General features: G+C 67.3%; 55 protein-coding genes and 2 pseudogenes (2 of these 57 cut by a window edge). 28 read left to right on the forward strand and 29 right to left on the reverse strand.

Annotated elements, in window-relative coordinates:
* A protein-coding gene (locus tag NS1_RS03690) for a VOC family protein (RefSeq protein WP_062981632.1) crosses the window boundary here: on the forward strand, positions 1-583 show its 3' portion. The gene continues 221 nt to the left of window position 1, outside the view; the window shows 583 of its 804 coding nt (coding positions 222-804); its start codon lies beyond the left edge, outside the window; its stop codon occupies positions 581-583.
* 5 nt (positions 584-588) lie between these two features.
* Here NS1_RS03690 and NS1_RS03695 read toward each other — a convergent pair whose 3' ends face one another.
* The gene (locus tag NS1_RS03695) at positions 589-2,583 is read right to left on the reverse strand and encodes an alkyl/aryl-sulfatase (protein ID WP_084503460.1); all 1,995 of its coding nucleotides are present in this window, start codon (positions 2,581-2,583) and stop codon (positions 589-591) included.
* A gap of 111 nt (positions 2,584-2,694) precedes the next feature.
* Complete coding sequence (locus NS1_RS03700) at positions 2,695-4,335, reverse strand: PucR family transcriptional regulator (protein WP_084503434.1); 1,641 nt, start codon at positions 4,333-4,335, stop codon at positions 2,695-2,697.
* A 130-nt stretch (positions 4,336-4,465) separates the two neighbouring features.
* Between NS1_RS03700 and pruA the strand changes: the two genes are divergently transcribed.
* The 4 genes from pruA (at position 4,466) to NS1_RS03720 (ending at position 9,286) form a co-directional block, all read left to right on the forward strand.
* Positions 4,466-6,112, forward strand: coding sequence for an L-glutamate gamma-semialdehyde dehydrogenase (gene pruA, locus NS1_RS03705; RefSeq protein ID WP_056817040.1), 1,647 nt, complete (start codon positions 4,466-4,468; stop codon positions 6,110-6,112).
* Positions 6,112-7,077 (forward strand): proline dehydrogenase family protein, encoded by a 966-nt coding sequence (locus NS1_RS03710; protein ID WP_062981633.1) that lies wholly within the window; start codon positions 6,112-6,114, stop codon positions 7,075-7,077. The genes pruA and NS1_RS03710 overlap by 1 nt, the downstream gene beginning before the upstream one ends.
* A gap of 127 nt (positions 7,078-7,204) precedes the next feature.
* The gene (locus NS1_RS03715) at positions 7,205-8,632 is read left to right on the forward strand and encodes an amino acid permease (RefSeq protein ID WP_062981634.1); all 1,428 of its coding nucleotides are present in this window, start codon (positions 7,205-7,207) and stop codon (positions 8,630-8,632) included.
* 30 nt (positions 8,633-8,662) lie between these two features.
* The gene (locus tag NS1_RS03720) at positions 8,663-9,286 is read left to right on the forward strand and encodes a TetR/AcrR family transcriptional regulator (protein WP_062981635.1); all 624 of its coding nucleotides are present in this window, start codon (positions 8,663-8,665) and stop codon (positions 9,284-9,286) included.
* On the opposite strand, the gene NS1_RS03725 is transcribed toward NS1_RS03720, so the two are convergent.
* A complete protein-coding gene (locus NS1_RS03725) occupies positions 9,269-11,332 on the reverse strand; it encodes an AMP-binding protein (RefSeq protein ID WP_062981637.1) in 2,064 nt (687 codons plus the stop codon). The genes NS1_RS03720 and NS1_RS03725 overlap by 18 nt on opposite strands.
* 317 nt (positions 11,333-11,649) lie before the next feature.
* Here NS1_RS03725 and NS1_RS03730 point away from each other — a divergent pair, with 317 nt between their 5' ends.
* Positions 11,650-14,247, forward strand: a complete 2,598-nt coding sequence (locus tag NS1_RS03730) for an ATP-dependent Clp protease ATP-binding subunit (protein ID WP_062981639.1) — start codon at positions 11,650-11,652, stop codon at positions 14,245-14,247.
* Between the two features lie 57 nt (positions 14,248-14,304).
* Here the strand turns inward: NS1_RS03730 and NS1_RS03735 are convergent, their stop codons facing one another.
* The 4 genes from NS1_RS03735 to NS1_RS03750 all read right to left on the reverse strand — a co-directional run bounded on the left by NS1_RS03735 (position 14,305) and on the right by NS1_RS03750 (position 17,990).
* Positions 14,305-14,697: a hypothetical protein gene (locus tag NS1_RS03735; protein WP_062981641.1), complete on the reverse strand. Its 393-nt coding sequence runs from the start codon at positions 14,695-14,697 to the stop codon at positions 14,305-14,307.
* A gap of 125 nt (positions 14,698-14,822) precedes the next feature.
* On the reverse strand, positions 14,823-15,665 hold the full coding sequence (locus NS1_RS03740) for a carbohydrate-binding protein (protein ID WP_169812738.1): 843 nt from the start codon (positions 15,663-15,665) through the stop codon (positions 14,823-14,825).
* Between the two features lie 341 nt (positions 15,666-16,006).
* Positions 16,007-16,804, reverse strand: coding sequence for an N-acetylmuramoyl-L-alanine amidase (locus NS1_RS03745; RefSeq protein WP_255284407.1), 798 nt, complete (start codon positions 16,802-16,804; stop codon positions 16,007-16,009).
* Between the two features lie 148 nt (positions 16,805-16,952).
* Positions 16,953-17,990, reverse strand: a complete 1,038-nt coding sequence (locus tag NS1_RS03750; RefSeq protein WP_062981645.1) for a cytochrome P450 — start codon at positions 17,988-17,990, stop codon at positions 16,953-16,955.
* A 216-nt stretch (positions 17,991-18,206) separates the two neighbouring features.
* Between NS1_RS03750 and NS1_RS03755 the strand changes: the two genes are divergently transcribed.
* Positions 18,207-18,761 carry a TetR/AcrR family transcriptional regulator gene (locus NS1_RS03755; protein WP_062981647.1) on the forward strand — a complete coding sequence of 185 codons (555 nt, stop codon included), beginning with the start codon at positions 18,207-18,209 and terminating at the stop codon, positions 18,759-18,761.
* A 19-nt stretch (positions 18,762-18,780) separates the two neighbouring features.
* On the opposite strand, the gene NS1_RS03760 is transcribed toward NS1_RS03755, so the two are convergent.
* The 8 genes from NS1_RS03760 to NS1_RS03795 all read right to left on the reverse strand — a co-directional run bounded on the left by NS1_RS03760 (position 18,781) and on the right by NS1_RS03795 (position 24,616).
* Positions 18,781-19,158 carry a DUF5313 family protein gene (locus tag NS1_RS03760; protein ID WP_062981649.1) on the reverse strand — a complete coding sequence of 126 codons (378 nt, stop codon included), beginning with the start codon at positions 19,156-19,158 and terminating at the stop codon, positions 18,781-18,783.
* On the reverse strand, positions 19,158-19,616 hold the full coding sequence (locus NS1_RS03765; RefSeq protein WP_062981651.1) for a MarR family winged helix-turn-helix transcriptional regulator: 459 nt from the start codon (positions 19,614-19,616) through the stop codon (positions 19,158-19,160). Before NS1_RS03765 ends, NS1_RS03760 begins: the two co-directional genes overlap by 1 nt.
* A 96-nt stretch (positions 19,617-19,712) precedes the next feature.
* The gene (locus NS1_RS03770; protein WP_084503438.1) at positions 19,713-20,591 is read right to left on the reverse strand and encodes a siderophore-interacting protein; all 879 of its coding nucleotides are present in this window, start codon (positions 20,589-20,591) and stop codon (positions 19,713-19,715) included.
* Positions 20,592-20,719: 128 nt separating this feature from the next.
* Positions 20,720-21,925, reverse strand: coding sequence for a cytochrome P450 family protein (locus NS1_RS03775; protein WP_062981655.1), 1,206 nt, complete (start codon positions 21,923-21,925; stop codon positions 20,720-20,722).
* Complete coding sequence (locus NS1_RS03780) at positions 21,922-22,524, reverse strand: GTP-binding protein (protein ID WP_056817091.1); 603 nt, start codon at positions 22,522-22,524, stop codon at positions 21,922-21,924. Before NS1_RS03780 ends, NS1_RS03775 begins: the two co-directional genes overlap by 4 nt.
* Positions 22,499-22,849 carry a DUF742 domain-containing protein gene (locus NS1_RS03785; protein WP_056817094.1) on the reverse strand — a complete coding sequence of 117 codons (351 nt, stop codon included), beginning with the start codon at positions 22,847-22,849 and terminating at the stop codon, positions 22,499-22,501. The genes NS1_RS03780 and NS1_RS03785 overlap by 26 nt, the downstream gene beginning before the upstream one ends.
* Positions 22,846-23,259, reverse strand: a complete 414-nt coding sequence (locus NS1_RS03790; RefSeq protein WP_056817097.1) for a roadblock/LC7 domain-containing protein — start codon at positions 23,257-23,259, stop codon at positions 22,846-22,848. The genes NS1_RS03785 and NS1_RS03790 overlap by 4 nt, the downstream gene beginning before the upstream one ends.
* Positions 23,237-24,616 (reverse strand): sensor histidine kinase, encoded by a 1,380-nt coding sequence (locus tag NS1_RS03795; protein ID WP_062981657.1) that lies wholly within the window; start codon positions 24,614-24,616, stop codon positions 23,237-23,239. The genes NS1_RS03790 and NS1_RS03795 overlap by 23 nt, the downstream gene beginning before the upstream one ends.
* Positions 24,617-24,910: 294 nt before the next feature.
* Between NS1_RS03795 and NS1_RS03800 the strand changes: the two genes are divergently transcribed.
* Positions 24,911-25,342: a type II toxin-antitoxin system Rv0910 family toxin gene (locus tag NS1_RS03800; RefSeq protein ID WP_062981659.1), complete on the forward strand. Its 432-nt coding sequence runs from the start codon at positions 24,911-24,913 to the stop codon at positions 25,340-25,342.
* A 61-nt stretch (positions 25,343-25,403) separates the two neighbouring features.
* Here NS1_RS03800 and NS1_RS03805 read toward each other — a convergent pair whose 3' ends face one another.
* Entirely contained in the window at positions 25,404-26,936 is a 1,533-nt protein-coding gene (locus tag NS1_RS03805) for a DHA2 family efflux MFS transporter permease subunit (protein WP_084503440.1), read from the reverse strand.
* Between the two features lie 64 nt (positions 26,937-27,000).
* Positions 27,001-27,891 carry a 4-hydroxy-tetrahydrodipicolinate synthase gene (gene dapA / locus NS1_RS03810; protein ID WP_062981661.1) on the reverse strand — a complete coding sequence of 297 codons (891 nt, stop codon included), beginning with the start codon at positions 27,889-27,891 and terminating at the stop codon, positions 27,001-27,003.
* 71 nt (positions 27,892-27,962) lie between these two features.
* Here dapA and NS1_RS03815 point away from each other — a divergent pair, with 71 nt between their 5' ends.
* Positions 27,963-28,835 carry a LysR family transcriptional regulator gene (locus NS1_RS03815; protein ID WP_062981663.1) on the forward strand — a complete coding sequence of 291 codons (873 nt, stop codon included), beginning with the start codon at positions 27,963-27,965 and terminating at the stop codon, positions 28,833-28,835.
* A gap of 57 nt (positions 28,836-28,892) precedes the next feature.
* Here the strand turns inward: NS1_RS03815 and NS1_RS03820 are convergent, their stop codons facing one another.
* Positions 28,893-30,137, reverse strand: coding sequence for an MFS transporter (locus tag NS1_RS03820; protein WP_062981665.1), 1,245 nt, complete (start codon positions 30,135-30,137; stop codon positions 28,893-28,895).
* Positions 30,138-30,211: 74 nt separating this feature from the next.
* Between NS1_RS03820 and NS1_RS03825 the strand changes: the two genes are divergently transcribed.
* A complete protein-coding gene (locus tag NS1_RS03825) occupies positions 30,212-31,048 on the forward strand; it encodes a TetR/AcrR family transcriptional regulator (RefSeq protein ID WP_255284408.1) in 837 nt (278 codons plus the stop codon).
* An 18-nt stretch (positions 31,049-31,066) separates the two neighbouring features.
* On the opposite strand, the gene NS1_RS03830 is transcribed toward NS1_RS03825, so the two are convergent.
* Positions 31,067-31,789 (reverse strand): GntR family transcriptional regulator, encoded by a 723-nt coding sequence (locus NS1_RS03830; protein ID WP_255284409.1) that lies wholly within the window; start codon positions 31,787-31,789, stop codon positions 31,067-31,069.
* A gap of 159 nt (positions 31,790-31,948) precedes the next feature.
* On the opposite strand from NS1_RS03830, the gene NS1_RS03835 reads away from it, so the two are divergent.
* From NS1_RS03835 to NS1_RS03860, 6 genes are all read left to right on the forward strand, one after another.
* Positions 31,949-32,941, forward strand: coding sequence for a BMP family protein (locus tag NS1_RS03835; protein ID WP_062981669.1), 993 nt, complete (start codon positions 31,949-31,951; stop codon positions 32,939-32,941).
* A gap of 5 nt (positions 32,942-32,946) precedes the next feature.
* Positions 32,947-34,530 carry an ABC transporter ATP-binding protein gene (locus NS1_RS03840; protein WP_062981671.1) on the forward strand — a complete coding sequence of 528 codons (1,584 nt, stop codon included), beginning with the start codon at positions 32,947-32,949 and terminating at the stop codon, positions 34,528-34,530.
* 107 nt (positions 34,531-34,637) lie between these two features.
* A complete protein-coding gene (locus NS1_RS03845) occupies positions 34,638-35,699 on the forward strand; it encodes an ABC transporter permease (protein WP_062981757.1) in 1,062 nt (353 codons plus the stop codon).
* Positions 35,696-36,622 carry an ABC transporter permease gene (locus NS1_RS03850; RefSeq protein ID WP_056817129.1) on the forward strand — a complete coding sequence of 309 codons (927 nt, stop codon included), beginning with the start codon at positions 35,696-35,698 and terminating at the stop codon, positions 36,620-36,622. The genes NS1_RS03845 and NS1_RS03850 overlap by 4 nt, the downstream gene beginning before the upstream one ends.
* A 28-nt stretch (positions 36,623-36,650) precedes the next feature.
* Entirely contained in the window at positions 36,651-37,631 is a 981-nt protein-coding gene (locus NS1_RS03855) for an ornithine cyclodeaminase family protein (RefSeq protein ID WP_062981672.1), read from the forward strand.
* Complete coding sequence (locus tag NS1_RS03860; RefSeq protein ID WP_062981673.1) at positions 37,628-38,104, forward strand: nucleoside deaminase; 477 nt, start codon at positions 37,628-37,630, stop codon at positions 38,102-38,104. The genes NS1_RS03855 and NS1_RS03860 overlap by 4 nt, the downstream gene beginning before the upstream one ends.
* A gap of 55 nt (positions 38,105-38,159) precedes the next feature.
* Here NS1_RS03860 and NS1_RS03865 read toward each other — a convergent pair whose 3' ends face one another.
* Positions 38,160-39,518 carry an MFS transporter gene (locus NS1_RS03865; protein WP_062981674.1) on the reverse strand — a complete coding sequence of 453 codons (1,359 nt, stop codon included), beginning with the start codon at positions 39,516-39,518 and terminating at the stop codon, positions 38,160-38,162.
* Between the two features lie 83 nt (positions 39,519-39,601).
* Between NS1_RS03865 and NS1_RS38810 the strand changes: the two genes are divergently transcribed.
* Positions 39,602-39,958 carry an LLM class flavin-dependent oxidoreductase gene (locus NS1_RS38810; protein WP_218019891.1) on the forward strand — a complete coding sequence of 119 codons (357 nt, stop codon included), beginning with the start codon at positions 39,602-39,604 and terminating at the stop codon, positions 39,956-39,958.
* A gap of 152 nt (positions 39,959-40,110) precedes the next feature.
* On the opposite strand, the gene NS1_RS03875 is transcribed toward NS1_RS38810, so the two are convergent.
* Positions 40,111-41,388: an RNA polymerase sigma factor gene (locus NS1_RS03875; RefSeq protein ID WP_062981678.1), complete on the reverse strand. Its 1,278-nt coding sequence runs from the start codon at positions 41,386-41,388 to the stop codon at positions 40,111-40,113.
* A 6-nt stretch (positions 41,389-41,394) separates the two neighbouring features.
* Positions 41,395-41,814 (reverse strand): YciI family protein, encoded by a 420-nt coding sequence (locus NS1_RS03880; protein WP_056817150.1) that lies wholly within the window; start codon positions 41,812-41,814, stop codon positions 41,395-41,397.
* 253 nt (positions 41,815-42,067) lie between these two features.
* Between NS1_RS03880 and NS1_RS03885 the strand changes: the two genes are divergently transcribed.
* The 5 genes from NS1_RS03885 (at position 42,068) to NS1_RS03905 (ending at position 45,980) form a co-directional block, all read left to right on the forward strand.
* The gene (locus tag NS1_RS03885; protein WP_062981680.1) at positions 42,068-42,847 is read left to right on the forward strand and encodes a crotonase/enoyl-CoA hydratase family protein; all 780 of its coding nucleotides are present in this window, start codon (positions 42,068-42,070) and stop codon (positions 42,845-42,847) included.
* A gap of 4 nt (positions 42,848-42,851) precedes the next feature.
* Entirely contained in the window at positions 42,852-43,658 is an 807-nt protein-coding gene (locus tag NS1_RS03890) for an SDR family oxidoreductase (protein ID WP_062981682.1), read from the forward strand.
* A gap of 51 nt (positions 43,659-43,709) precedes the next feature.
* Positions 43,710-44,279, forward strand: coding sequence for a TetR/AcrR family transcriptional regulator (locus NS1_RS03895; protein ID WP_062981684.1), 570 nt, complete (start codon positions 43,710-43,712; stop codon positions 44,277-44,279).
* 83 nt (positions 44,280-44,362) lie between these two features.
* Entirely contained in the window at positions 44,363-45,382 is a 1,020-nt protein-coding gene (locus NS1_RS03900) for a medium chain dehydrogenase/reductase family protein (RefSeq protein WP_062981685.1), read from the forward strand.
* A gap of 25 nt (positions 45,383-45,407) precedes the next feature.
* A complete protein-coding gene (locus NS1_RS03905) occupies positions 45,408-45,980 on the forward strand; it encodes a hypothetical protein (RefSeq protein ID WP_062981687.1) in 573 nt (190 codons plus the stop codon).
* Between the two features lie 49 nt (positions 45,981-46,029).
* Here NS1_RS03905 and NS1_RS03910 read toward each other — a convergent pair whose 3' ends face one another.
* The gene (locus tag NS1_RS03910) at positions 46,030-46,638 is read right to left on the reverse strand and encodes a TetR/AcrR family transcriptional regulator (protein ID WP_062981759.1); all 609 of its coding nucleotides are present in this window, start codon (positions 46,636-46,638) and stop codon (positions 46,030-46,032) included.
* Between the two features lie 121 nt (positions 46,639-46,759).
* Here NS1_RS03910 and NS1_RS03915 point away from each other — a divergent pair, with 121 nt between their 5' ends.
* Together NS1_RS03915 and NS1_RS03920 are read left to right on the forward strand one after the other, a co-directional pair.
* Positions 46,760-47,686, forward strand: a complete 927-nt coding sequence (locus tag NS1_RS03915; protein ID WP_062981689.1) for a metal-dependent hydrolase — start codon at positions 46,760-46,762, stop codon at positions 47,684-47,686.
* A gap of 11 nt (positions 47,687-47,697) precedes the next feature.
* Complete coding sequence (locus NS1_RS03920; RefSeq protein WP_062981691.1) at positions 47,698-48,849, forward strand: hypothetical protein; 1,152 nt, start codon at positions 47,698-47,700, stop codon at positions 48,847-48,849.
* Positions 48,850-48,985: 136 nt separating this feature from the next.
* On the opposite strand, the gene NS1_RS03925 is transcribed toward NS1_RS03920, so the two are convergent.
* Positions 48,986-49,384, reverse strand: a complete 399-nt coding sequence (locus NS1_RS03925; protein WP_062981693.1) for a VOC family protein — start codon at positions 49,382-49,384, stop codon at positions 48,986-48,988.
* Positions 49,385-49,487: 103 nt separating this feature from the next.
* On the opposite strand from NS1_RS03925, the gene NS1_RS03930 reads away from it, so the two are divergent.
* The gene (locus tag NS1_RS03930) at positions 49,488-50,474 is read left to right on the forward strand and encodes a helix-turn-helix transcriptional regulator (RefSeq protein WP_062981695.1); all 987 of its coding nucleotides are present in this window, start codon (positions 49,488-49,490) and stop codon (positions 50,472-50,474) included.
* A 73-nt stretch (positions 50,475-50,547) separates the two neighbouring features.
* Here the strand turns inward: NS1_RS03930 and NS1_RS03935 are convergent, their stop codons facing one another.
* Positions 50,548-51,228 (reverse strand): winged helix-turn-helix transcriptional regulator, encoded by a 681-nt coding sequence (locus tag NS1_RS03935; protein ID WP_062981698.1) that lies wholly within the window; start codon positions 51,226-51,228, stop codon positions 50,548-50,550.
* A 131-nt stretch (positions 51,229-51,359) separates the two neighbouring features.
* Here NS1_RS03935 and NS1_RS38815 point away from each other — a divergent pair, with 131 nt between their 5' ends.
* A complete protein-coding gene (locus tag NS1_RS38815) occupies positions 51,360-52,220 on the forward strand; it encodes a nuclear transport factor 2 family protein (RefSeq protein ID WP_169812739.1) in 861 nt (286 codons plus the stop codon).
* Positions 52,221-52,279: 59 nt separating this feature from the next.
* Here the strand turns inward: NS1_RS38815 and NS1_RS39830 are convergent, their stop codons facing one another.
* Positions 52,280-52,432 carry a hypothetical protein gene (locus tag NS1_RS39830; RefSeq protein WP_157125087.1) on the reverse strand — a complete coding sequence of 51 codons (153 nt, stop codon included), beginning with the start codon at positions 52,430-52,432 and terminating at the stop codon, positions 52,280-52,282.
* Between the two features lie 243 nt (positions 52,433-52,675).
* Between NS1_RS39830 and NS1_RS03945 the strand changes: the two genes are divergently transcribed.
* The gene (locus tag NS1_RS03945; protein WP_062981700.1) at positions 52,676-53,938 is read left to right on the forward strand and encodes an FAD-dependent monooxygenase; all 1,263 of its coding nucleotides are present in this window, start codon (positions 52,676-52,678) and stop codon (positions 53,936-53,938) included.
* A 193-nt stretch (positions 53,939-54,131) separates the two neighbouring features.
* Here the strand turns inward: NS1_RS03945 and NS1_RS03950 are convergent, their stop codons facing one another.
* A complete protein-coding gene (locus tag NS1_RS03950) occupies positions 54,132-55,301 on the reverse strand; it encodes an SMI1/KNR4 family protein (protein WP_062981701.1) in 1,170 nt (389 codons plus the stop codon).
* A 214-nt stretch (positions 55,302-55,515) separates the two neighbouring features.
* Between NS1_RS03950 and NS1_RS03955 the strand changes: the two genes are divergently transcribed.
* Positions 55,516-55,953, forward strand: a complete 438-nt coding sequence (locus tag NS1_RS03955; protein WP_062981703.1) for a GNAT family N-acetyltransferase — start codon at positions 55,516-55,518, stop codon at positions 55,951-55,953.
* Positions 55,954-56,061: 108 nt separating this feature from the next.
* Here NS1_RS03955 and NS1_RS42360 read toward each other — a convergent pair.
* Positions 56,062-56,433, reverse strand: a pseudogene (locus NS1_RS42360) (Imm7 family immunity protein); the annotation flags it as partial.
* A gap of 538 nt (positions 56,434-56,971) precedes the next feature.
* Positions 56,972-56,982, reverse strand: a pseudogene (locus tag NS1_RS38820) (ATP-binding protein) (its annotated part continues 103 nt past the right edge of the window); the annotation flags it as partial.

The following is a 56,982-nucleotide window of genomic DNA, read 5'->3' on the forward strand; positions in this document are numbered from 1 at the left end:
GTGGACCACCTACTTCGCCGCGCGTCGTGCCGACGAGATCGCCGAACGCGTGAGCAAGTCCGGTGGGCAGGTGTTCGTGCCACCGTTCGACGTGCTCGACGCGGGACGCATGTTCGTCGCCGCCGACCCGGCGGGCGGCGTGTTCGGCGTGTGGGAAGCCAAGGCGCACACCGGTTGCGGCGTTTACAACCAGAACGGCGCGTACTGCTGGAACGAGCTGCACACGCCTGCCTACGATCAGGCACACCAGTTCTACAACGAGGTGTTCGGCTGGCAGTACACCGAGATCGGCGACGGGGCGAGCTTCACCTACTCCACTTTCGCGCTGCCCGGTGACAGCCACGAAGTCGGCGGCATGATGGACGCCTCAGCGCTGAGCACCCCGCCCTACTGGCTCACCTGGATCCAGGTCGACGACACCGACGGCCTCCTGGCCAGGGCCACCGAGCTGGGCGCCTCGGTGATCATGGGCGCCGAGGACGGTCCCTTCGGCCGGACGGGCGTCCTGGCCGCACCGCAGGGCGAGGTCTTCGCTGTGATAGATACGGCCAGGGCGGTCGGCGAGGTTCCCACCGGGTCCTGACGCCGTCACGGAGTGACGATGGCGAAGTTCGGGTCCGGCTTGTCGATCAGGCCGGGCAGCTTCGCCAGGGCGGTGGCGTCGCCGTCGATGGCGATGTCACCGCTGGCGACACCCTTGCGCAGGTCGGCGCCGCCGACCAGGGTGGCGATCAGGGTGCGGCGGGTGAGGGTGATCGTCGCGTCGGGCGCGGACAGCGCGTCATCGGGGAATCGGTCGTGGTGCACGAGGACGCCGTTGCGCAGTTCCACGCGGTGGACGTGGTTGTCCTCGTCGCTGATCCGCCAGTCCGTGGTCATTCGGACATCCCAGGCCTTCGGACCGTCGATCCGCAACGACACCGCGTCGAAGACTTGCTCCACGCTCAGTGCGGCGGCCATCGCGGCGGAGTTGGCGGTGGTCGGCGTGCCGAAGGAACCGTGGCGCAGTTCATGGGCGCCGCTGAGATAGAAGTTGCGCCAGGTGGCGTTCTCCGCGCCATAGGCAAGCTGTTCGAAGGCGCTGGCCTGCAAGTCCTTTGCCGTCTTGTTGGCCGGGTCGGCGAAGATCACGTAGTTCACCAGTTGCACGACCCAGCGGAAGTCGGCGGCATCGTAGGCCTTCTGCGCGGTCCGCAGAGCCGCGTCGGCTCCGCCCATCGCCTCGACGTGGCGGCGGGCGTTGTCCACCGGCGGGTGTTCCCACAGGTGCGCGGGGTTGCCGTCGAACCAGCCCATGTACCGCTGATAGACCGCCTTGACATTGTGGCTCACCGAGCCGTAGTACCCGTGCGTCGACCACGACGCGGTCAGCGCGGGCGGCATCTGCAGCATTTCGGCGATCTCGGCGCCGACGTAGCCCTGGTTCAGCAGTCGCAGCGTCTGATCGTTGAGGTAGCCGTACATGTCGCGCTGCGACGACAGGAACTCTACGATCCGATCGGTCCCCCAGACCGGCCAGTGGTGCGAGGAGAACACCAGATCGGACCGGCGACCGTAGCGGTTGATCGAATCGGTGAGATATTTCGACCAGACATGTGGGTCGCGGACCAGCGCGCCGCGCAGGGTGACGATGTTGTGCATGGTGTGGGTGGCGTTCTCGGCCATGCACAGGATGCGCCGGTCGGGGAAGTAGAAGTTCATCTCCGAGGGCGCTTCGGTGCCCGGCGTCAGTTGGAAGACCATCCGCACGCCGTCGACTCTTTCCTCCTGGTCGGTGCGGGTGACGTGCACGGTGGGCGGGATCAGACTGATTGTGCCGACCGACGTGGTCTGTCCCAGGCCGGATCCCACCTGGCCTTTCGGACCGCGCGGCAAGGCGGCGCCGTACATGTAGGCGGCACGACGGGCCATCGCTGTGCCCGTGTAGATGTTCTCGGCGACGGCGTGCTCCATGAATCCCGAGGGTGCGATCACCGGGCAGCGCCCGGCCGCGACATCCTGCGGGGTGATGACGCCGTAGCTGCCGCCGAAGTGGTCGACGTGGGAGTGCGAGTAGATCAGGCCGGTGACCGGCCGGTCGCCGCGATGTTTGCGATAGAGCGCGAGTCCGGCGGCCGCGGTCTCCGCGGAGACCAGCGGATCGATGACGACCACGCCGGAATCGCCTTCGATCAGCGTCATGTTCGACAGGTCGAGACCGCGGATCTGATAGAAGCCCGGCGCGATCTCGTAGAGGCCCTGCTTGACGGTGAGCTGGGACTGCCGCCACAGGCTCGGGTTCACCGACTGCGGACAGGAGCCGGCGAGGAAGTCGTAGGAGTCGTTGTCCCACACCACTTTCCCCGCCTGGTCGGTCACCTTGCCCGGTTCGAGGGAGGCGATCCAGCCACGGTCGGCATCGACGAAGTCGGTGGTATCGCCGAAGGGCAGGGTGTCGGTCAGCGCGCGGTTGGCATTCAGGATGGCCTCGGTCGGCTCGGTCTGGGTGCTCGACGCAGTGACTCCGCTCGGTTGGTCACCACATCCGGTGACAGTGGCGCCGACCGCGACCGCGGCGGCCGCACCGACTCCGACACCCAGCATCCCGCGCCGCGACAGCTCGCCGCGACCCCTGTGTGCACTGTTCACCGCTACTCCTTCGTTCCACGACTGTCCGACCCGGACAACTATTGCAGACTAACTGCAATATCTGTGTTACTTCTGAGCAATCGCCATTGTCGGCAGTGCGGCCAGCTGGATGTCGAGCAGAAGCCGGTCCTCGGGATCGGTCAGATCGATGCCGAGGACTGTCTCCACTCGCCTCAGCCGATAGCGCAGGGTGTTCGGATGCACGCGCAACGCGGCCGCGGCGGCGCGCACCTCACCGTGCGCGCGCAGATACGCCCGCACCGATACCCGCAGTTCAGCGGCATGCTCGCGGTCATAGGCGTCGAGGGCTGCCAGACGCGGATCGTGCAGGCGTGGCTGCTCGCGGATCAGCTCCATGATCTCGGCCAGCAGCACCGCGGTCCTGGCATCGGCCAGCGTGGCGACCCGGCTGCCAGACGGATCGGCGACCGGACTGTCCAGCACCCGGTCGACCTCGGCTCGCGCACCGGCGACCGCGGTGAGCCCGGCGACCGGTGCGGCAATCGCGGCCCGCACCACCAGTTCGCGGGTCTGCTCGAGTTGAGTGACCAGCTCGCGCACCCACGAGCCGACGCTGCGCTCGGAGTGGTAGGCGGGCAGCAGGACATAGACGCGCTCGCCGATCGCCTCGGTGACCGAATCCTCACGGAAAGCGCTGGCGTACAACCGGATCAGGCCACTCGAAGCGGCCGGTCCCGCGGCGGGACCCACCGGCGCGAAGCCGATCACCGCGGCGGGACCGGTCGTCGGCAGGTTGAGCGCGGCGGCCACCGAGGGCACGTCGACGCCGTCGCCGTGCGCGCCGAACAATCGGCGAACGAGCAAAGCCTCGGTCGAGGGGGCGTCCAACCGCCGCGCGATGATCCTGGCCGCCACCGCCGACGCGCCACGCAGCACCTGCGCCGCGTCGGGCCGTAGCGGTCGCGCGCCCTGCTGCAACCAGATGGTCCCGAGCATTCTGGATTGCGCGCCGTCGGCGCCACGCCGGATACCGACGACGAGTCTGCGGCGGATATCGAGCTCGGGATGCTCCGGCACGTCGACGACCTCGTCGCCACGGCGCACCCGGTCGAACACGCCCCACTCCCGCAGGATCCGCAGGTAGTCGCTCGGGCCTTCCCGGCCGAGGATGGACTGGATGCGCAGCTGGTCGGCCGACGCGTCGGAGGCCGAGTAGGCCAGCACATGTGACTGGGGGTCTTCGATCGAGACCATGCCGCCGGTTTCTTTGGCCAGCACCTGGGCCAGTCCGAACAGATCGGTGTCGGGGGCGAGCAGGTCGTGCTCGTCGGACGCGGCGCGCTGACCGGGTGAGCGGGCCAGCGTCCGGCGGATCAGCGAGAACACCTGGTCCCAGCGCGCCTGCCGATGCACGTGCACCAGCGCGATGCCCGCGGTATGGGCGGCGGCGCGGACCGCGGGCGAGTCGTTGGCGCTCTTGGTCATCAGCACGCGGGGCCGCTGAGCGGGGTCGCGCGCACCGATCTCGCGCAACCAGCGCTCGGTCGCGACGGCATCGACACCGACGAGCAAGTACACCTCGGGCAGCGCGCCCTCGCCGTCGAGGTGTTCGGGCAGGTCGGCGGGCTCGGCCACCGCGACCGTTCGCACCGCGACCGCGTGACCGGCGGGCGCGTCCACGAGCGTGGCCACGGTGTGGTCGAGGGCGGCGAGCAACTCGCGCAGCGTTGTGGGCCCTTCGGACATGGCACACCTCCATTGGTCGATCGGACAAACAAATGCCGAGATCTTCATCCGATCAGATGATTATGACCGCTGCTGATCGGTGTTGACTACGTCACATCCCGCTCTCCCTTACGATGCAGGAGCCGCACTGATGGACGCCATCGCGACCACCCCGCCGCCGGTCAACGAGCCCGTCGGCACTTTCGCTCCTGGCAGCCCGGAACGGGCTCGCCTCCAGACCGCGCTCGCCGAGTTGTCCGCCTCCCCCACCGAGATCGCCCACGTGATCGGCGGCCGCCACCTGCCCGGCGACGGCCCCGCCTTCGACGTGGTCCCACCGCACCGCCACGGCGCCGTCCTCGGCACCCTGCGCGACGCGAGCACCACCGAAACCGCCGCCGCGGTCGAGGCCGCCTGTGCCGCGGCGCCCGCCTGGCAGGCGATGCCCTTCGACGACCGAGCCGCGATCTTCCTGCGCGCGGCCGATCTGCTTTCCGGGCCGTGGCGCGAGAAGATCGCGGCCGCGACGATGCTCGGGCAATCCAAGTCCGCTTATCAGGCCGAGATCGACGCCCCGTGCGAGCTGATCGACTTCTGGCGCTTCAATGTCTCGTTCGCGCGCGAGATCCTCGCCGGGCAACCGCTCTCCTCGCCGGGTGTGTGGAATCGGATGCAGTACCGCTCGCTCGAGGGGTTCGTCTACGCGGTGACACCGTTCAACTTCACCGCGATCGCGGGCAACCTGCCCACCGCACCCGCGCTGATGGGCAACACCGTGGTGTGGAAGCCGGCCAGGAGCCAGGCCGTGGCGGCCTACCTGACGATGTGTCTGCTCGAAGCCGCCGGACTGCCGCCCGGGGTGATCAACCTGGTCAACGGGCCCGGTCCGGTGATCTCCGATGTCGTGCTGGCCGACCCACGGCTGGCCGGCGTGCATTTCACCGGATCCACGGCGACGTTCCAGCACCTGTGGCGCGAGGTGGCGCAGCGCTTGGACGGCTACCGCACCTATCCGCGACTGGTCGGCGAGACCGGCGGCAAGGACTTCGTGCTCGCGCACCCGTCAGCCGATCCGGCGGTGCTCACCACCGCGCTGGTGCGCGGCGCGTTCGACTATCAGGGCCAGAAATGTTCGGCCGCCTCCCGGGCCTTCATCCCGCGTTCGGTGTGGGCGGCGATGTCGGAGGATCTGATCGAACGGACGTCGAACCTGCGCTACGGCGATGTCGCCGACTTCACCAATTTCGGTGGGGCACTGATCGATCGACGCGCCTTCGACCGCAATACCGCCGCACTCGAGCGGGCCAAGGCCACACCGGGTCTGACCGTGGTGGCAGGCGGACACAGCGACGACAGCGTCGGCTGGTTCGTCGACCCGACCATCGTGGTCGGTGACGATCCGGCCGACGAGATGTTCCACACCGAGTACTTCGGTCCGATCCTGGCGGTGCACGTCTACGACGACAGCACCCCGACCGCCTTCGCCGACGCGATGGACCTCGTCGACAGCGGCAGCCCCTACGGCCTCACCGGCTCGATCATCGCCCGAGACCGCACCGCGATCACCGAGGCGACCCAGCGGCTCACCTTCGCCGCGGGCAATTTCTACATCAACGACAAACCGTCGGGGGCGGTCGTCGGCCAGCAGCCCTTCGGCGGCGGGCGCGCGTCCGGCACCAACGACAAGGCAGGCTCCCCACAGAACTTGCTGCGCTGGACCTCCGCGCGCACGATCAAGGAAACCTTCGTCGCGCCGACCGAGCATCGCTACCCCCACCAGGCACCGGAGGTCGACTGATGTCGGTGCTCCTGCGTTCGACCATGCTCGCCGCCGCGCGCTCGCCCCGGCTGGAACGCACCGTCACCCGGCTGCCGGTCAGCCGGGCGGTGGTGGCCCGCTTCGTCGCGGGCACCACCACGGAGCAGGTGGTGCGTGCCGCCGAAACCCTCTTGCGCTCTGGGCGTTTCGTCAGCATCGACTATCTCGGCGAGGACACCACCGACCTGGCCGGTGCCGAGGCGACCCTCGCGCAGTACCGGACCTTGATCGCCGCGCTCGGCGCACTCCCCCAGTCCGAGGTGGCGACGGGAGCTGTTCGGCCACTGGAGGTTTCGGTGAAACTGTCCGCGCTCGGACAGGCTGTGCCGAGCGACGGTCACGCCATCGCGCGCGAGCACGCCCGCCAGATCTGTGCCGCCGCCGAGGCCGCGGGGATCTGGGTGACCGTCGACGCCGAAGACCACACCACCACCGACTCGACGCTGTCGATCGTGCGCGAACTCCGCACCGACTACCCGTGGCTGGGCACGGTGTTGCAGGCGTATCTGCGCCGCACCGAGGACGACTGCCGCGCGATGGCGGGTCCGGGGTCGCGCATCAGGTTGTGCAAGGGCGCCTACGACGAACCGGAGTCGGTCGCCTTCCGCGACAAGGCCGAAGTCGACGCGTCCTATCTGCGGTGCCTCGGCGTGCTCACCGCGGGCGCGGGCTATCCGATGATCGCCTCGCACGACCCGGCGGTGATCACCGCGGCCGCGGTCGGGATGCAGGCGGCGCAGCGCAAGACCGAGGAGTACGAATACCAGATGCTGTTCGGTATTCGGCCCGACGAACAGCAGCGACTCGCCGCCGCGGGCAACCATGTTCGGGTGTATGTCCCCTACGGTGACCAGTGGTACGGGTACTTCATGCGCAGGCTGGCCGAAAGGCCCGCCAACCTCGGGTTCTTCTTCCGCGCACTGGTCGGCTCGCGCGGAAGATGACCGGTTCGGTCGAACAGTCATTGCCGCTGAACATTATTCACTCTCGGTGACTACGCCGCGCGCGTGGCGGTGTACTCGCAGGAGCACACCGTGACGCGGCGGTGTGCGCCGATGGAAGGAAACGCGAATGTCTTTCGCAGAGCTGCGCACCCAGATGTTGCGTCGCAAACCACTGATAGAGGTCGACGACGAGATCCCCAGTGACGAGCGGCTCGCCAAATCACTCGGGCTCTGGCAGCTCACCGCGATCGGCGTCGGCGGCATCATCGGTGCGGGCATCTTCACCCTGGCGGGCTCGGTCGCGCACTCGGTCACCGGTCCTGCGGTGCTGATCTCGTTCCTGATCGCCGGTGTGGCCAGTGCCGCGGCAGCGCTGTGCTACGCCGAATTCGCCGGCATGGTCCCGAAAGCCGGGTCGGCCTACACCTACGGCTACGTCTCGCTCGGTGAGCTCGCCGGCTGGTTCATCGGCTGGGATCTGCTGCTCGAGTACATCGCGGTGGCGGCGGTGGTCGCGATCGGTGTGTCGGGGTACTTCGGGTTCCTGCTCGATCAGATCGGCCTGACCCTGCCGGAGTGGATGCTCGGCGCGCCCGGCACCGGCGACGGGCGGGTGATCGACCTGTTCGCGGTGCTGTTCTGTCTGGGCACCGCGTGGGTGCTCTCGCGCGGTATCGCCAGTGTCGGCCGGTTCGAGACGATCGCGGTCGGCATCAAGGTCGCCCTGGTCGCACTCATCGTGGCGCTCGGGGTGTCCCACATCGACAGCGCCAACTACGACCCGTACTTCCCGTTCGGCACCGGCGCGGTGTGGACGGGCGCGGCGACGGTGTTCTTCGCGGTATTCGGTTACGACGCGATGAGTACCGCGGCCGAGGAGTCCATCGACGGGCGCAAGCACCTGCCCAAGGCGATCATCTACTCCCTCGCCATCGCGATGGTGCTCTACGTGCTGGCCACGCTCGTGCTCACCGGCATGCAGAAGTACACCGAGATCAGCCCGACCAGTGGTTTCTCCACCGCGTTCGAATCGGTCGGGATGCCGGGCGTCGCCAATATCATCGCGGTCGGCGCGATCGTGGGCATCGTCACCGTCGTGCTCACCTTCATGCTCGGCGTCACCCGGGTGTGGTTCGCGATGAGCCGCGACGGGCTGCTGCCCATCTGGTTCGCCAAAACCCACCCCACCCGCAAGGTCCCGACCAGGGTCACCTGGATCGTCGGCTTCGGCGCCGCGATCCTGGCCGGCGTGCTGCCGATCAACACCGTCGCCGAGCTCACCAATATCGGCATCCTGATGGCCTTCATCGTGGTGTGCGTCTCGGTGATCGTGTTGCGGCGCACCAGGCCCGAGGCCCCGCGCTCGTTCCGGCTGCCGTTGATGCCGGTGATTCCGCTGGTCGGGATCGGTTTCTCGGCCTACCTGATCTGGTCGCTGCCGTGGGAGACCTGGGTGCGGTTCGCCGGTTGGCTCGTGGTCGGTCTGATCGTGTACTTCACCTATTCGCGCAAGCATTCGGTGATGAACCGGACCGCGCCGGAGCCGAGCAACTAGGTCCTCGGCCGACTGTGCTGTGATGGGTCGATGAGATCGGAGCGGGACGCCGCCGCGGCGGGTGCGAGACAGGCGCGCGCGCCGCGGCGGCGGGATCCGGCGAAAACGCGCGAAGCCATCATCGACGGGCTGCTCGCCGCTGTCACCGCGGGCGATTTCGCGCCGACCGCGCGCGCGATCGCCGCCAGGGCGGGTACCTCCGAACGCAGTGTGTTCGTGCACTTTCCCGATCGGGAAGCGTTGCTGGTGGCCGCGACCGAACGTCAGTCCGAGATGGTCGAGGCGTGCCTGGTGACCCCCGATCCGTCGCCCGCTCTGGCCGAGCGGATCACGAGCGCGGTCCAACAGAGCGCCGCGATCTTCGAGCTACAGCGGGTGCCCCGGCTGCCCGGTCTGCAGGAGTCCCGATCGATCGACGCGATCGACGCGCGGATGCGGCGCACCGACGAAACAATCCGCGCCGTACTGGCCGCGCTGTTCGCCCCCGAACTGATCCGACCAGACGGTGGGTTGGACGACGGGCTACTCGATCTGGTCGACGGGGCCCTCGGCTGGCCGATGCGCCACCATCTCCAGGACCGGCGCGGACTGACGGCCGAGCAGGCCTCGGCGACGATCGAGCGCGCGGTCGGGTCGCTACTCGCTCAGCGCTGACCCCGGCACGAGCACCCGTTTGAGGATCTTGCCGGTCTCACCACGCGGCAGTGCGGTCAAGAACGTGACGTCGCGCGGGACCGAGAATCGGCTGAGGCGGTTGCGGATATAGCTCCGCACCATGTCCGAATCCAGGCCTGCCCCTTCGCGTTTCACCACGAACGCGGCCAGCCGCTGGCCGAACTCCCGGTCAGGGACGCCGACGACGGCGACTTCGCTGATCTGCGGCAGATGGGCGAGTGCCTCCTCGACCGGGCGCGGGAAGACGTTCTCACCACCGGAGATGATCATCTCGTCGTCGCGGCCCGCGACGAACAACCGCCCCGCGGCGTCGAGATAGCCGAGGTCGCCGGTATCGAGCATGCCGTCGGCCTCCTCCGGCGGCGCGGAGTTGACATAGCCGTCGAAGAGCATGTGGTTGGCGACGAAGATGTGCCCGGTGGAGCCGACCGGCACCGGACGCAGATCGGGACCGAGCACCGCGACCCGGGTGCCCAGCGGCGGGCGGCCCGCGGTGGTGGGTGATACCCGCAGGTCGTCGGGGGTGGCGACGCTGGCCCACGACACCTCGGTGGAGCCGTACACGTTGTAGAGCACGTCGCCGTAGCTGTCGAGGAATCGCAGCACGGTGGCCCCGGCCAACGGCGCGCCACAGCTGACCACGAATCGCAGACTCGACAGATCCAAGCCCGCGCGCACCTCGTCGGATACCTCGAGCAGCCGTTCCACCATGGTCGGCACCACGATCAACGTGGTGATCCGATGTTCGGCCACCGCGCGCAGACACTCCATCGCGTCGAAACCGTCCGAGAGCACCACGGTGGCACGCAGTGCGGTGCTGAGCTGCAATCCGGCCAGACCCCAGGTGTGGAACAGGGGCGCGGGAATGAGCATCACCTCCTCCACGCGCAGCGGAATCCGGGAGAGCAGCGCGGCGATGGTGCCGAAACCCTTGGCGTGCGGGCGCCGCGCACCCTTCGGCGAACCGCTGGTACCGGAGGTGAGCACGATCAGCCTGCCGGGATGGGCGGGGACCGGGAAGTCGGTGTGCGCCTGGGCGATCAGGTCGTCGACCGTCGTGCGGTCCGGATGCGGCGGACAGTCGTCGGTGGTGTAGCGCGGTACCTCGCTGTGCAGGTAGCGGATCAGCGTTTCCAGCGCACCGTCGACGAAGACCGAGCTGAGCCGGTGCCGCTGCACGATCTCCTCGATCCGCCGCCCCGACAACCCCGCGTTGAGCAGCGCCACGTCGACGCCGAGTTTGCCTGCCGCGACCATGGTTTCGACCATGCCCGCGTGATTGCGGGCCAACAGGCCGATGGCGTCGCCCTTGCGCAGACCGATCGAGTACATCGCCGCGGCCAGCGCGGTGGATCTGGCGTCGACCTCGGCGAAGGTGCGGCGCCCGCCGCCGTCGATCAGCGCGACCCGATCCGGGGCGTAGGCCGTACCCGCCGCGTAGCCGCCTGCCAGGTTGAAGCCCCACTTCGACAGGGAGCGAAGCTGTCTCATGATCGACACCGGCTCGGGCCGCATCAGCCCGGTGGCCGCGATACTGCGAGCCACCCCGGCGTTTCGGCGCACCATCGAGCGTTCGGCATTGACCACCACCGAGGAACGGGTGCCCGCGATCGAGTCGGCGGTGCGGCGCAGCCCCGCCTTCACCCAGTCGGTGACCAGCGAATTGCCGCCCTGCTCGAGCAGGGGATGGATACGCGCCACCGCGAAGAGGGTGATGTCAAGACGCGTCCGCTCCTGGTCGCCGCGCAAACGAACCGCGGCGAAGCTGCCGAGCTCGGGGCTGCGCAGTTCGAAACTCTCGTACCAGCGGCCGATGACGAGGATGAACTCGTGCGTGCGGATACCCCCGCTCGCCGACCCGATCCGCACCTGCCAGTGGACCGCACCGTCGGGGCGTTCCACCGGTTCACAACTACCGATACCGGTGAACATGCGTGGGTAACTCTGGGGATCGAGTAGTACATCCCACAACGCTTGACGCGCGATCGTGAAATCCGCGCTGACATCGATGACGTCGGTGACCAAACTCCGTGCTCTACTTCCCGTCGGCCTGTTCGACCCAAGGTGGTCGGCGGGCAAAAATGGGCGCTGTGGTCGATACCACCTCGCGGGTCGCCACGCTACCCCGCAGCGGCGCCCCGTCATCAAGAATCGGACAAAACCGGTGGTTCGGGACCGTTTCGGCCGGATTTGGTCGGAGGGCCACACCTGCCGACATCGCCGATGTGAAACTGTCCAATCCCTTGCACACCCTTCGGGGATGCCGAAGTATTGCTGGCAGTACCGACCCGATCTGCAGGAGTCGCCGCGATCCGCGGCACGACGAGCGAAGAGGTGTGGACATGACAGCGAGCTGGCCCAGTTCTCGGGACCCTTTCGACGATATCTTCCAGCGATTCTTCGGTTCCGGAATGTCATCGAAACCACCGGTACAACGCATCGATCTCGGCAGACTCATGACCGACAACGCGAAGTTGCTGGTCGGTACGGCTCGCGAGGCGGCCCAGGATTGGGGCAACCCCGACATCACTCCCGAACACCTGCTGTACGCGGCCACCGAAGCGGAACCAGGGCGCAGCATCGTGGCCGAACTCAGCCTTGACCCCGACCAGGTCGCCGAGCAGATGCAGGACTATCTCGACACCGGCCGACCCAGCGAGGACGACCTCGCCGACATCACGCTCAGCCCCGCCACCAAGGTCGCCCTGCGCGCGGCCCAGCGGCAGGCGGCCCAGTCCGGCGCGAGCTACATCGGCCCCGAACACATCCTGCTCGGCATCGCCTCACTGCCCGACAGCGTCGCGGCGCAGGCCCTGGTCGCCGGGATCGCGGCCACCGAGAGCGGCGGCGTGCCCGCGCCGGGAACCCCGATGGCGACCGCGCCCTCGAAGCGTCAGCAGCCGGAATCGGACACACCAACCCTCGACGAATACGGTCGCGATCTCACCGCCGAAGCCCGCGAGGGCTTGATCGACCCGGTCGTCGGCCGCGCGGAGGAGATCGAGCAGACCATCGAGATCCTGTCGCGGCGGCGCAAGAACAATCCCGTGCTGATCGGTGATCCCGGCGTCGGCAAGACCGCGATCGTGGAGGGGCTGGCCCAGCGCATCGTCAACGGTGACGTGCCGGTCACCCTCGCCGACCGCCGCGTCATCGCCCTCGATGTCGGTTCGCTGGTGGCGGGCAGTAAGTACCGCGGCGAATTCGAGGAGCGCCTGACCAAGATCCTCGACGAGGTCCGCGCGCACAAAGACGAGCTGATCGTCTTCATCGACGAGCTGCACACCATCGTCGGCGCCGGTGGCGGCGGCGAGGGCTCGATGGACGCGGGCAATCTGCTCAAGCCCGCGTTGGCCCGCGGCGATCTGCACGTCGTCGGCGCGACCACCATCGACGAGTACCGCCGATACATCGAGAAGGACGCCGCCCTGGAACGCCGGTTCCAGCCGGTGATGGTCTCGGAGCCCTCGGTGGACGACACCATCGAGATCCTGCGCGGTCTCGCCGATGTGTACGAAGAGCACCATCAGGTGCGCTACTCCGACGAGTCGCTGGTCGCGGCCGCGCAGCTGTCGGATCGCTACATCACCGACCGGTTCATGCCCGACAAGGCGATCGACCTGATCGACCAGGCGGGCGCGCGGGTCCGGCTCCGGTCGGGCACCCCCGATCCGGCGGTGAAGGCCAGGGACGAGGCGATCGCGCGCCTGTACCGGGAGAAGGACGCCGCGGTCGACAACGAGGACTACGAGAAGGCCAAGGCGCTCAAAGCCGATATCGCCGCCGCCGAGGAGGAGCTGGACGAGTCCGGTGCGACCTCCTCGGAGCCGATCGTCGACGTCGTCGACATCGCCGAGGTGATCTCCAGGCGCACCGGCATTCCGGTGGCCGATCTGACCGCCGAGGAGAAGCAGCGCCTGCTCCAGCTCGAAGACGTCCTGCACAAGCGGGTGATCGGGCAGAACGAGGCGATCGTGGCGATCGCCGAAGCGGTCCGCAGGGCCAGGGCCGGGCTCAAGGATCCGAACCGGCCGATCGGGTCGTTCCTGTTCCTCGGGCCCACCGGTGTGGGCAAGACCGAGCTGGCGAAGGCCCTGGCGGAGGCGGTCTTCGGCGACGAGGACCGGCTGATCCGGTTCGACATGAGCGAGTTCCAGGAGAAGCACACGGTCTCGCGGCTCGTCGGTGCCCCGCCCGGATATGTCGGCTACGACGATGCCGCCCAGCTCACCGACAAGGTGCGCCGTCAGCCGTATTCGGTGATCCTGTTCGACGAGGTCGAGAAGGCGCACCCCGATGTGTTCAATGTGCTGCTGCAATTGCTCGATGACGGCCGCGTCACCGATTCCAAGGGCCGCACGGTCGATTTCAAGAACACGATCGTGATCATGACGTCCAATATCGGTTCGCACGTGATCCTCGAGGCACCTCCCGGCGACCTCGACTCGATCGTGCCGCAGCTCGAAGAGCTACTGCGCCAGCACTTCCGGCCCGAGTTCCTCAACCGCATCGACGAGCAGATCGTGTTCCACCGCCTCGACACCGAGCAGTTGGAACAGATCGTGGAACTGATCCTGGATCGCACCCGACGCATGCTCGCCGCCCAAAACATCGAACTCGAGATCAGCCAGTCCGCGGTGGACTGGCTGGGCAAGCGGGGCTTTCAGCCCGAGTTCGGTGCGCGCCCGTTGCGGCGCACCGTCCAGAGGGAGCTCGACAACCGGGTCTCGCGGTTGTTGCTCGACGGCGGGTTGGAGCCGGGTGGCACGGTGAAGGTCGATACCGCCGACGACGATCTGGTCGTCACCGCCGTGAACCCGGCAGGCACGCCGGAGACCAACGGTTCTGTGCCCGCGCCGAGCCCGAAGAAGGCGGCGAAGAAGCCCGCCAAGAAGGCCTCGGGTAAGAAGAGTGACGACAAGAAGCTCGCATCGAAGTAGCGGATGAACGACTGTGGCCCGGTTCGAGAGAACCGGGCCACGGTGTTGTCGGGTGGGTCAGCCGCCGCTGACCACACACGATTCCCCGAAGCGGAAGCCGCGGCCGACCGACACATTCGCGCCACTGGCGATGCCGTCCTGGACGGCGGTCAGCGCGTGGGCACCGGTGTAGGACGGCACCCAGTTGTACATGGCGACGCCGTCGGTCGGGGCGACCACGGCCAGCAGTACGCCGTTGTCGTAGAAGGCGACAGGAATGATGCCGACGCTGAGCCGGGCCAGCAACTGGTGGGTGCATCCGGTGCCGTAGTTGGTAGCCGAGCCGACGCTCAGGTTGGGTTTCACGGTCAACTGCGAAACACCCGCCGAGGCACTGGGAGCGCCGATCGTCGTGGCCAGCAACGCTGTCCCGATGGCGGCGACGGCGATGGCGAATTTCCTGTCACTCATATCTCACGTCCTTGTGCTGCGGGGCCGACCGAACGCGAGGCCGGCGAGTCGGTCTCATCCTCACCCCATCGCGGGACCGATGGTGGGAGAACACACGAACCGTTTCGCCGACCTCGTCGCGCCGACTACACCCGAGACCAGAGTGCGGGCGTATTCGGCGGCATCCAGTTCGGGTCGTGCACCGTGTGCGCCTGCCTGCAGCTATAGGTGGCGCCCTGGTAGTTGACCTTGTCGCCGATGGCATAGGTGGCGCCCTGACGCCACGACGATCCGGCGGGGGCAGTCGTGGTTGTCGGGTGCTCGTGCCCGGGGGTGGTCGTCGCCGGCGGTTTCGTGGTCGTGGCAGGCGGTTTCATGGTCGTCGCCGGTGGCGTGCCGCCACCGCCACCCACCTCGAGATCGACGCAACTGTAGAAGGCCGCTGCGGTATCACCGATATTCCATACCGCACGCAATTTCTGACGCCCGGAATATTTCGACAAATCGACGGTGTGAGCTACTTCCATAGCGGGCTGTTCGTTTCGACCGTCGAACACGGCAACCCTGGTGTTTCCGATGAAGTATTCCCAATTCAGCGTGCGATGGTTCGCGGTATTCTTCCACGTGAAACTCGCAATGCTGGAGACTTTCTGCGGAACCCACCCGAGGCTGTCGTCGTCGAGCTCGGGATATTTGTTCGCACTGCAGTTGGTGAGCCCCTTCGAGCCCTCCACGCTCTGCGGTTCGTATTTCAACGCGCCGCAGGGCACGAGGCCACGGCGCATTGTTCCTGTCTGCTCGCCGGTCCGGTGATCCAGCCGTGCGCGGTGGCACTTCCAGCGGGAACCAGCGCTGTGACAATGGGCGCCAATGCCATTGCTCCGGCAAAGAACAGAATTCGACTTCTCACTATCAATACTCCTTGGAAACGCACGCGGAGGACGGCAGGGGCCGGCTTTCCGTCCGGGAAACATTTCGAGCGATGACACTGAACACTTCGATATCGAACTGTGACACCGAACATTAGGGTGACGAAGATCAACCGTCAACCGTTCCAGTAGCGAAAAATACTGCTACCGGCCGGTATTCACGGGCCATTTCTCGGCCATGCGAATTCAGCGAACAACTCCGTTTCGAACCAACCGGTACCTATTGATGGCAACCGATTGGTTAACCTCGCAGCTATCCAGGGTGTACAGATTTGCCAGGAGTTGTCGATAGGTAGCCATGTTGACAACAAGCCGCCTTACCGTTCGGGCGCGGGCACCCGACGCGGGGGCCTGGCGAACTTTGCGCGACTCCTCCAAAATCAGTGGGAGGCCGTCTGGAATCAGCCGAGGAACGCGAGAATTCCGGCGGTGATGAGCTCGGCGTAGCGGGCTCGCCCCTCGGGGGTCTCGATGAGCTCGGCATCGGTGGCCGAGCGCATGTTCCCGCACTCGACCAGGGCGCTCGGCCGCTCGGCCAGGTTGAGCCCGGCCAGATCAGCCCGCGGATCCAGCCCCGCCGACCCCACATAGGTCGACGGCACCGCACCACCGGCGACCATGGCATCGCGCAGCGCAGTCGCCAGTCGCGTTCCCGCCTCGGCCTGCACCGGGTTCAGCGGGGGTTCGGCATAGGCGATGTGGAATCCGTGCGCGGCCGCGCCGGTATTGCCGTCGGCATGGATCGAGACCACCGCGTCGGCGCCCGACTGATTGGCGATGGCGGCCCGTTGGTCGACGCACGGTCCGACACCGGTGTCGTCGGGGCGCGTGAGGATCACCCGCACACCTCGCGCGGCGAGGGCGTCGCGCACTCGCAGGGTGACGTCCCAGGTGAACTCGTGCTCGGGGTAGCCACTCGCGGCCGCGGTGCCGGTGGTGTTGCAGGGTTTCGTTCCGCCGCGCCCGTCGGGCACCGGTGCGTTGATCTGCGCGAGATGGTCGGCATTGCCACCGTTGTGACCGGGATCGAGGACAACGGTGCGGTTCGCGGCGGGGGAAGTCGGCGGCACGACACTCTCCGAGGAAACGGCCGTCGCGGTCGACGTCGGCGGGTTCGCGTCCGTGGTGGTGGACGCGCATCCGGCGAACAGAGCTGTCGTCGCGAGCAGGCAGGCGGGCAGGAACAAGCGGGGGCGCACCCCGCCACCGTGCCATACCCGGCGACGAGGCGACTTCGTCCGCGTCGTGTCAGGTTCGCAGCCCGAGGCCGACCGCCTGTCCGGCGCGGCATCGCTGCCTGAGAGATGGCTCGCGGCCGACACCGTGATAACCAGCTCCGAACCGTGCTCAGCCGTGGGTGATGCGCAGGGGAAGAGTCGAGTGGCGCCGGACGAACAGGCTGGGCAGCCACCGGGGCGGCTCCGCATCGATCAGGCTGAATCGCTCGGTGCGGTCGAGGAGCAGGGTGAGCGCGGCGGTTGCTTCCAGTCGGGCGAGCGTGGACCCGATGCAGAAGTGGGCGCCCGCACCGAATGCCGCGTGGGCACGTGCGCGCGGACGGTCCAGGTCGACGACGTCCGGATTCGGATAGGCGGCGGGATCACGGTTGGCGGCTCCCCACAGCAACAGCAGGTGACTCCCGGCGGGCAGGTCGACGCCGGCGAGCTGCGTGTCGGTGACGACGTGGCGATGGTGTCCGCGGAAGGGTGACTCCAGGCGCAGCGCCTCGTCGAGAAACGCGGGGACGAGCTCGGGGCGTTCACGCAGACAGGTCTGCAGGTCGAGGTCGGTGGCGAGCAGTCGCGCCGCCGAGGTGATCAGCGCCGGCATCCGGCCGTCGGCGACGACACCGCCCAGCATCTCGGTGGAGTCGTAGGCCAGCGAGAGCAGTGTCGGCACATCGGCGCCCGGCAGTCCGAGGAGTTCGGCGATCAGCGCCAGCGGCAATCGATCGGCGACCCCGGTGGCCCAGTCGATCCGGTCGCCGTCGAGCTCCTCCGTCCACAGCTGTTCGGTCAGCGCGGTGACGACCGGGGTCAGCGTGCGGACCCGTTTGGCCAGGACCGGTCCGACGACGGCGCGGTGCGCGGCGTGGACATCGCCGTCGGCAGTGGCGAGCACGTGGACACCCTGCCCGGTCGCGTCGAGATCGAAGGTCATCGGCGCCGCACCCGGCTGGGCGACGAGCACGCCGGTCAGATGCGAGGAGAACTCCGCCGGGCGCCGGGTCGCCTCGGTGACCGCGGCCCACGAGGCGACGAGAAAGAAGTCGGTGCCGGGTACCCGATAGACGGGGGCTTCCTCGCACAGGGTGCGATACATCGGGTACGGGTCGTCGAGCACCGCCGCGTCGAACAGGTCGATCGCTTCGAGGTCTGTGGTCATGGCCGCCGCCTTTCCTGGTCAGGCTGTCGGCGCTCACGGTGCATCACGGAGAAGCACGCGGTCAATGTCTGTCTCAGTATGAGACGGTGTCGCGATATCGTCGTCGCCGAGAACGCCCATGTACTTCTTCGAAAAGACCCACTGCCTTGCCTGATTCGGATAGACAGATGTGGCGGAACGTCTCACTCTGAGACAGAGCCGTGGGAGGATTCGCCGATGACCGACCATGTGGACTGGTTGACCGGCGGTGACCGACGCACCATCGCGGTCGACCGCATCGAACGCGCCGCCCTCACGCTGTTCCTCGAACACGGCATCGACAACGTCACCGCGGAGGACATCGCCGCGGCCGCCGGCTGCTCGCGCGCGACGCTGTATCGCTACGTCGGCGGCAAACCACACCTGGTGCGCGCGGTGATGGTCAGGGCCGCCGGGTCCGTGGTCGCGCGGGTCGAGTCGGTCGTCGACTCGGTCCCACCCGCCCGACGGCCTGTCGAAGCCATCCTGGCCGCCGTCGCCGCGATCCGCGCCGACCCGGTGCTGCGCCAGTGGCTGACCCGGCACCGCTCCCCCGGCACCGACGAATTCCTCGCCGGCGCACCGGAACTCGGTCACATCGCGACCGCTCTGACCCGGATCGCCCCTGACGACGAGGCCGCGGGCTGGGTCGTGCGCGTCGTTCTGTCACTGCTCACCTGGCCACTGCCGGACGCCACGGCGGAACGTCACCTGGTCGAACGATTCGTCGGGCCCACCCTGCGCGCGCGCTGACCCCCGGCGGGAACGCCGCTCAGCCGCGGTGGTGGCGACTCTCGTAGGCCACGCGCTCGACCTCGGCCCGACGGCGTTCGGACTCGTTCGCCAACTCGGGATCGAAGCCATGGCTGACCAGGCGGTGTCGCCGGTACACATAGACCAACGCCACGGTGAAGTAGACCAGCGGCAGGTACAGCAGCGCCATCATCGACAGCCCGATCCACAGCGGGCCGGGTACCAGCAAGAACAGGCACAGCACCGGAAGCACGGGCAGCAGGAAACGCATCAGGTATCGGCGGGTGGCGCCGGGGCCGGTGAGGTCGGCCAGCACCCAGTCCGCCATCGACGGCGGCAGAGTGCCGCCGGTGATGTAGCGAACGCGCTGCCAGAGATTCGGGGTCGAGTTGCTCATCAGTACTCCCTCACGTCGGAGGCGCGTCGCGCGGCGGCGTTCACCCGGCCGAGGACATCGCGTAATTCTTCCAGATCCGCCAGGCTCACGCCGAGGCGTGCCACGACGGCGGGCGGGATCTGCTCGGCCTGTTCGCGCAGGTCACGGCCTGCTTCGGTGAGGTCGATGTGCAGCGTGCGCTCGTCAAGCGGATCGCGGCGGCGGGTGATGAGACCGGCGGATTCGAGCCGCTTGAGCAGCGGTGACAACGTCGCGGAGTCGAGCTGGATCGCCTCGGCCACGGCCTTCACCGACATCGGCGCCTCACCCCACAGCGCGAGCATCACCAGATACTGCGGATGTGTCAGGCCGAGCGGTTCGAGCAGCGGCCGGTAGACCGCCAGCACCGAACGATTGGCCACCGCCAGGGCGAAGCACACCTGTCGGTCGAGCCGCAACGGATCCTCGAGCTCTTGCATCGGCCACCACCTTCCTTAGCCCACACACTATTACGCCACTAATAGTTAGTGCAATAACTATTAGTGGCGTCACACAAGACGGAGGGACCGTGCGCGTCAGTCCTCGTCGACGACCAGCGGCTCCCCGGCGGCGGCGCGACACACTTTCTCGCGGCCGTTGTCCTCCTCGGTACGCCCCTGACGCCAGTATCCCGTGAAGGTGATCGCACGCTTGTCGACGCCGCGGTCGCGGACGAGATCGCGCCGGGTGAGCTTCACCAACTCGGCCTCACCGGAGATCCACGCGTAGGGCGCGCCCGCGGGGAACTCGGCGGCGCGGACCGCGTCGACCACCGCGTCGCCGTGCGGACGATCGCCGCGATGCACCCACGCGATCCGCACGTCGCCGCGGGTCTCGAAGCCCTGCTCGTCGGCCGGGCCGTCGACCTCGATGAACGCTCGCACCGACGCACCCACGTCGAGGCGTTCGATGATCGCGCCGATCGCCGGAACGGCGGTCTCGTCACCGACGAGCAGCTGCCACTCGGGATCGACCGGCGGGGCGTAGAGCGCGTGCGGCGGGCAGAGCAGGCCGATCTCGTCGCCCGGCGCCGCGGTCGACGCCCAGTCCGAGGCGGGGCCCACATGCTCGGCGTGCAGCGCGAAGTCGATGTCGAGCTCGCCGAGTTCGGGTCGCTGCGCGCGGACGGTGTAGGTCCGCATCGGCGGGCGGATCTCGTCGGGCATCGCGAGATAGCGCTGGTACCAGCTCATTACACTGCCCGAGTCTTCCAGGGGCGGCGGTACCACGGGACGCGGCCGACCCGGGAGCGGGAAGAAGAGCTTCGCGTACTGGTCGGGCCCGACGTCGGCGAGGGCGGCCGGGTCCTCGCAGACGAGGGTGACCCGCACCATGCGCGGTGTCAGCCGTACCGCGCGTCGAACCGTCGCCGACGCGTAGACCATGGCGGGTCGATTCACAGTCTCAGTTGCCATTAGGCAAGGCTAACCTATTGCCGCGTCGGACCACCTGCCTCGCCGACAGCGAGGGCTGCTCGATCACCGCAGGCAGCGCCGACGTCCCGTGCCGCGCGCCCTGCGCCAGATCTGCGTGGGGTCTGATCTCAGGGCATCGGCAGCGGCGGTGTCTGCGGGAATCGCACCGGCAACGCCGCGAGCGACCGATGGAACGGGCCGGGCCGCCATACCAGCTCCTCGACGGGCACAGCCAGGGCCAGTTCCGGGAGGGCATCGAGCAATTGGTCGATCGCGTCCTGCACGATCAGGTACGCCACCGGCTTGGCCGGGCAGCCGTGCGGACCCGCGCTCCAGGCCAGGTGCGCACGGTTGTCGACGACATCGCGCCCGGCGATGGCCGGATCGTTGTTGCACGCCGACATGCTGATGACGACCGGTTCGTGCGCGGGCAGCCAGGTGTCCTCGACCAGGATCGGCTGACGCGGGTAGGTCATACAGAAGTTGGCCAGTGGCGGGTCGGTGAACAGCACCTCGTCGAGCGCGTCGCGCGTGGACAGGCTGCCGCCGAGCACATTTCCCGCGAACCGGTCGTCGGTGAGCATCAGCCGCAAGGTGTTGACCACCAGGTTCAGCATCGGCTCGATCCCCGCGCCGTAGAGCACCAGCAGTTGGTGCACCATTTCCTCGTCGGTCAGCGCCGCCTGGTGATGGAGCAGCCGGGTGGCGACATCGTCACCGGGTTCGCGCTGACGCAGCCCCACCAGATCCGCCAGCGCGGAGGCGAGCAGGTTGTTGCCCGCCTCGGCGTCGTCGCCTTCGAAGATCTGCGCCATTCCGGTGGCGACCTGCTGCCCGATCTCGGGGGTGCATCCGAGCATCGAGTTCAGCGCCTGGAACACCAGCGGAAACGCGTACTGACTCAACAGGTCTGCGGATCCGGTCGCGCAGAAGCTGTTGATCAGCGGGATGGCGAACTGTTCGACGGTGCTGTGCATCGCGTACAGATCCACCCCGGCGAGCCCGGCGACATTGGCCTGCCGATACCGGGTGTGCTCGGCGCCGGTGGTGCGCAACGCGGCCGGACGGAATTGCAGCATCGGCAGTACCGGGCAGTCCAGCGGGATATCGCGTTCCCACATCCGTGGGTCGGCCGGAAAGTGTTCCGGATCGTTGAGGATGCGCACGGCGGTGTGGTAGCCGACCACCAGCGTGGCCCGGATGCCCGGCGACAGCTCCACCGGCACCACGGAGCCGAACCGGCTCCGCATCTGCTGGTAGGCCGCCTGCGGATCCGCCGCGAATTCGGGTGCCCACATCGCCACCCGCTCGCCGGCGGCGATATCGACCGTCATGACGCTGTTGCTTCCTGTCTGCGAAAGAGATATTCCGCCAAGGTGATCAGTGCGCGCAGCCCCTGATCACGGCGACGTGCGTCGAGTGCGATCACCGGAGTATCCGGTGCGAGGTCGAGTGCCTCGCGCACTTCTTCGAGGGGATAGCGGCGGAATCCTTCGAATTCGTTCACCGCCACCGCGTACGGGACACCACGCTGTTCCAGCGCCGAGAGCACGTCGTCGGCCTTCTCGATGCGCCGGGTGTCGACGAGCACCAGCGCGCCGAGGGCGCCGCGAGCCAGTTCCTCCCACAGCGGGGCGAACCGTTCCTGGCCCGGTGTACCGAACAGATACAGCGCCAGTTGGGAATTCAGGGTGATGCGGCCGAAATCCAGGGCGACAGTGGTGGAAACCTTGCTTCCCAACCCCGCCATGTCGTCGACACCGATGCTGGCCTCGGTGATCGTCTCTTCCGTCCGCAGTGGCCTGATCTCGGACACTCCGCACACGAAGGTGGTTTTGCCGACACCGAAATTACCTGCGACCAGGATCTTCACCGACCGTGTCACGGTTTCCGCGACGTAGTCGACCTCATCCCGCAATGGCGCGGAGGCCATGCAACACCTCCTTGATCAATGCGAGTTCCGGCTTCACCTGTGCCGGGGTGGGGCAGTGCAGGTGACCGCTGTCGAGCAGATCGGAGACGATGATCTTCACGACGGAGGCGGGCAGGTCCAGATAGGCCGACAGTTCGGCGATCGACAGTGCGCCGCGGCGGCTGGTGAGTGCCAGCAGGCGACGCTCGTCGGGACGGTGATCGGGACGCGCGTCCTCGACGGCACGGACCAGCGTCACCAGATCCAGGTCATGGGCGGCGCGCACCCGTCCGCCGGTGCGCACATAGGACCGCACCAGGTCGGGATCTCGCCTGCCGCGGCTCAATTCCTCCCGCCTAGGCGGGGCGCGCTTCCGATCTCGTGACCGACGCGCGAAGCCAGTTCGTTCATCCGATGGGCCACCAGCGCCACGTCGACATCGGCGGTGGTGGCAACACCGAGCAGGGCGCCCGCGCCCGCGGCAGTGATCATGATCATGCCCTCGTCGTACTCGGTCATGTTCTGGCGCACCGTATTCGTAGGGCCGCCGCAGAATTCGCCGAGCGCCTTGCCGAGCGAGCGCAGGCCGGAGGCGGCCGCGGCGAACCGTTCGGCGTCGTCTTTGCTCACGCCACGGGAATGGGCGATGCGCAGTCCGTCTTCGGACAGCAGTACCGCGAAGCGGACCCCGGGGATCTCGAGATCCTCGAGCAGCCACGCCAATCGGTTGGTGCTATCGGCTACCGGTGTGCTCATCGGCTGTTCCTTCCGTGGTTCGCTCGGCCGCAGCGGCACGACCGCTGCGGGATCCGCTGCGCCAGGCAGCGGCGAGGTCGGGGCGCGCCTGCCCCGACTCCGTGATTACCCCCGCCGAATCCGGGGCAACCGGTCTGCGGCGACGCTTGGGCAGCCCGCCGCTGGTGATCTCGTGGACATCGGCGCCGGGCGATTCGACCTCGGCGACCGGCACCGGAATGTGGGCGGGCGCGGCGAGTTCGGGCTCGGGCAGCCGCGGCGCGTCCCCACTCACGAGCAGCGCCGACGGTACGTACACCATGGCACGCATACCACCGAAGATGTTGGGCCCGTCGACGTGCACGGAGAATCCGTAGCGCCGGGCCAAGGCCGCGATACCGGGGAAGCCGACCTTCGGCGCGGGACCGAGATCGTGGATGTCGACCGGACGTTCGCCGCTGAGCACCAGGCGCGCGTCCTCGAGCTGCTCGGGGCTCATGCGCATGCCCGCGTCGTCGATGATGACGGTGACGCCGTGATGGCCCTCCTGGAAACCGATCTCGACGAACGACGACGGCGGCGAGTAGCGCAGCGCGTTGTCGAGCAGCGTCGCCATCGTGTGCACGAGCGGTTCGACCGCGCGGCTGATCACGATCCGATCGGACTGTGCCGCCCGCACGCGCAGGAATTCCCTGACCCGCCCGGTGGCGCCACCCGCCACATCGGTGAGCGACTGTTGTGGCCACCGACGTCCGGGCAGTCCACCGGAGACGATCACGTAGGACTGCGCCTGCCGGATCATCTGCTGCACGGTGTGGTCGATGCGGGTGAGCGTCTCGTAGATCGCGTCGTCACGGTGTTCACGCAGCGCGGCACTGACGACCTGGCCGAGGTCGGTGCCCAGACTCACCACCGAGGTGCCGAAGGATCGGACCGCGGCGCTCGTGGCTGCCCGCGAGGACGCCGAGAGATCACCGCGGGTCTGCTCCTGCGCGGCCTGTATCTCGCTCAGGCGACGTTGCTCGCCGTAGCGTTCGACCATCGCCCTTGTTTCCTCGGCGACCACGCGCAGATCCTCGGCATGACCCGTGGCGATCCACTGCAGCGCCTGGCCGAACTGTGAACCACCCAGTTCCACCGGCAGATCCACAGCAACCGACGGGATCTCGTGTCGACGCACGGCGGCGGTGATCGCGGGCAATGTCACCTGCGCCAGCTGCATCAAGGCGTTCTCGCACGCGAGGCGTTCGCGGATGGCGGCGTCGGCTCGCTGCCGCTGGCGACGCTCGTTTCGCATGGCAAACACACTGACCGCGATCGCGAGCAGTAACAGCGGCGCACCGATGACGAGCAACAGCACCGCGATTCCTGAGTTCATCAGATCTTTCGTCGTCCTCGACCACACGCGCTGTTGCCGGTGGCCCTCGCCGGCCGGCCCGCCGAGGCATTCGCTTTCCGCCGCAGGGTGATTTCGGATACCCGATTCACACGCCCCGCTTCGAGCGACCCGCACACATTAGCAGCACACGTAACGATCGCGACACGGATCACACTGTCAGACATCATGATTCCCGCCCGAATCATTCCACGCTACTGGACGGTTGATCTATTCTGGTTCGCTATGCTTCGTGCCGATGGTTGCGGAACCCCGGGTACCGGATAACATCCCGACGTGGCGAAATTGAAGCTCTCCGTCGATGTCCCCGTCCCGCCGGACCAGGCCTGGGCGCACGCGTCCGACCTTCCGCACCTCGGCGATTGGCTGACCATTCACGAGGCGTGGCGCGGCACGCTGCCCGAGGAACTCACGCCGGGCACCGTTCTCGTCGGCATCGCCCGCGTGAAGGGCTTCCGCAACAAGGTCACCTGGACGGTGCGCACCGCCGAGCCGCCGCGCAAGCTCGCCCTCACCGGCACGGGCATCGGGGGCACCAAGTTCGGCCTCGGCATGCTCGTGGAACCGAGCGGCACCGGGTCGAAGGTGAGTGTCGATATCGACCTGGGCGGCGCCCCGCTGTTCGGCCCGATCGGATCCGCCGTCGCGAAGGCCCTGCGCGGCGATATCGAGCGCTCGCTGGAAATGTTCGTCAAGCTCTACGGCTGAGCCGCTCCGCGAAAGCCCGGACAGAACACGATGTTCCGTCCGGGCTTTCGTCTGTGCGGAGTCAGGCCAACGCCACAGCCTCGGCGTCGATCGGCGCCTTCGGTTTGGTCCGCGGCAGGAAGAACGCCGGGATCAAGGTCAGCAGCGCGAGCACCACGGTGACCCAGTAGGTGTTGCTGAACGCTGTCGCTGCCATTTCCAGTCCCTGCTCGATGACCGAGGGCGGAATCTGTGCGGCGAGGTCGGGATCGGCGTTGGCGCCGATGGCCACCTTTGCCCCGGGATGATCGTTGAGCTGAGCGGCCAGCACCACCGACATCGTCGCCGTGCCGATCGACGCCGCGGTCTGGTTGATGATGTTCATCAACGTCGACCCGCGCGCTACCTGTGCGTGCGAGAGCGTCTGGATGGCGGCGGTCATCACCGGCATCATCGTGCAGCCCATGCCGAGCCCCATCACGAACAGCGCGCCACCGATCAGCAGGTACGAGGTGTCGGCGCCCAACTGGGTGAACCCGGCCAGGCCGAGGGTGATGAAGGTGATGCCGAACATGACGATCTTGCCGGGGCCGATCTTGTCGACCAGGAATCCCGCGATCGGCATCGTCAGCATGGCGCCGATTCCCTGTGGCGCCATGAGGAGACCGGAGTCGAACGCGGATTCACCGCGAACCTGCTGCAGGTAGTTCGGCAACAGGAAACCGGCGCCGAAGAACGCCGTCGCGAACAGCGACATGGTCAGCACGGAGAAGCGCAGCGACGGGTTGGAGAACAGCCGCAGGTCGATCAGCGGATGGTCGGTGCGCAACGCGTGGAAGACGAATCCGATCAACAGCGCCGCGCCGATGACTGCCGGAATCAGCACGCGCGCGGCCATGACAGTGCCCTTCTCCGGAATAGAGGAGACACCGAACAGGAACAGCGCGAGGCCGGGCGAGGCCAGCAGCATGCCGAGGAAGTCGAACGATTCCGACGGCTTCGGCTTGTCGGGAGCGAGCACGATCCACGCCAGGATCAGCGCGACGATGCCGAGCGGCAGGTTGATCAGGAAGATCCAGTGCCAGCTGAACGCGTCGATCAGCCAGCCACCGAGAATGGGGCCACAGATCGGGCCGAGCAGCATCGGCACACCGAGCACCGCCATCACACGCCCGATCCGCTGCGGGCCCGCGGCGTGGGTCATGATCGTCATGCCCAGCGGCATCAGCATGCCGCCGCCGATGCCCTGGATGACGCGGAACGCCACCAGCGACTCGATACTCCACGCCATCGAACACAGCACCGACCCGATGATGAAGAAGGTCAGCGCCGCCATATAGAGGCGTTTGGTGCCGAATCGGTCGGCGGCCCAGCCGGTCATCGGGATGACCGAGGCCAGCGCCAAGGTGTAGCCGGTCATGGTCCAGGCGACGACCTCGACGGAGGCGTTGAAGTCCTGCATGAAGGTCGGGATCGCCACGGTGACCACCGTGATGTCGAGAATCGACATCACGGCGCCGAGGACGACTACGCCCGCCACCTTCAGTACTGCGGCATCCAGCTTGTCGGGAGTGCGATCGGGCGCGGCGGCACCGATATCCGGAGGTTTCGTCACCGGTTAACCCAAGCACTTTTCGGTCCCGATGACCAGTGAAATCTAGTGTTCGTAATCCCTGGTGTCACACCCGCGTGATCGTCGCCGCCTCGCTCGCCGCGAGCGCCGCGCTGGTCGCCGCGTTCGAGGCGGGCAACATCGGCAACCGAACGGCCGGACTGGAGATCTGGCCGCGCTCGGCGAGTACCGCCTTGATGACGGTGGGGTTCGGTTCGGCGAACAGCGCCGCGCCGAGTGCGTCGAGGCTGTTGCCGAGGGCGCGGGCCCTGAGCACATCACCGGCGTGCCACGCCTCGATGAGGTCGGCGTAGGCGCGGGGCGCGATATTGGCCGCGGCCAGGATCGCGCCGTGTGCGCCGAGGGCGAGCAGGGCAGAGGCGAATCGGTCGTCGCCGCTGAGCACGGTCGCCGGGGTCTGCGCGGCCATCAATTCGACGCTGGCCGCGTCGATACCACCGACGGCGTGCTTGAAGCCGGCGATATTCGGCGTGTTCGCGAGGCGAATCAGCGTGCTCCCGCTCAGCGGGCGACCGGTGCGGTGCGGCACGTCGTAGACCAGCAGCGGAGCCGGGCTGATCGCCGCCAGCTGCGTGAAGTGCGCGATCACGCCCTCCTCGCTGGGCCGCACGTAATAGGGCACCACCGCCAGCACCGCCGCGACCGGCCGTCCGAGTTCGGCGATCGCTCTGACCGATTCCGCGGTGGCGTTGCCCCCCGCACAGGCGATCAGTGGCGCGTCGCGGTCGGCGCAGACGCCCGCACAGATATCCAGGACTCGCCCGCGCTCGGCGGCGGTGAGCGCCGAAGGCTCCGCGGTGGTGCCGAGCGCGACAAGCCCGCTCGCCCCAGCGTCGAGCACAGCGTGCGCGTGCCGCTCCAGCGCGCCGGGCTCGAGTGCCCCGTCGGCGGTGAACGGGGTGATCAGGGGGACGAAGAGGCCGTGTAGCGATGTCATGGCCTTATCTTCGAGCCGAACCCACCATCAGGTCCAGTTCACATTCATGACGGCTACCGTAAGCTGAACTGATGCTCGATGTACGCAAACTTCGCCTGCTGCGCGAACTCGCCCATCGCGGCACCATCGCCGCGGTCGCCGAGGCGCTCAGCTATACGCCTTCGGCGGTGTCCCAACAGCTCACCGCGCTCGAACGCGAGGCGGGCGTCGCGCTGCTCGAACGTTCGGGCCGTCGCGTCACTCTCACGCCCGCCGCCCACCTGTTGGTCGGCCACACCGAGACGATCCTGGCCGCACTCGAACACGCCGACGCCGAATTGTCCTGTACCCGTGACGAATTAGCGGGCACCCTGCGTATCGGTACCTTCCCGACCGCGGCGCGCACCCTGCTGTCCCCCGCCCTGGTCACCCTGAGTACCGAACACCCACGGCTGGAGCTCACCGTCACCGAGATCGACCCCGCCGACATCCCGAACGCCTTACGCGCGGGCACGTTGGACGTCGCGCTCACCCACGACTACGACCTGGTCCCCGCCGACGCCGACGCCTCTTTGCACACCGAGCCCCTGCACACCGAAACCGTCTTCCTCGCCACGCGAACCCCGGTGCCCACCAAGGATTCGCTGGCAGCCCACCGCCGATCCCCCTGGATCGCGGGAACTCCGGGAACCCTGTGTCACACCTTGACGATCCGGGCTTGCCAGGCAACCGGATTCACTCCTCACATCCGTCACCACGCCGACGACTTCGACACCGTCCTCACCCTCGTCGCCGCAGGCGCGGGCACCGCGATAGTCCCCGCCCTGGCCCTCTACGCGCCCCCCGAACAAATCATCCTCACCCCGCTCCCCATCCGCCGTCACACCCAGCTCGTATACCGGAACGGCACCGGCCTACACCCCGCGATCCACGCCGCCCGCATAGCACTGCACGCCGCGGCCTAGATCCGGGGCGAGCGAGCGATGCGCCACTGAACTCAGCAGGTCACCCGCTACCCGGCGTCAACCGGCCGCTGCGGCCGGACTCGCGGAACGCTGGAGGCGAGCACCGAACAGTGTCAGGCCGAGGGCGATCACCAGGAGCAGGGCCAGGGTCCAGGCCAGGGCCGAAAAGCCGTGTGGCGCAGCTGCTGCCGCGACGATCGGGCCGATGGTCGCGCCGACATAGAAGCTGAACATGGCCACCGAGGAGGCGGCCGCGCGGGACTCGCCGCCGAGTTCCCCCGCGCTCTGCAGGACCGCGGGGGCGATGACGCCGAGGCCGCCGACCAGGATCGCCAGCAACACGGTCAGGACCGCGAGGTGCGAGCCTTCGAACGTGGCCGCGACCATGGCGGTCGCCGCGATCAGCACGCCGAGCACCATCTGGGTGGGCTTCGACAGCCGGGCCAGCGGGATGGCGAGCAGCGGCAGCGCCATCATCACCGGCAGTGCGCCCGCCCGCAGAGTCAGCAGTTCGCCGGAACCCGTTACCAGGCCGGTGATCTCGATACCGGTGTAGATGCCGACCATCACGGCCATGCTCAGGGCGCCCGCCACGAGCATCGGGAGCAGCGGCTTGATCCGCAGCACCGCGGGAATGGCGGCGTAGCTGTGGCGCAGCGGGAGGTCGCGGCCGGTGGGGGCGTCATCGAGCATGACCGCCCGCAGACCGAAGGCCAAAGCCGCGAAAACCACTGCAGAGCCGAGGAATACGGTGCGCCACGGGAAGGACGCGACCACCGCCTGCGAGACGATCTGGGCGATGACGGTGGCTGCCAGGAAGGAGGTGGCCACCGACATGGTGACCACGGCCCGGTGCGCTGGCGCGATGCGCGTGCCGACGTAGGCCATGATCGCCGGCGGAATCGAGCCGACAACGAGACCCTGCACGATCCGCAACGCGACGGCCACGGGCGCACTGAACGCCAAACCGGTCAGCATGGTGACCACTGCGGCCACAAGCATGCCGGTGACCAGCACCCGACGGTGTCCGTATCGATCCGACAGCGGGCCGAACAGCACGAAGCCACCCGCATAGCCGAAGGCGAAGGCACTGATGACCCACGTCATCACGCCCGCACCCACGCTCCACTCGGCTTTCATGGCGCCGAACAGCGGAATCGGGGTGTACATCTGACCGGTGGCCAGCAGGGCGGACAGCACGAAGACGGGCAGGGTTCGCCCGGTGTGAGCACGCGGCGAGGTGCTGCGAGCGCGGGCAGGAGCCGGACTTCCGGCCGGAATCTGAACTGTCGTTGACGCCATGCCGACGACAGTAGGCCGCTCACCATCCACAGTCAACCAAATAGTTGGTTTAAAGAGCTGGTAAAGTCGGACCCATGACGGCGAGCACCATCAAACGCAGCGACGCGACCAGACAGGCACTGCTCCGCGCGGCGCGGGCCGAATTCGCGCAGTACGGCCTTGCCGGAGCCCGAGTCGATCGCATCGCCGAGGCCGCGGGCGTCAACAAGGAACGCATCTACGGCCTGTTCGGCAGCAAGGACAGGCTTTTCGACGTCATCATCGTCGACACCATGCGCGAATTCATGGAGGTCGTCCAGCCGCTGGCCGAGACCGAACCCGGCGACTACGTCGGCAAGCTGTTCGACTACCACCGCGACAACCCGCAACTGCTGCGCCTGCTGCTCTGGGAGGGCTTGCACCGCGGCGCCGACGCGCACGACGTCGACGGTTGGCGCGCCGAGCACTACGTGCGGAAATTCGACCGCGCCCAAGAACAATTCGGCGTCGACGAGCAGCAGGCGGGCCGCCTCCTGCTCGCCCTCTGCGGCCTCGCCAACTGGACCCACGCCGTCCCGCAGACCACCCGTCTACTACTCGGCGACGCCGCGTCCGACACCGACGCCACCCGCGAGTTCGTGAAGGAATTCGCCCGAGCTGCCATGCGAAACAAGGCGACCACACCCACCGAGCACTCCCCGGACGTCACCCCCGATCCGATCTCCCCCGAATCGGTCAATACCTTGACCACCCCGGTGGATGCCGCCGCGCTCCGCCTCCGCGACGCCCAGGCCGCCGCCGACGCCGCGCGCGCGGAACTCGCCACCGCCCTGCGCGCCGCCCATTCCGCCGGGGCGGGCGCCAACCAGCTCGCCCGCCAGGTCGCCGGCACCATCTCCCGCCCACTCGTCCTCAAGCTGCTGGCCGAATAGACCCCCGGATACCGCGGCTTACGCGGTCTTCTCGCGGTGGGAGCTGCGCTGACGGGTGCGGGTTGCCGAGATGGGGTCGATGTCGGGCATCGACCATTGGGCCGAGAGGGCGAGGCTGGGTTCTCGGCCGGAAGCTACATGGCGGTAGGCGATTTCGGCCGCGGCATCGGGGTCGTTGGCGGTTATAGCCGCGTACAGAGCTTCGTGTTCGTCACACTGGGTGCCGGGGTCGCGTTCCTTCGTCAGGTGGAACAGCCAGCGGACCCGAGATTCCAAGGGGCGCAACAGCGACTGCAACAGCGGGTTGCCCGAGACTTCGACGATCACCGCGTGGAAGCCGGCGTTCGCGGCGGCGATCGCGGCCTGATCGCCACGGGCGGTCGCCTGACGCGCCGCGGTCAGCTGTGCGCGCAGGGCGGCCAGATCGGCCGTTCCGGCGCGTTCGGCGGCCAGACGCGCCGCGAGGACCTCGAGGCTCTCGCGAACATCGAAGAGGTCGCGCACATCGGTCACCGTGAACGGGGCGACGATCGCGCCCTGCCGCGGCACGATCACAACCAGACCTTCTCGTTCGAGCATCTGCAGCGCCTCCCGCAGTGGGATCCGCGAGATGGCCAACTCGGTCGCGAGATCGCGTTCCACCAGCCGCTGACCAGGGCTCAATCGCAGATCGATGATCCGGTCACGCAACTCCTCGTAGGCCCGATCCCGCAGCGATTTCTTCGCCGGTTCGTCTGCCACCGCACCATCCTTCTGCTCCTGCACAACACCAACGGTAGCCCGCTCGCGGCGTGCGACCGTTTCTTACTTTTCCGTAATCCGCCTGTCATCTGCGAGGCCCAGGCTGACATTTAACGGTATACCGCTAAGTGAGCGGTTCGTTCGAACAAGGAGTACCCCGTGCACAAGTCCACTCGGCGCGTGATCGCCTTCGGCTCGGCCGCCCTCGCCACTGCTGCCCTCCTGTCGGGCTGCGGTTCCGCCGACACCTCGGCAGCGGGGGGCAAGCTGAAGGTCGGTGTGTTCTTCCCCGGCTCGCTCTCCGACACCGGCTTCATGCAGTCGGGGTATCTCGGCTACCAGCGCATCGCGGACACGCTCGGCGACAAGGTGGAACTCAGCAAGGTCGAGCAGGTCGCGGCCAGCGACTACCAGCAGGCACTGGTCCGCTTCGCCTCCACCAACGACCTGGTGATCTCCCTCGGCGGCCAGACCGACGCCGACGTGCGCAAGGTGGCGCCGCAGTTCCCGAACGTGAAGTTCGTCGAGATCGGCGGCCCAGCAGACACCAAGCCCATGGCCAATCTCGCCTACTACGACCCGCAGCAGGCCGAAGCCGAGTTCCTCAGCGGCGCGGTGTCGGCGGCGGGCTCCAAGTCCGGCGCGGTGGCCTTCGTCGGCGGTGTCGAGTTGCCCGCGATCGTCAACGCCGCCAACGCTTTCAGCAACGGCGCCCGTTTCGCCGACCCGGACGCGAAGGTACTGACCCCGCAGTACGTCGGTGACTTCAACGACCCCGCCAAGGCCAAGCAGGCCGCGCTGGCCGACTACGGCGCGGGAGCGGGCACGCTCGGTCAGATCGTGAACCTGGGCAAAGCGGGCATGGAGCAGGCCGCGGCCCAGTCCGGCGCCACGATGGTCGGCGGTCCGATCCCCGGTGACTGCACCAATCCCGTGCACCTGGGCTATGTGCACACCGATATCGGCGCCGAGGTCGAGTTCGCGGTGAACGCCGCGCTCGACAACTCGTGGAAGGCCGAGAACGTGCGTTTCGGGCTGACCTCGCCCAACGACGGCACCGATTTCGTGTTGTGCAGCAAGGACTCCGGGGTCGCCGACGCACTCGCGAAGGCGAAGACGGCCCTGTCCACCGGCGCGGTCAAGCCGTACTGAGCACCATGAGCACTCCCGCATTGACCCTGCAGGGGGTCGGCAAGCGCTTCGGTGACGTGCAGGCCCTCCACGATGTGGACGTCACCGTCGAATCCGGCACTGTCCATTGCATTCTCGGCGAGAACGGCGCGGGCAAGTCGACGCTGTGCAATCTCGTCTTCGGCGGCTACCGCCCCGACGCCGGTCGGATAGAGCTGGGCGGCAACGATTTCCGCCCCGACTCCCCCGCCGCCGCGATGGCCGCGGGCGTCGCGATGGTGCACCAGCACTTCAGCTTGGTCACGACCATGACCGTCGGCGAGAACCTGTTGCTCACCCAGCGCGGACTCCGGATGCGCCGCAAGGACCTGACCGACCGGCTCGCCGAAATCGCCCAGCGCTACCGCCTGCGGATCGATCTCGACCAGCAGGTCGCGACGATGCCGGTCGGCGCCCGGCAGAAGGTCGAGATCGTGAAGGCGTTGCTGCGCGATCCGGCACTGATCCTGCTCGACGAACCGACGGGAGTGCTCGACCCGGCCGAGATCGACGCGTTGATCGACACCTGTCGCGCCATCGCCGCCGACGGCAAAGCGGTGGTCCTGGTGACGCACAAACTCGGCGAGGTGGCCAGGGTCGCCGACGCCGCGACCGTACTGCGACGCGGCACGGTCGCCGGTGGCGGGCGGATGTCGACCACCACCATCGCCCAGTTGCTCACCGCCATGGTGGGACGCACCGCTGCCGATCTCGACCCGACTGTCGCCGCGACCATCGGGCTCGATCCCACGACACCAGCGGCACCTGCCTCGACAGCGGAAGCCGTCGTGCAGGAGTCGACGAACGAAACCGGTTCACCCGCACCGGTTCTCACTGTCGATCAAGTCACCGTGCGACGCGCCGACGGTAGCGCCGCGCTCGACGACGCGCGACTGGTTGTGCGGCCCGGCGAGATCGTCGGGATCGCGGGCGTCGAAGGCAACGGGCAGAGCGAGCTGGTCGCGGTGCTCGCGGGCAGCACCCCGGTGCACGCGGGCACTGTCACCCTCGACGGCATCGACATCACCACCGCACGACCGGCGGCGCGCACCGAGCGCGGTCTCGGCATCGTGCCCGAGGACCGCCATCGCGACGCGATGGTCGCCGATATGACGTTGGCCGAGAACCTCTTCCTCGGTCAGCTCAGCCGATTCGGGCGCTTCGGCCTGCTCAACAAACGGGCCATCGGCCGCGCCGCGCAGACCGAACTCGACCGGTTCGATGTGCGAGCGGCCGGACCGTGGGTGCGGATGGGCTCGCTCTCGGGCGGCAATCAGCAGAAGGTGGTGCTGGCCCGTGAGCTGTCGGCCACGAACCTGCGCTGCCTCGTCGCCGCTCAGCCGACGCGTGGATTGGATATCGGCGCGGTCGATTTCGTGCTGACCCAGCTGCGGCGCGCGGCTGCCGACGGCTGCGGCGTGCTGGTGGTGTCGAGCGAGGTGCCCGAGCTGCTGGCCCTGTGCGACCGAGTGTTCGTCGCCTATCGCGGTGCGCTCGCGGGACCGGTGGAAACCTCCGATCCCACAGCGGCACAACAGATCAGCGAACTGATGATGGGAGTATCGGTATGACCGCGGCGAACGAGAGCCGTCCCGCGCGGCGACCAGCCACTACCGGACTCGGCCGGATCGACCTGCGGCAGTGGGCGCATCAGCCGATCGTCGTCGCCGCCGCGGCCATGGTCGCCGCCGGTGTGATCGGTCTGATCCTGGCCGCCGTGGCGGGCGCGGCACCGGCCGCGACGATGACCGCGCTGTGGGAGGGAATGTTCGGCAGCGACTACGCCATCGGCGCTTCGTTCAATGTCGCCGCCACGTTGATGCTGGTCGCGGTCGGTTTCACCATCGCGCACCGCGCCGGATTGGTCAATGTCGGTGGCGAGGGGCAGATCTGCGCGGGCGGTATCGCCGCCACCGCGATCGGCACCACACTCACCGGCGCACCGACCGCGATCACCCTGCCCGCAGTCCTGATCGGCGCCGCGGCGGCCGGCTGGCTGTGGGCGGCGATCGCGGCGTATCTGCGGGTCCGACGTGGAACCAGCGAGATCATCACCACGCTGCTGCTCAACTTCGTCGGCCTGGCACTGGTGCTGCTCGTCGTGCACGAGCCCGCGCTGCTGCGTCAGCCGGTGACCTCCTCGGAGACGCTCCCGCAGTCCGAACAGCTCACCGCGGCGGCACATCTACCGCTACTCGGCATCGAACGCTCCCCCGCGACGATCGCCTTGTGGATCGCGGTGATCGCCGCACTCGGCACCGCGATCCTGGTGCGCCACACCGCGCTCGGCACCCGCCTGCGCGCGGTCGGACTCAATCCCGACGCGGCGGCCCGACTCGGACTGCCGGTCGGCCGGTTGCGATTCCTGAGCCTGTCGAGCGCGGGCGCGTTCGCCGGTGTGGCAGGCGGGTTACTGGTGGCGACAGCGCCTTTCGTGCTCGCCGAAGGATTCTCCTCCGGCTACGGCTTCTCCGGCCTTGTCGTCGGCCTGCTCGCCCGCGGCTCGTTGTCGGCGGTCGTGGCCGTCTCGCTGTTGCTCGGCTTCCTCGTCTCCGGCGGGATCAACTTGCAACTGGCGGCCAACGTGCCCGCCTCGACCATCGCCGTCGTGGAGTCGCTGATGATCGTGTTCATCGCGGGGGCCGCGCTCTGGACAAGAAGCGCCCGCAAGTCCGAACTCGCGGCACCACAACCGGTTTCCCCCGTGGATACCGCCGACCTGGCAGGAGCACCGCGATGAGCCTCGACACGGTCACCGACATCGCCACCAGCGGCATCGGTTTCACCCTGCCCATCCTGGTCGCCGCGAGCGGCGAGCTGGTCAGCGAGCGCGCGGGCGTGCTCAATCTGAGCCTCGAGGCGATGATGCTGACCGGCGCGTTCGCTGGTGTACTCGGCGCCGTCACCACCGGTTCACCGGTGCTCGGCGCGGCCACCGCGGTGATCGCCGCCCTGATCTTCGGCGCGCTGCAGGCGATCTGGAGTATCGGCCTGCGTGCCGACCAGATCGTCGTCGGCATCGCCAGCAACGCGCTGGCGCTGGGCGCCACCACCTACGGTGCGCGGCTTCTGCTCGCCGACGGCAAGGGGCACAGCGTGCCTGGCTTCGACGCGCTGAAGATTCCGCTGCTGCACGACATCCCGGTCATCGGGCCCGCCCTGTTCGGTCAGACCGCACTCGGCTATCTGTGCATCGCCGTCGTCGCCGTGCTGGCGTTCGTGTTCTCCCGCCGTACCAAGCTGGGCCTGGTGATCGATGCGATCGGTGAGGACGCCGTCGCCGCCGACCGCACCGGCCTTTCCGTGCGGGCCGTGCGCTACGGCTGTGTGCTGCTGGCCGCGTTCGCCGCGGGCCTCGGCGGTGCGCAACTCGCGCTGTCGGAGGTGCATTCGTTCAGCGACAACATGACCGGCGGCATCGGCTATCTCGCCGTGGTCGCGGTGATCGCGGGCCGCTGGCGCGCGCTCGGCGTGATCTGGGCATCGGTGTTCTTCGGCATCGCCCAGGCGTTGCAGTTCGCCTTGCCCGCACTCGGTGTGGACGTGCCGTTCGCGCTGCTGGTGATGCTGCCCTACCTGATCGCGATCGTCGCCGTCAGCGGCTTGGTCGGCAACAGCCGCTCGCCGCGCGACCTCACCGTCGCCTTCGCCCGAACTTCCTGACCCGCCGCTACTTTCGTAGGAGCCACCGTTGACTCTGATCCTGTCGCACTCCGATGTGACCGCCGTCCTCGATCGCGGCGAGGTGTTCGCCGCCGTCGAGCGCGCACACGCCGATCTGGCGCTCGGCACCGCGTTCGTGCCCGCCCCACCAGCGATGGCCCTGGGTGAGGCCGCCTTCGTGCCGATGGTCGCCGCCGCCGAGTCCGCCGGCGCCGCCGCGGTGAAACTGCTCGCCGACCTGCCTGCCAATCGCGAACGCGGACTGCCGGTGCAGCGGTCGGTGATCGTGGTGACCTCGGCGGCCGACGGTGCGTGCGAGGCACTGATCGACGGACGCCTCGTGACCGCCGTGCGCACCGCCGCCGCCAGCGCTGTGGCCACGAAATACCTTTCCCGGCAAGCCAGTTCGGTTCTGGGCGTGATCGGTGCGGGCAATCTGGCCGTCGAACACACCCGCGCGATCGCGACCGTGCGCGAGCTCGAGACCGTACTGGTCTGGTCGCGGACCGCGGCCACGATCGACCGATTCCGCAGTGCGATAGCCGATCTCGGCCTCGAGGTGCGCGCCCTCGACAGCCCGGAGGCCGTCACCCGTGCCGCCGATGTGCTGTGCACCCTCACTCCCTCCCGCGAACCGATCGTCCACGGCGCCTGGTTCGGCGACGGCCTGCACGTCAATGCCGTCGGAGCGCCGCCGCGTGCGGATCACCGGGAGGTGGACGGCGAAGCGATGCGCCGGTCCAGGGTCGTCGTAGACTCGATCGGCACCACGCTCACCAAGTCCGGCGACACCCTGATGGCCATCGCCGAAGGCGCGATCACCCAGGACGCGGTGAGCACCGAGCTGGGCGAGGTGATCGCGGGCCGGGCACCCGGGCGCCGCGACGACCGCGACATCACCCTGTTCAATTCGGTGGGCATCGGTCTGCAGGATCTGGCCGCCGCCCGCCTGCTCATCGACAAGGCCCGCGCCAACGGCATCGGAACGGAAGTGGATCTCACCGCATGAGCGAGCTGACCGAGATCGACATCACCCACCTGCGCCGCGCCATCGACCTCGCCGGGCACGCGGCCGCGCTCGGTGACCGACCTTTCGGCGCGGTCGCGGTCACCCCCGACGGCGCTGTCCTGGCCGAGGGCGTGAACGCGGTGAACTCCACCGGCGATGTCACCACCCACGCCGAACTGGTCGCGATCACCCTCGCGACCGCTGCGGGCCACGCCGCGCAATTGCGCGGCGCCACCGTCTACGCCAGCGGGGAACCGTGTCCGATGTGCGCCGCCGCGATGGTGTGGGCCGGGGTCGGTCGCATCGTCTTCGCCGCGGCCGCAGCCGAATTCGGGCCGATCCTGCCCCCTGGTCCCAGCTTCGAGCTCACCTGCGCCGAGGTCGTCGCGCGCTCGAACGTGCCGGTCGAGGTCAGCGGACCGCACCTCGGCGAGGAAGCTCTCGCCGTGTTCCGCGCGGCCGCGAAGAACTAGTCCCGGACACACCGAGGGCGCGGCGCCACCTCGACGCCGCGCCCTCGGTGTGCGGTCACTTCGCCACGACGACCTCGACGGGCTCGCCCAGTTCACGCTGTTCCTCGATCGCCTCGGGAGTACCCGGCACCTGCGTGCCGCGCAGCGAGACGCCCTTGGTCTCGATGAGGAAGAACGACGCGATCAAGCCGACGGCGCACGCACCGAACATGTAGAACGCCGGAATCATGTTGTTGCCGGTCGCGCTGATGAGTGCCTCGTTGACCACCGGCGCGGTACCACCGAACATCGAGGTGGCGACGTTGTAACCGATCGCCACACCGGCGAAACGCACGATCGTGGGAAACATCGCGGGGAAGGTGGCCGAGATCGTCGCCAGCTGGGGAGCGTAGAGCAGACCCAGGATCGCGAAGCCGACGATCGCGCCGGTGAGCGAAGAACCGATCAGGTGATAGACCGGGATCACCGCGATCATCATCGCCGCGCACGAGAACATCCACATCGGTTTGCGCCCGATCCGGTCCGAGAGCGCACCGAGGAACGGCAGGGTGCACAGCATCGCGACCTGGCCGATCAGCGGCACGAGCAATGCATCCGATTCCTCCATACCGAGCGTGGAACCGAGGTAGGTCGGGGTGTAGCTGAGCAACGAGTAGTTGACGACGTTGAGCGCGATCACCAGGCCGAACAGGGTCAGCACCGGACGCAGGTACTTCGTCACCAGATCGCGGTAGACACCGGAGACTTCCTCGGTCTCGTCCTTGCGGTCGACCTCACGGAACACCGGGGTGTCCTCCACCCGGCTGCGCAGATACATGCCGATCAGGCCGAGCGGACCGGCGATCATGAACGGAATGCGCCAGCCCCACGAATTCATCGACGCGTCGTCGAGCACATTCACCAGCAGCAGGGCGACCAGATTGCCGAGGGTGAAGCCGGCGAGCGTACCGACCTCCAGGAAACTGCCATAGAATCCGCGCTTGCGATCGGGCGCGTATTCGGCCATGAATGTCGCGGCGCCACCGTATTCGCCGCCGGCGGAAAGTCCCTGGATCATGCGCAGCACGTAGAGCAGAATCGGGGCGCCGATGCCGATCATGTCGAAGCTCGGGATAAGACCGACGGCGAGCGTCGATCCGGCCATCAGAATAATCGTGGTGGCGAGTACTCGCTTGCGCCCGATGCGGTCGCCGAGCGGACCCCAGATCATGCCGCCCACCGGCCGTATCAGGAACGATACGGCGAAACCGAGCAGCGTGTAGACCATCCCGGACTCGCCGTCGCCGGGGAACAACGATCTCGCGATATAGGTCGCCAGATAGGCATAGACACCGTAGTCGAACCATTCGACCGCATTACCGATCGCCGACGCACCGATAGCCCGGTGCAGCACCGATTTCGATTCCCTGGACATCCACAACACCTCTCGTCGTCGCCTTTCACTAATACCCGACCTCTTTGCGAACAAACGTTACGAGCGCGCGAAGACCCGCAATTATGGGCTCTATACTGCGAATATGGCGCTGCGACACGGTATATCTGCCGCCGTTCGGCGACCTGGCCGACCCGCGAGTGCTGGCCGAGGCCGCGGTCGAGGCCGAGACCGCGGGCTTCGACGACGTCTTCGTCTGGGACCACGTGGCGCGTCCGCACGACCGCGGTCTCGCCGTCGGCGAGGCCTGGATCGGGTTGGCCGCGATCGCCGCCGCGACGACCGGAGTGGTGTTCGGTCCGCGCGTGACCCCGCTGTCTCGCCGACGTCCACAGGACGTGGCCCGCGAGACCGTCGCTCTGGACCTGCTCAGCAACGGCCGACTCGCCCTCGGCGTCGGACTCGGCTCCGAGGCGACCTGAACGGGTTCGCGGTCGTGGTCGCCGCAGCCACCGATCACGACCGCGACGCCTACGAAAAGGCAGGCGCGACTTGGTGGTTGGCCGAACTTCCGATGTTGTGCACGAAGGCAGAGGCGATCACCCGCGTTCGCCGAGGCCCCGGCTGAGGCGGGTCACGCGAGAGCAGCGAGTTTGTTTGCGAGGACGGCCTTTTCGCGTTCGTTTCCGCACCGACGGATGGCTTCGGCCAGCTCCGCACGAGCGTCGGTGGTGCGGCCGAGTCGGCTGAGCAGTTCGCCGCGCACGCTGGGCAGCAGGTGCGAGGTGGACAGGGCGCCGGCCGCGGCGAGCTCGTCGACGATCGGCAAGGCCGCCGCGGGCCCCTCGGCCATCGACACCGCCACCGCCCGGTTCAGGTCCACCACCGGTGAGGGCGCGAGCCTGCCCAGCGCCTCGTACAGCACCACCACCCGTTCCCAATCGGTCCGCTCGACCGAGGGCGCGACCGCGTGACATTCGGCGATCGCGGCCTGCAGACCATAGGCGCCCAGACCACGCCCCACTTCACCGGCTTTCACCAGCGCGGCACGGCCGCGTCGGATCGCCGAGCGGTCCCAGCGGCGGCGATCCTGCTGTTCGAGCAACACCGGCTCGCCGTCGGGACCGGTGCGAGCGGGGAAGCGCGCCGCGGTCAGCTCGAGTAGCGCGAGCAGGCCGTAGACCTCGGGTTCGGCGGGCATCAGCCGCGAGAGCACGCGGGCCAGCCGCTGCGCTTCCCCCGCGAGATCGAAGCGGATGAGATCGTCGCCGGTGCTGGCCGACGATCCCTCGGTGAAGATCAGGTAGATGACGCCGAGCACCGAACCCAGGCGGGCCCGGCGCTCGGCGGCGGGCGGCACTTCGAACGCGACCTCGGCCGCGCCGAGTGTCTTCTTCGCCCTGGTGATCCTGGCCTGCACGGTCGCGGTGGGCACCAGGCAGGCCTTGGCGATCTCGTCACTGGTCAGACCACCGACGACGCGCAGCGTCAAGGCCAGACGCGCCTCCCGCGACAGCACCGGGTGACACGAGATGAACATCAACGCGAGCACGTCGTCGTCGATCTGATCGGGATCCCACAGCACGTCCGCCGCCGCGCGCACGGGGTCGCCACCGGTGAGCGCATCGCCCTCGCCGAGGTCGGCGGCGAGGGCGGTGTAGCGGTCATCGAGGGCGGCGCGACGCCGGAACGCGTCGATCGCGCGGCGTCTGCCGACGGTGAGCAACCACCCGGCCGGCTGCCGTGGCACGCCTTCACGCGGCCACGTCACCAGTGCCTCTGCCAGCGCTTCCTGGGCCAGATCCTCGGCCATCGCGAAGTCGCGGGTGTAGCGCGCGAGCGCGCCGACGATGCGGGCCGATTCGATCCGCCAGACGGCGGCGACGGCCTCGCGGCCGGTGTGGTCGCTCATCGCGGTTCAGAGCTGGCCGGTGGCTTCACGCCAGGCGCGCTCCTTCTTGATCCAGATGTTGTCCTGCGGGAATTCGTCGATGCTGGTGACCCGACGGATCTCGGTCTTGGTGCCGGGGCCGACATAGGGCATTCGCTTGGCCCACTCGATCGCCTCCTCCTTGGAGGCCACGTTGAGGATGTAGTACCCGCCGAACAGCTCCTTGGTCTCCCCGTAGGGCCCGTCGGTGATCACCGGGGTCTCCGACGAGTAGTCCACAACCACGCCCTGGGCCGCATCGTCGAGCCCCTCGGCGGCGACGAGTACCCCGGCACTGATCAACTCGTCGTTGAACTTGCCCATGGTCTCGAGAATCTCGTTGAAGTCGATATCGGCCATGGCGGCCCAGGCTTCGTCGGTGGCGCGCATGATCAGCATGTACTTCATGGTTTCGTCTCCTCGGATCGGTGGGGACCCGCCTGCCGGGCCCTGCGTTCATCCCTAGGTCGAACGGGCACCACGGCAGATCGACACCCGGCCGAAAATTCTTTTTCGCGAGTGTTCGGCAGCCTACGACGAGTGCGGGATGCGCGCCTCGACGACGGACACGAATCCCCGATTCGGATATTCAAGATCGTCCGGCGTGATACAGATCGAAGAGGTTTGTCATGCTGACAGCCACCTAGCGAAGGAGTCACTCGTGAGCGCAGTCCTCGTCGAGCAACGCGAGCATGTGCTCGTTATCGTGCTGAATCGGCCCGAAGCCATGAACTCGGTCAACGCCGAAGTGAGCACCGGGGTCGGCGAGGCGCTCGAGCGAGCCGAGGCCGATCCGGAGATCCGCGCGGTGGTTCTCACCGGCGCGGGCGAGCGGGCGTTCTGCGCCGGCGCGGATCTGAAGGCGCTGAGTCGTGGTGAGTCGATTCTCGCCCCAGGACATGAGGATTGGAACCTGGCCGGGTACGTCCGACACGCGATCAGCAAGCCGACCATCGCCGCGGTGAACGGTTTCGCGCTAGGCGGCGGTACCGAACTCGTCCTGGCCAGCGATCTCGCGGTCGCCGCCGAGACTGCCACCTTCGGCCTGCCCGAAGTCGCCCGCGGCCTGTTCGCCGCGGCCGGTGGCGCGTTCCGCCTGCCCGAGCAGCTGCCGCGCAAGGTGGCGATGGAGATGATCCTCACCGGCGAGCCGATCACCGCGGCCCGCGCGCTGGAGCTGGGCCTGATCAATCGTGTCGTCCCGGCCGCCGAGGTACTCGAGGCGGCGCTGGCACTAGCCGGTCGGATCGCCGACAACGCGCCGCTGGCGGTGCAGGCGAGCAAGCGGGTGGCGCTGGGCATCCTCGACGGCAAGCTCGCCGACGACGCCGCCTGGGACCAGTCCAACCGCGAGATCATGGCCGTCGCGGTGACCGAGGACATGCGTGAGGGCGCCATCGCTTTCGCGCAGAAGCGCAAGCCGAACTGGCAGGCGCGCTGACCCGGTGCGGATCCTGATCCTCGGCGCCTCCGGTTTCGTCGGCAGCGCGCTGCACGCGCACTTCGCCGAGAACCACGAGGTCGTCGGGACCAGCCGGGGCGGGCACGGTCTCGCCCCGGTGGATCTCGCCGACACCGGCGCGGTGCGGACACTGCTCGAGCAGGGGTTCGACGTGGTGGTCCACACCGCCGGTGTCGTGGATCTCGCTGCCGCGCAACGCGATCCCGCCGCCGCCTACGCGGCGAACGTCGCGCCGATGGTGCCGCTGCTCGAGGCCGTCGACGATACCGGCGCCAAACTCGTCTACCTGTCGACCGACAATGTCTTCGACGGCACGGCCGACCACTATGACGAAAGCGCGACGCGCACACCGATCAACGTCTACGGCGAGACCAAGGTGGCCGCCGAGGATCTGGTCCTCGCACAGGAGCGCCACTTGGTTGTTCGCCTCCCGCTCGTGTACGGGCGCAGCCCGTTGTCGAACAAATTCCTGGCCCGCTTCGCCGCACCCGAGATCCAGGCGCGCACCGACATCGTGTGCAATCCGCTGTACCTGCCGAGCCTGGCGCCCGCGCTCGAGCAGCTCGCCGACGAATCGTGCGTCGTGCATATCGCGGGCGCGGAAACCCTCAGCCGCTACGCCCTCATGACCCGGGTCCGCGACCACCTCGACGCCCCGGCGCGCATCGTGGCAACCGATCGCTTCAGCACAGCACCGGACTGCCCACGGCCATTACGCCTGGTCATGCACAGTAACCGGCACAGCCTGACCGGCCCGGACGTCGATACCGCTCTCGCTGATCTGCACTGATCCCCTGGTTGGCATTGACGCTCAACCAAGAGTGAGTGTACAGTCACTCACATGACCAAGCGCGGTGCCACCCTCTCCACCTCGGACGTCCGGCGAGACGCAGTTGTCGACGCCGCGATCATCGAGTTCGCAAAAACCGGCTACCACGGCACCCCGATCAACACCGTCGCCGCGCGCGCCGACATCTCCCCCGCTTACGTCTTCAAACTCTTCCCCGGCAAGGTAGCCCTGTTCGTCGCCGCGCTCGATCACTGCTTCGACCTCGTCGAACGCGCGATGTCCACGGGCGCGGCCAATTCCACCGCCGAGGACCCGGCCGGAATCCTGCACGACATGGGCGGCGCCTACGCCGAACTCATCGCCGACAAGAGCCTGCTCATGCTGCAGGTGCACGCCCAATCCGCCACCGACATCCCGGAAATCGCCGACGCGCTGCGCCGCGGCCTGGCCAAGGTGACCACGTTCGTGCAGCGCCGCTCCGGCGGCGCCCCCGAGCAGATCCAGTACTTCATCGCCTACGGCCAGCTGTGCCACCTCGTCACCACCCTCGGACTCGACGGCAACGACAGCCCCTGGGCCACCGCCCTCACCACGGGAATGCGCCACCCGAAGGCCCACTGACCCCTTGCTCCAGCCCTTTCCGGTTGGAGCTTTCTTTTCCACCAAGAGTGATTGACCAGTCACACACTACGGAAGGCAGCCTGATGAACACCATTACCGCCACCGAGATCGTCCTGCCCGGCCGAGTGGACCCGAGCGGCCTGCTCGTCACCCGACGCGAACTCCCCGCGCCAGGCCCCGGTCGCGCGCTGGTCCGAGTCGAAGCCTCCGGAGTGTCCTTCGCCGAGCAGCAGATGCGCCGCGGCAAGTACTTCGACCAGCCGCCCTTCCCCTTCGTCCCCGGCTACGACCTGGTCGGCACGGTGATCGCGGCCGACGACGCGACGCTGATCGGGCAACGGGTCGCCGCGCTGACCAAGACCGGCGGCTGGAGCAGCCACGTCGACCTCGACGCCGCCGACCTGATCCCGGTGCCGGACACGCTGGACGCCGCCGACGCGGAAACCTTTGTCGTGAACGGCATTACCGCCTGGCAGATGCTGCACCGCACGGCCGACGTCCGGCCCGGCGACACGATCCTCGTCCACGGCGCCAACGGCGGCGTCGGCTCGACACTGGTCCAATTAGCCAGGGCCGCGGGCATTCACGTGATCGGCACCGCGTCCGCTCGCCATGCCGACGCGGTCTCCGCACTGGGCGCCACCTGGATCGACTACCGCGGCGATGTGCCGCAACAGGTTCGAACTCTCGCACCACAGGGCGTCGATGCCGTCTTCGATCACGTCGGCGGGACCGGCATCACCGACTCGTTCGACCTGCTCGCCGACGGCGGCACACTCGTTTCCTACGGAACGGCCGCCACCAAGAACGACGAGGGCGACTCCCGGCTGCCGGTCTTGAAGCTGTTCGCCCGCCTGCTGTGGTGGAACATGCTGCCCAACAAGCGAAGTGCCCACTTCTACAACCTGTGGGCGGGCAAACGCAACCTCACCCGCTTCCGTGCTCGTATCGCCGAAGATCTCGCCCAGGTCTTCGCGCTCGCCGCCGCGGGTACCGTCACCGCCCAGGTCGCGGCCCGTATCACGCTCACCGATGCCGCCCGAGCGATGGAGCTCGCCGAATCCGGCACCGTCACCGGCAAAGTCGTCCTCGTCAGCGCCTGACCCGCTCACACACTGGAGATCGATCATGTACGTTTCACAGCCCGTTCGCACCGTCCTCGACAATCGGCCCATCTACCTGAGCTTCGGCCTCGCCTGGCTCGTCGGCCACGGCGCCTTCGCCCTCAGCCATGGTCCGAACCCGCTGCTCGATCTACCGAGTTTCGTGCCGAGCGCGCTCCTCGGGGTCGGCTTGCTAGCGGCCATGATCGTGACCACCGTGGTCTCCATGAGAGCCCAGCGCGGCGCGACGGGACGGGAAGCGGTCGTGGGCAACCTGCTCGGCGCCTCGTGGCTGATCGGTTTCGCGGCGCTGTTCTTCCTGATCACGGCGCTCGGTTCCACGCTGAGCCCCGATACCGCCGCGACCCTGTGGCCGACCGGATCCGGGCTGATCGTCGGACTGCTCTACCTGGCAGGCGGTGCCGCCTACCGCGACGTCCTGCAGTACACACTCGGCGCATGGCTTGCCGTGAGTTCCACGGCCGCACTGTTTCTCGACGGCGCGTACCTGTACTGGGCGCTGGCGCTGGCCGGTGGCGGCAGCTATCTGCTCGCCGCCGCGATCGAGCCGCGCCGGATTGCCGCCGCGGCAGCCTGAGATTTCAGCAACGTGCCCGTCCGACTTCCGGGCGGGCACGTTCTGCGTTTCAGCTCGATGGCTGCGCGCTGATCGCAGTTCCCATCCATCGGTGCAGGTAGCGGCGCAATTCTTCGTCGGAGCGTGTCGGACTACCCGGCGACAGGAAGAACGACTGCATCGTGCGCAGGACGTACTCGACGAGTTCGCGCAGGGCGGGCTCGTCGTAACCATGAGCGGCCCAGTCGACATCGAAGCGGCGGATCATGGTCATGCCGAAAGCTTGGGCCTCGTCGGAAGTGATGCTCTCCGGATGGACGTTGGAGTACGAACTCGACAGCAGAATGCCCAGGTGGGGCGTACGACGGACATCAGTGAGGGTGAAGACGACGGCCTCGGTCATCGCCTCGACGGGGTCAGCGAGGCCACTGACCTGGTTGGTGAGTCGGTCGAGGAAATCGTCGACCGAGGCGATGGCCGCGGCGGTCATGAGCGCGTCGGCGCTGGGGAAATACCGATAGACCGTCTGGCGGATGACGCCGAGCGATTCGGCCACGTCGGCGATGCTGATCTCCGCACCGGTCCGGCCGATCAGTTCGACTGCCGCGGCGATGATCCGGCGGGTCGCCTCCGCATCGTCCCCCGGCGGACTACCGCCCCACCCACGTCTACGTGCCACCGGGTGGACGCTAGCACAACCCCAGGTCAGAGCGAATTCCGTCAAAGTGATCATACACTCGGCCGCCTATTCGTATGATTGCTTCAATCAACCGAGTGGCAGACAACGAGGTAACCCCACCGTGACCGATCTTCACGTCCGCAAAATGGACTTCGCGTTCTCCGACTACGACGTGCCGTTCCTGTGGAACCCACAGAACCCGGCGTTCTCGTCGATGGCCAATGCCGTCTCATTCCTGGCGATCGGCTTCGAGAAAATGATCGTGCAGCTGATCACGCAGGCGAAACCGCAGATCACCGACCCCGAGGTGGCCGAGGAGGCCGACGCGTTCATGCGCCAGGAGGGTCAGCATTCCAACGCCCACCGCCAGCATGTGAAGGCGCTGATCCGCCGCTACCCGGGCCTGCAGGAGACCCTCGACGCGGTGATCGGCGAGTTCGACAAGCTCACCGCCGAGACGCCGGTGAAGTACCGCCTCGCCTACACCGCCGACCTCGAGGCGACCTTCACGCCGGTGTTCAAGCTGATGCTCGACAACGACAAGAATCTGTTCGCCCCCGGCGACGATCGTGTCGCCTCACTGTTCATCTGGCATTTCGTCGAGGAAGTCGAGCATCGCAGCTCGGCGCTGATCATCTTCAACTCGGTGGTCGACAGTGAGCTGTACCGCATGCGGGTGGCGGCGTCGATCTTCCGGCACGTGCTGCAGGTGATCCGGGTGGCGTGCGAAGGCTTCAACGAGCATGTGCCGCTGGAAGATCGGCAGGTCGACGCGCTGTCGATGTTCGCCAACTACCGCAGGGGCCAGACTCTGCGCCGCTGGCTGCCCTTCCTCCAGCCGGCCGACAACGGGACGATGCCGCGCGCGTTCGACGATCTCGGGCTGGGCGAACAGCTCGTCGCACTGGGCGGCATCATCCGCAGTCAGATGCCGCGCCACAATCCCGCGCACGAGAAGCTGCCCGTGCTCGCCGACGAGTGGTTCCGCCGCTACGACGAGGGCTATGACGTCACCCGTTGGTACACCGCCGATTCCGTCAGCTCGTAGAAGGTATCCCGATGGCTGATCACTGTTCCCCCACCTTCGCCGACCTCGCTCACCAACTCGGCTTCTCCTGCGAGGAAGCGGGCGGTCTCGTCGAATTCCGCAGCCCGTTCGCCCTGGAGAACTGGACCCTGCCGGTCCTCGAACTCACCATCGTCGTCGGCGCGATTCTCGCGCTCTGGTACGCGATCATGCGCTTGCGCCGCCACGGCGACCCCACCAACCTGGTCCTGTGGTTCGGCGCCACCGCCTATTTGTTCATTATCGAACCGCCCCTGTATTTCCCGGCCGCGTTCGGTATCGAAGACCACATCGACACGATGTTCGCGCACAACGTGTTCACCGTGGACTTCCTCTGGGGCCGCCTACCCCTCTACATCATCGCGATCTATCCGCTGATGGCGACGATGGCGTTCGGCATCGTCCGGATGCTCGGTATCTTCCGTCGATACGGTGTCCTGATCGGCGCCACCTGCGTCGGTTTCGTCCACCACGCCTTCTACGAGATCTTCGATCACCTCGGGCCGCAGCTGCGCTGGTGGGAATGGACGGTGGACAACCCGATCAATCAGCCCATGTTCGATTCGGTCCCGATGGGCAGCGTCGTGGTATTCGCGGCGCTGTGGCCGATGTCGCTCGCTTTCTGCGTGCAGTATTTCGTCGGCCGCCACGTCGATGACGGCAGAAGTTTCTCCGGCATCGAATTGACGTGGCGCACCATCGTCATCGGCCTGCTGGCCTCGCTCGGCACCTTCCTGCTCCCCCTGCCCGCGACCGTCATCGGCATGAGCAGCGACACCGTGCGTGGCATCGTCTACGCACTGGAGTTGGCCGTCCTCGCCGTGGTCGCCGGATTCGTGATGATCCGCCAGTGGACCCAATTGCGCCAGGGCTCCGCGACCCCTTCGCAGTACACAGACCCGTTCGTCCAGCGGTTCGCCACGCTCTATCTCGCCATCTTCGCGCTCCTCTGGATCGCGTCACTGCCCGACTTCTTCGACGCCGTCGACGGTCGGACGAGCAACGGCGATCCCATCGGAAACCTCTGGTACACAGCGGCCTGCTTCGTCATCGCCATCGCATCGGTCGTGGCCACTTTCACCGTGCCACGCGCACAGGCCAGTCCAGAGGCCGCTGTTTCGGCGGCTTCGAACGTGCCCAGCTGATCCAGCACCAGCGGTGCCGAGGCTAACCGGCATGAAAGGCGATGATGTCGGCGCGCAGGACAGGCGCCGACATCATCGCCAACTTCCACGACATGGTGCGCCGCGCAAGTGACTTCAGCCTGCGGCTGTACCGACGTCACCCGGCGAATTTCGCGACAGCCTGGGCGGTGACCGGGGTGAACAGGTTGATCAGGTTGCCGTCGGGGTCTCGAAGCAGCAGCGACCGGTTGCCCCACGGCATCGTCGTCGGCTCGTTGACGAAGCCGTCGACACTGTCCTGCAACCTCCGGTAGTCGGCGTCGACGTCGGGGACCATGAACTCGATGATCGCGGTGTGGTTGTCGGCCGGGCTCGCACTGCCTGCGCCGAACAGAGCAACCGTACGGACGCTTCCGATCGCGAGCGTGCCGACCGACGTGATGATCTCGGCGAAATCCGGTGTAGCCCACGTGGCTTCGACACCGGTCACCCGCTGATAGAAGCCGACCAGTTGTTCGATGTCGTCGGTGATCAGGCGGATCGAGACGAGGTTCATTGCGTGCTCCTGCTGTCGGGTGGGGCGGACGTTTCACCGCCGAACGCCACGGTAGAGCCCATACCGGACAGTTTCCGCCCGGTATGAATGCGAGAATTTCCCGATGACGCGCCCCACTGCCCGAGTACTGGCCCTGCTCGAGCTGTTGCAAGCCGACGGCACCCGTACCGTCGGCGAACTCGCCGACAGGCTCGGTGTCGATGAACGCACCGTCAGGCGATACGTCACCCATCTCACCGACCTGGATATCCCCGTCCGATCGATCCGGGGCCGCTACGGCGGTTACCGGCTCGCTCCCGGGTACCGAATGCCGCCACTGATGCTGACCGACGACGAGGCCGTAGCCATGTTACTCGGCCTCCTCACCAGCCGGTCGACAACGGTCGCCCACGCCGCCGACAGCGCGACAGCCAAACTCCGTCGAGTCCTGCCCTCACGCCTGACAGCCCGACTGGACGCACTGCTCAACACCGCCGAATTCACCGCCGACACCCGACCGGAAGTCACCGTCGAGACCCCCGTCCTACTCAGGATCGCCGAGGCCACCCACGAGCACCGACCGATCGCGATCGGTTACACCGACCGGAACGGGCAAAGCAGTGAGCGGACCGTGCACCCCTACGGGCTCGTCAGCCACTCCGGCCGCTGGTACCTGACAGGAATGGACACCACCAGCGACGACCTACGCCAATTCCGCCTGGACCGCGTCACCGAGGTAACCACCCTCCCCGGAACCTTCACTCCCCCTGTCGAATTCGAGCCGACCGCCCATCTGCTCTCCGCACTCGCCACAGCTCCCTATCGACACGAGGTCTCGATCCGGGTCCAAGGCACACTCCCCCAGGTCCGCGCACTATTCCCCGAGACGATCGCGACCATGCACGAGATCGACCCGCCGCCACCAGACGCCGCCCCATGGGTCCGGGTCCAGATCCGAGCCGAACACCTCGACTGGATTCCCCCCGTACTCGCCGGCCTCAACCACCCGTTCGTCATCGAACACCCTGCAGCGCTCAACGACGCCGTCCGCGCCCTGGGCCAGCGACTTATCGAGGCCGCAACGCCCGATCCGAAACCCACCGTCCGGTAATGCCGAATCGTGCGCATTCGCAGGGCCGCATCTGCGTGCGCTCTGCTTGCACAGCGTTGCCAGACGCTAACCGTCAGACCTGAGAGGACAGCAACAACAGCTGAGAGCTCAGCAGCTCCAGCAGTTCTGCGAGCAATTCGGGCTGTCCCTCGGCTTGGACGAGGCCGGCGGTGATCGCGTCGGCGAGTGTCATCCGGCCACCGGCGAGTGCGGCGGCAGTGGCGGAGTCGCAGCGCAGGACCGCATCGGCAGAGGTGCCACCGTTTCCGGCGACCACGTCGACTTCTCCGTCGCTGACGCGCAGGCGCGCGACGCTGTCGTCGATATGGAACTCGTACTCGGCGTTCAGATTTGCCGGAGTGGCGCTGTTCAAGCGGTCAGCAAGAAAGACCAGGGCCCATTCGGCGCGAAAGCTCTCTTCGGGGGCGCGCTCCGCGCTCATGAAATGCCGGGCACCCCAGAGCGCGAGCGGGACCATAGCGCGGGCGAGCTCACGGCCACGAGTGGTGAGTTCGTACACCACGGACGCGACGGGTGGATCGAGCAGTCGCCGCCGGACCACACCCTCGGACTCGAGCTGCTTGACCCGGGCCGCCAGCAGGCTGGTTCCGATGCCGTCCAGCGCCGCGGCCAGATCTGAGTATCGCTTCGGGCCCAACATCAGCTCGCGCACGATCAGCAACGTCCAGCGCTCCCCAACTACGTCCAGCGCATGCGCCAACCCGCAGAACTGGTCATACGAACGTCGTGCCATACCGCCACGCTAGCAGGCGGACAAGAGAATCGGAAGTGAACTTCTAAATAATGAGTCCACTTCTAAAAGTTATGTTAGCGTCGGAGTGGGCTGATTCGTGGCCCAGCACGCCACCGAAGCAAGGAAGAGCCATGCCACAGCACGATTCACTTCCTAAACCCACCTCGTCCGACGAAAAGGACGAGTTCATCGCGTTCTTCCGGGAGGGTTTGGCAAAAGGAAACCGCGACGCATTCATCGAGCATTTCCTGTCGAGAATCACTCCGGAAAGTCGACAGCGCCAGCCGCTGTCCGTCCGCGGAGCGGGGCCTGCCGGATTTCGCCGTCTCTTCGACGGCGTGTTCGACGCGGTCCCGGACCTGCACGGCGTCGTCCATCGGTGGGGTCCCACCGATGACGGCGTGCTCATAGAGTTCGCCCTCCTCGGCACTCTCGGCGGGCGGCCGATCGCAGTGGACGTCGTGGACAGAATTGTGTTGCGCGACGGCTATTTCGTCAGCAACGACACCTACTTCGATCCGATGCCTCTACTTCCACGACTGCTGGCCCACCCCCTCCTCGCACTGCGATTGCTTCAGCGTTTTCACCGGTCCCGCGACGAACTCGCAGCCAGCGAGCCGGGTACCGCACGTCAGAGCAACACTATGAATCTGATGGCAGTGGGTCGGCTTGCCCTAGCGATCACCTCGCTCACCGCCCCGCGTAGATTCGGCAGCTTCGTGGGGGTTCGACCTTCAGCGGAACTGACCTACATGACGCGGATCTACGGGGCCCGGGCGTTGGCGATGGGATTGGGTTATCTCACCGCAGGCCCACGGGAACGAGCCCGATGGAAGAGATTTGGTCTGGCAGTAGACATCTCCGACACCGTCGCGGGTCTCACACACCTCGTTCGACGCGACGTTCCCACACGGTCGGCGCTGACAATGGTCGCGCTCACCGGATCTTATGCAGCGATCGGCGCCGCCGGGGTCGCGGCGGAACAGCGATGAAGGCAAAGGCCCTGATCGTCGGGGCCAGCGGATACAACGCGAGGAACCTCGCACGACGACTAGCAAGTGGCGGGCACATGGTTCGCGGGCTCGCCCGGGAATTCGACGCACCCAGCGAGCGGGGCAATCTGTTCGGTGGCGGCCTTGGCGGTCGCCAGCGATGCCGACATCAGCGCACCGACCAGTGTGGCCGCAGCCAGTGATCGTCTCATCGAAATTCCTTACTGCTCTGCGCTTTCGAACTGTCCCACTGCTCCGAGCAGCGAAGGGCACGCTATTGCGGCATCGACTGAGCCACTAGCCCCCGGTTCCGTGGCCCACGGAACCGGGGGCACATGTTTTCGGCTGCACCGATGAATTTTGGAGGGATCCGCCGTCGATACAGCTGGATACACCCACAGCGGTGTGCCTGTACCGGGACCGTTCCCGTGCGGGCGGAGATACAGGAGGCAGTGATGGGCGTCGACGATTCCGAACAGGGGCACACGATCCGGGCGAGCGGTCCCAGGGTGCTGGTGGCCGGGGCGAGCATCGCCGGGCCCGCGCTTGCCCACTGGTTGCACCGGTGGGGGGCCGAGGTGACTGTGGTGGAGCGGGCGCCCGCCTTGCGTCCAGGAGGGCAGGCCGTAGATGCGCGCGGGGTGGCCAAGGAGGTCATCCGGCGCATGGGACTGGACGCGTCGGTCCGCGCGGCGCGCACCGAGACCGCCGGCGCGTACACCGTGGACGCCGACGGAAATGTGCTGGAGACCTTCCGTGCCGACGACCACGGTGGCGACGGATACATCGCCGAGATCGAGATCCTGCGCGGGGACCTGTCCCAAGTGCTCTACGACGACACTCGCGACGGCGTCGAGTACATCTTCGGCGACCGCATCACTGAACTCACCCAGGACGCGGACGGAGCCGACGTGGCCTTCGCTGGCGGCGACCGGCGACGCTTCGACCTGGTGGTCGGGGCGGACGGATTGCATTCGCAGCTACGAGCGATGGTCTTCGGGCCACACGAGCGGTTCGTCCGCCATCTCGGGCACATGCTGGCCTTCTACAGCGTGCCCAACGAGTTCGGGCTGGACCGATGGCTGATCGACTTCCAGGAGTCCGGTCGCTCGGCCGGGCTGCGGCCCATCCAGGACGCCACCCGGGCGATGGCCATGTTCTCCTTTCCTTCGCGAGACTTCGACGTCGACTACCGCGATGTCGCAGCCCAGAAGCGCCTGTTGCGTGAGCGAATGGCCGACCTGGGCTGGCTGACCCCGAACATCCTCGCGCACTTGGACGACACACCGGACTTCTACCTCGACGAGGTCGCTCAGGTGGTGATGGACCGCTGGTCGAGCGGGCGGGTGGCGCTGCTGGGGGACGCGGCGTTCAGCTCGTCGCCGCTGTCCGGGGCGGGCACCGGGCTGGCCCTGGTCGGCGCCTACGTACTGGCCGGAGAGCTGGCCACCGCCGGCTGGGAGCCCGAAGCCGGGTTCGCCGCCTACGAGAAGCGAATGCGGTCGTTCGTCGAGGCCAACCAGGAGATCGGCCGGTTGCACGCGCGCACCCGCGACCTTCCGGGACCAGATCCCGAGCCGACCCCCGATTTCGACAGTGAATGGTTCACCGAACTGATCGAGCGTGCGATCAACGGCGTCGAGCTACCCGACTACACAGGCGTGCCGCACTCCGCGGCCCCGACCGAGCCGCCGATCACCTCGTCGGCCAAGCCTTAGGTGTCACACGACACGACGAAAGGTCCGACGCTCCGACAGGACACAGTCGGACCACGTCCGCTCATGCCGATGAGCGTGCTATCCGGCGTGGTCGCAGATGATCCGGGAGCTGGTGCGGGTGTGCGGTGAGGACCGAGTTGTCGCCCGGTCGCACGCAACCGATGAAGGAACCGATTCGGTCAGCCTCGCCGGGTCAGCGGCCGCTGCGCGGTTGACTCAACAGCGCGCGCCCGCGTTCCGGGGTGAGGCTGTACGCCAGCACCGGGTCGGCCAGCAACGCGACCGGGGCGATGTGATCTGGCGTACGGGGCTGCCAATGCGCCATCGCGGCCTCGAGCGCATGCCACAGCGCCGCCGGGTCGGAGTGGTGTTGCGCGAGCGCCTTTCGTACCGCGGCGTCGAATGCTTGGTTGCCGTAGGAGAGCTGGTAGCCGGGCCGCTCTACCCGGGCCCGGTGCCCGTCGATGGCACGTTTGATCTCACCCCCGGGGTCGTCGACGATCTGGGCAACGTCGAGCGCGGAGGCATACCAGGGTTCTTTGTGTACGTGTTGCAGGAACATGCATGGCACGAACTCGTCGGTGAACAGTGGACCGGTGAAGAATCCCTCCGGAACGGGTGCCAGCGGTAGCACACGCGAAAGGAACCGGGAGGCATCGTAGGGGGAAGAGGTGCTGAGGAACATCTGGAGCTGGGTTTGTAAGACCGTGGCGCGTGCCTGGCCGAAATGCTGGGCTTTCTCCAGGGCCGCCATGGCTGTGTCGATGTCCCCGGAAAGGGCTTCGCCTCGTGCCTGTTCGGCCACCAGACCCCAGTCGTCACGGGTTTTGCCCGCCGGCTGACGTATTCGATGAAGGCTTTGGTACTCCGATTCCATGAGGGCAGTGAACGACGGATACCACTGCGGGAACTCCCCCCAGGAAAACACGCTGTAGGCGGCCCATTCGCCGTTCTCGTCGCGGTCGGCCGGGTCGAGGAACAGGACTCCGACGTCGGCGTGCAGCGAGATCAGTAGTCCGCGACTGAACGGGTTACCCGGTGCTTCGACGGGTGGCTCAGTGATCAGGTCGGCCCAGGACTCCCAGGTTGGTTCGAGGTCACGCAGCCATCCCAGATTGGTAGTGTCCCGCATTTTCCGCACGAATTCCCCGGCATGGCGCCATCCATCGGTGGTCAGCAGGAAGTTGCGATAGGAGGGTGGCAACCGTAGGCCGAGGCGCTGCTCGACCGCGGCGATGTCGGCCTCGGTGGCCGGGGCGTACCCGAGCCAGCGCTGCTGCACCACCTCGGGATCCAACTCATCAGGATCTCTGCTGGCGATCCATTCCTCGCTCCACAGCTCCAACCACGGTCGCCAGTTCATTCCATGGACGCTACGACCAGCCGCCGACAAGTTCGGCATGGGTGGAGGCCGAGATCATGGTGCGGAGAGGTACTGGCCCTTCTTCGACATATCCGCAAATGCCGCTGGGCGCGCGTTCGGGGAACGCGAGCATCTGTCGCTGACTGGCTAGATGGGATCGCGCTGCTCCGGTACGTAGGCGACCTGCGGTGAGCCACCGCAGTACAGTGCCGAGGTGGCTCTCACCGTGGAACCCCTGACCGACGTCGACGACGAGATAGTCGACGCAGTCGACCGATTGCTCTCACAGCTGTCGCAAACAGCGCAGCGATTGGACCGGGACGCGCTGGTGCGGTTGGTATCTGTGGAGTCCACCACGGTGCTGTTCGCGCGTAGCGACGATCGGATCGTCGGGATGCTCAGCTTGGTGGTGTTCCCGATCCCCTCAGGTCTTCGAGCGCGGGTCGAGGACGTGGTGGTCGACGACTCTGCGCGCGGCCAGGGCATTGGTGCGGTCTTGATCGAGGAGGCCAAGTCCCGAGCCGCTGCCGCCGGTGCCAGGACATTGGATCTGACTTCGCGAGCGTCGAGGTCGGCGGCTACCCGCCTGTATGAGAGGCTCGGATTCCAGCCGCGTGAATCACGTGTTTACCGCTTCGCACCAACCGGCTGACCGTCGGCAGCAACGCACGCTCATGCCGCTGGGCGCGCGGTAGCGAACGTCCGCGGCACCAGCCAACGAACGCACTCGACTGCCGATCAGCGGCCGATTGCCGCCCGGCTATCTGTCGTACAGAACCGGTACCACAGGTGACAGCAGCGTATCCGCCTGCACGGTCACCAGACCTCGAGCCATGCGGAACACACGAAACCCCGCAGCATATGCAGCGTCCTCGTCATCGTAGACGTACAGCAATCCATACGAACCTCGGGCGAGTTGCCCGATTCGGGTGAACAGGTCGATAATTCCAGAGCCCCACGTGCCGCTTCGGTTCGGGCACCCTGCCAAGTGAATGTAGTACTCACCGTTCAATGCTCGGAGATCCATCAGCCCGTAGTCGGAGAACTCCTCTATCAGAGCCCGGATCTCATCGAGGCGAAGCGACAACTCATCGTCCGCAGCCGAAGCGTGGGCACGCAGGGAGACCCAACCGTGGTACTCGAACGCATGTCTGGTCTTGCCGCGCGCGGCGCGGGCAGCAGTTGTATGTCGTTGCGGCCCTTGGCTTCTGCGTAGATGAAACGTGCCGTTCGATCAGCTCGCTTGCGTACCGTGTGACCCGCTCGGAAAGGAATAGCGCCTGCCGATCGGCGGGGCTCCTCCTCTACCATGAATGGGTGTGGTTCAAGATTGTAATCACGTCGGTGCTGTTGCTGGCGGCCCTGTTATGGGGCGTGACATGGTGGTTCGAGCATCCGGAAGTATTGGATTCCTGCGTCCAGGTGCCGTGCCCGCCGGATGTGTTCACGGAACCCACGACCACACCGTCGGCGCCGGACCAACCGTACGCGATCACTTCGAGCGCCTACATGTGCTGTGCGTGAAGGCAAAAGCCCCACCAGCGCGGAAGCTATTCTTTTGTCTCGGACGCGGTCAACTGACACTAGACCGGCGGCCGGAGGAGATCAGAGCAGCGTGGGGCTGTTGCCCTCACCGGGCAGCACGAAAAGCCATGCCACATATCGAGCGTTCAATCGTCAG

It is taken from the genome of Nocardia salmonicida NBRC 13393, assembly GCF_001613085.1.
GTDB classification, from domain to species: Bacteria; Actinomycetota; Actinomycetes; order Mycobacteriales; family Mycobacteriaceae; genus Nocardia; species Nocardia salmonicida.

Coding starts and splice junctions, on each gene's coding strand:
- NS1_RS03695 (WP_084503460.1), bottom strand. CDS start 2,583: ATGCTGGGTGTCGGAGTCGGTGCGGCCGCCGCGGTCGCGGTCGGCGCC.
- NS1_RS03700 (WP_084503434.1), bottom strand. CDS start 4,335: ATGTCCGAAGGGCCCACAACGCTGCGCGAGTTGCTCGCCGCCCTCGAC.
- pruA (WP_056817040.1), top strand. CDS start 4,466: ATGGACGCCATCGCGACCACCCCGCCGCCGGTCAACGAGCCCGTCGGC.
- NS1_RS03710 (WP_062981633.1), top strand. CDS start 6,112: ATGTCGGTGCTCCTGCGTTCGACCATGCTCGCCGCCGCGCGCTCGCCC.
- NS1_RS03715 (WP_062981634.1), top strand. CDS start 7,205: ATGTCTTTCGCAGAGCTGCGCACCCAGATGTTGCGTCGCAAACCACTG.
- NS1_RS03720 (WP_062981635.1), top strand. CDS start 8,663: ATGAGATCGGAGCGGGACGCCGCCGCGGCGGGTGCGAGACAGGCGCGC.
- NS1_RS03730 (WP_062981639.1), top strand. CDS start 11,650: ATGACAGCGAGCTGGCCCAGTTCTCGGGACCCTTTCGACGATATCTTC.
- NS1_RS03735 (WP_062981641.1), bottom strand. CDS start 14,697: ATGAGTGACAGGAAATTCGCCATCGCCGTCGCCGCCATCGGGACAGCG.
- NS1_RS03750 (WP_062981645.1), bottom strand. CDS start 17,990: ATGACCACAGACCTCGAAGCGATCGACCTGTTCGACGCGGCGGTGCTC.
- NS1_RS03755 (WP_062981647.1), top strand. CDS start 18,207: ATGACCGACCATGTGGACTGGTTGACCGGCGGTGACCGACGCACCATC.
- NS1_RS03760 (WP_062981649.1), bottom strand. CDS start 19,158: ATGAGCAACTCGACCCCGAATCTCTGGCAGCGCGTTCGCTACATCACC.
- NS1_RS03765 (WP_062981651.1), bottom strand. CDS start 19,616: ATGCAAGAGCTCGAGGATCCGTTGCGGCTCGACCGACAGGTGTGCTTC.
- NS1_RS03770 (WP_084503438.1), bottom strand. CDS start 20,591: ATGGCAACTGAGACTGTGAATCGACCCGCCATGGTCTACGCGTCGGCG.
- NS1_RS03775 (WP_062981655.1), bottom strand. CDS start 21,925: ATGACGGTCGATATCGCCGCCGGCGAGCGGGTGGCGATGTGGGCACCC.
- NS1_RS03780 (WP_056817091.1), bottom strand. CDS start 22,524: ATGGCCTCCGCGCCATTGCGGGATGAGGTCGACTACGTCGCGGAAACC.
- NS1_RS03790 (WP_056817097.1), bottom strand. CDS start 23,259: ATGAGCACACCGGTAGCCGATAGCACCAACCGATTGGCGTGGCTGCTC.
- NS1_RS03795 (WP_062981657.1), bottom strand. CDS start 24,616: ATGAACTCAGGAATCGCGGTGCTGTTGCTCGTCATCGGTGCGCCGCTG.
- dapA (WP_062981661.1), bottom strand. CDS start 27,891: ATGACATCGCTACACGGCCTCTTCGTCCCCCTGATCACCCCGTTCACC.
- NS1_RS03815 (WP_062981663.1), top strand. CDS start 27,963: ATGCTCGATGTACGCAAACTTCGCCTGCTGCGCGAACTCGCCCATCGC.
- NS1_RS03820 (WP_062981665.1), bottom strand. CDS start 30,137: ATGGCGTCAACGACAGTTCAGATTCCGGCCGGAAGTCCGGCTCCTGCC.
- NS1_RS03825 (WP_255284408.1), top strand. CDS start 30,212: ATGACGGCGAGCACCATCAAACGCAGCGACGCGACCAGACAGGCACTG.
- NS1_RS03840 (WP_062981671.1), top strand. CDS start 32,947: ATGAGCACTCCCGCATTGACCCTGCAGGGGGTCGGCAAGCGCTTCGGT.
- NS1_RS03845 (WP_062981757.1), top strand. CDS start 34,638: ATGGTCGCCGCCGGTGTGATCGGTCTGATCCTGGCCGCCGTGGCGGGC.
- NS1_RS03850 (WP_056817129.1), top strand. CDS start 35,696: ATGAGCCTCGACACGGTCACCGACATCGCCACCAGCGGCATCGGTTTC.
- NS1_RS03860 (WP_062981673.1), top strand. CDS start 37,628: ATGAGCGAGCTGACCGAGATCGACATCACCCACCTGCGCCGCGCCATC.
- NS1_RS03865 (WP_062981674.1), bottom strand. CDS start 39,518: ATGTCCAGGGAATCGAAATCGGTGCTGCACCGGGCTATCGGTGCGTCG.
- NS1_RS38810 (WP_218019891.1), top strand. CDS start 39,602: ATGGGCTCTATACTGCGAATATGGCGCTGCGACACGGTATATCTGCCG.
- NS1_RS03875 (WP_062981678.1), bottom strand. CDS start 41,388: ATGAGCGACCACACCGGCCGCGAGGCCGTCGCCGCCGTCTGGCGGATC.
- NS1_RS03880 (WP_056817150.1), bottom strand. CDS start 41,814: ATGAAGTACATGCTGATCATGCGCGCCACCGACGAAGCCTGGGCCGCC.
- NS1_RS03895 (WP_062981684.1), top strand. CDS start 43,710: ATGACCAAGCGCGGTGCCACCCTCTCCACCTCGGACGTCCGGCGAGAC.
- NS1_RS03900 (WP_062981685.1), top strand. CDS start 44,363: ATGAACACCATTACCGCCACCGAGATCGTCCTGCCCGGCCGAGTGGAC.
- NS1_RS03905 (WP_062981687.1), top strand. CDS start 45,408: ATGTACGTTTCACAGCCCGTTCGCACCGTCCTCGACAATCGGCCCATC.
- NS1_RS03920 (WP_062981691.1), top strand. CDS start 47,698: ATGGCTGATCACTGTTCCCCCACCTTCGCCGACCTCGCTCACCAACTC.
- NS1_RS03925 (WP_062981693.1), bottom strand. CDS start 49,384: ATGAACCTCGTCTCGATCCGCCTGATCACCGACGACATCGAACAACTG.
- NS1_RS03930 (WP_062981695.1), top strand. CDS start 49,488: ATGACGCGCCCCACTGCCCGAGTACTGGCCCTGCTCGAGCTGTTGCAA.
- NS1_RS03935 (WP_062981698.1), bottom strand. CDS start 51,228: ATGGCACGACGTTCGTATGACCAGTTCTGCGGGTTGGCGCATGCGCTG.
- NS1_RS38815 (WP_169812739.1), top strand. CDS start 51,360: ATGCCACAGCACGATTCACTTCCTAAACCCACCTCGTCCGACGAAAAG.
- NS1_RS39830 (WP_157125087.1), bottom strand. CDS start 52,432: ATGAGACGATCACTGGCTGCGGCCACACTGGTCGGTGCGCTGATGTCG.
- NS1_RS03945 (WP_062981700.1), top strand. CDS start 52,676: ATGGGCGTCGACGATTCCGAACAGGGGCACACGATCCGGGCGAGCGGT.
- NS1_RS03950 (WP_062981701.1), bottom strand. CDS start 55,301: ATGAACTGGCGACCGTGGTTGGAGCTGTGGAGCGAGGAATGGATCGCC.